This is a genomic window from Reyranella sp. (assembly GCF_052439685.1).
In the GTDB taxonomy this organism is placed as follows: Bacteria; Pseudomonadota; Alphaproteobacteria; order Reyranellales; family Reyranellaceae; genus Reyranella.
In genome coordinates this window covers 1-56,139 of the sequence record NZ_JBQVQG010000017.1, presented here as the reverse complement: position 1 = coordinate 56,139, position 56,139 = coordinate 1, and the positions used below count along the sequence as shown (strand labels likewise).

The following is a 56,139-nucleotide window of genomic DNA, read 5'->3' as shown; positions in this document are numbered from 1 at the left end:
CGATCCTGTGCTGCCCGCTTGCCATCCTGGGCTTCACGGCGTTGGCCAGTGTCATCCCCGCGGGACTCGCCGGCCCGGCCAACGCCGGTCCGCACGGCTTCAGCGAGATCCTCTACGCCTACACGTCGGCGGCCGGGAACAACGGCAGCGCCTTCGGCGGCCTGACGGGCAACACCGTCTTCTACAACGGCACGCTCGCCGTCGCGATGATGGTCGGCCGCTTCGCCATCATCATCCCGATGCTGGCCGTCGCGGGGTCGCTCGCGTCCAAGCGCAAGGCCGCGATCTCGGCCGGTACCTTCCCGACCCATGGCGGTCTGTTCGTCGGCCTGCTGGTCGGCGCCGTGCTGATCGTCGGCGGTCTCACCTTCCTGCCGGCCCTGGCCCTCGGCCCCATCGCGGAGCATTTCGCTCTGCTGGCCGGCTCGCTGTTCTAACGAGGCGTCATCATGAGTAAGCGTGACAAGTCGCAGTCGCTCCTCGACCCCGCGATCCTGAAACCGGCACTGCTGGACAGCTTCGCCAAGCTCGACCCGCGCGAGCTGGTGAAGAACCCGGTGATGTTCACCGTCGAGATGGTGGCGCTGGCCGCGACCGTCCTCACCGTGCGCGACCTGGTGACCGGCGTGGCGGGAAGCGGCTTCCAGGTCCAGATCGTGCTCTGGCTGTGGGTGACGGTGCTGTTCGCCACCTTCGCCGAGGCCGTCGCCGAGGGCCGCGGCAAGGCGCAGGCCGACACGCTGCGCCGCATGCGCAGCGAGACCATGGCCAAGGTGCTGCTGGGCGTCGGCAACACGTTCGAGCCGCGGCGTGCCCACACGCTCAAGGTTGGCGAGAAGGTGCTGGTGGAGGCCGGCGACCTCGTGCCGGGAGACGGCGAGATCATCGAAGGCGTGGCGACCATTGACGAATCGGCTATCACCGGTGAGTCCGCGCCCGTCATCCGCGAGGCCGGCGGCGACCGCTCGGCCGTAACGGGCGGCACACGCGTCCTGTCGGACAGGATCAAGGTCCGCATCACCGCAGAGGAGGGGTCGAGCTTTCTCGACCGCATGATCGCCCTGGTCGAGGGTGCTGCGCGACAGAAGACGCCCAACGAGCTGGCGCTCAGCGTCCTGCTGGCCGGCCTCACCCTGATCTTTGTGCTGGCGGTCGTGACCATCCCGAGTTTCACGACCTATGCCGGCGGCGCGGTCTCCGTCGTCGTGCTGATCGCGCTGTTCGTCACCCTGATCCCGACGACCATCGGTGCCTTGCTGTCGGCCATCGGCATCGCTGGCATGAACCGGCTGGTGCGCTTCAACGTGCTGGCGACCTCCGGCCGCGCCGTCGAGGCGGCGGGCGACGTCGATACGCTGCTGCTCGACAAGACCGGCACCATCACGCTCGGCAACCGCCACGCCACCCAGTTCATCCCGGTGGCGGGCGTGACCGAGGACGAGGTGGCGCGGGTGGCTCAGTTGGCGAGCCTGGCCGACGAAACACCGGAAGGTCGCTCGATCGTCGTGCTGGCCAAGGAGAAATACGGCCTGCGCGGCGTCGACGTGGCCGAGCTGCACGGGCAGTTCGTGCCGTTCACGGCCCAGACGCGCATGAGCGGCGTGGATCATGAAGGCGCGGTGATTCGAAAGGGCGCCATCGATTCGGTGATCGAGCATGCGCGCTCGCTCGGCATCGCGCCGCCGGTCGAGGAAGTGAACCGCATTGCCTCGACCATCGGCAAGGAAGGTGGCACGCCGCTCGGCGTGTCGCGCAACGGCCGCATCCTGGGCGTCGTCTACCTGAAGGACATCGTCAAGGGCGGCATCCGCGAACGTTTCGCCGAGTTGCGCGCCATGGGCATCCGCACCGTGATGATCACCGGCGACAACCCGCAGACGGCGGCCGCGATCGCCGCCGAGGCCGGCGTCGACGATTTCCTGGCGCAGGCGACGCCGGAGGCCAAGCTGCGCCTGATCCGTGAGGAGCAGGCCAAGGGCAAGCTGGTAGCGATGTGTGGCGACGGCACCAACGATGCGCCGGCGCTCGCCCAGGCCGATGTCGGCGTCGCCATGCAGACCGGCACCAATGCCGCGCGCGAGGCCGGAAACATGGTCGACCTCGACAGCGACCCGACCAAGCTCATCGAGATCGTGGCCATCGGCAAGCAGCTGCTGATGACCCGCGGCGCGCTCACCACCTTCTCGATCGCCAACGACGTGGCGAAGTACTTCGCCATCATCCCGGCGATGTTCATCGCCTTCTATCCGCAGCTCGGCGTGCTGAACGTCATGGGCCTGGCGACGCCGCAGAGCGCCATCCTGTCGGCCATCATCTTCAACGCGCTGATCATCGTGGCGCTGATCCCGCTGGCGCTGCGCGGCGTGCAGTACCGGCCGAGCGGGGCCGCCGCGCTACTGCGGCGTAACCTGCTGATCTACGGCATCGGCGGCCTGGTCGTGCCCTTCGTCGGCATCAAGCTGATCGACGTGGTGGTCGCGGCCACCGGCCTCGCCTGAGGCGTGCTTGTCCAGTGCATTTGCCCACCCTTCGAGACGCGGCCCTTCGGACCACTCCTCAGGGTGAGGTGGTTTGTAGTGTCAAAGAAAACCTCATCCTGAGCAGGCCGCGAAGCGGCCGTCTCGAGGATAGGCCAGGAGAAGAACATGCTTCGTCATTTCCGCGCTTCGCTCGTCATGCTGGGCCTGATGACCGTGCTGCTGGGCATCGCCTATCCGCTCGCCATGGTGGGCGTTGCCGGGGCGGCCTTTCCGGGCCAGGCCGGCGGCTCGCTCGTCCAGAAGGACGGCAAAGTCGTGGGCTCGAGCCTGATCGGCCAGTCCTTCACCGGCGAGACCTACTTCCACGGCCGCCCGTCGGCCACGACCGATACCGATCCGGCGGATTCGACCAAGACCGTCGCCGCGCCCTACAACGCGGCCAACTCGGCCGGCTCCAACCTCGGCCCGACCTCCAGGGCGCTGATTGATCGCGTCAAGGAAGACGCCGACAAGCTCGGCAAGGGTGTCCCGGTCGATCTGGTCACGACCTCGGGCAGCGGTCTCGATCCCCACATCTCTCCCAAGGCGGCATCGTGGCAGGTGGCGCGCGTCGCCAGGGCGAGGGGCCTGCCGGAAGCCGAGGTGCAGGCGCTGGTCGCGCGGCAGACCGAAGGCCGCATGTACGGGCTGCTGGGCGAGCCGCGGGTCAACGTGCTGCAGCTCAACCTCGCCCTCGACGCGCTGCCCAAGCGGTGACAATGATCCGGCAGCATGCCCACCGCCGTTGACGATCTGCGGCCCTCGCCCGACGCGCTCCTGAAGGCGGCGGAGAAGGAGTCGCGCGGCAAGCACAAGATCTTCCTCGGCGCCGCCCCCGGCGTCGGTAAGACCTGGGAGATGCTGTCGGCCGCGCACCGGCGTCTCCTCGAGGGTATCGACGTGGTGGTGGGCGTCGTCGAGACGCATGGCCGGGTCGAGACCGAGGCGCAGCTCGAGGGGCTCGAGATTCTGCCGCGCCGCGCCGTCGACTATCGCGGCCGCACGATCGGGGAGATGGATCTCGATGCCATCCTGAAGCGGCGGCCGGCCCTCGTCCTGGTCGACGAACTCGCGCACACCAATGCCGAGGGCAGCCGGCATCCCAAGCGCTATCTCGATGTCGAGGAACTGCTGGCGGCCGGCATCGACGTCTATTCGACCCTGAACGTTCAGCACATCGAGAGCCTGAATGACGTGGTCGCCCGCATCACGCGCATCCGGGTGCGCGAGACCGTGCCGGACCATGTCGTCGATGCTGCCGACGAGGTCGAGCTGATCGACCTGACGCCGGCCGACCTGATCGCGCGGCTCGCCGAGGGCAAGGTCTATGTCCGCGACCAGGCGCAACGCGCGCTGCGCCACTATTTCTCGCCCGGCAATCTCACGGCGCTGCGCGAGCTGGCGCTCCGTCGCACTGCTCTGCGCGTCGACGAGCAGATGCGCAGCTACATGCGCGAACACGCCATCGCCGGCCCGTGGGCGGCGGGCGAGCGGGTGATCGTCTGCCTCGATCCCGGGCCGGGTGTGGCCAACGCCGTGCGGGCCGCCAAGCGCAGCGCCGATGCGCTCGATGCCGAGCTGATCGCGCTCTATGTCGAGACCGACCGGCACGCCACCTTGTCGGAAGTCGAGCATGCGCGCCTCGCCGAGGCCCAGCGCCTCGCGGCCCGGCTGGGGGCGGAGATCGTGACCTTGCCCGGTCGCTCGGTCGTCGAGGAAATCGTGGCCTTCGCGCGCTCTCGGAATGCGACGCGGGTCGTGGTCGGGAAATCCCGGCGCTCGCGCTGGTTCGAACTGCGCCACGGCTCGGTGGTCGACGAGCTGGTGCGCTCGGGGTCGGGCCTTGCCGTCGAGGTGGCGCCCTCGGCCGATGGGGAGCAGAAGGCCGGGCCGCGCGACTGGCTGCGCGACGTGCCGCTGACCCCCGGCCCCTATCTCGAGGGCAGCCTGGCGACAGCCGTGGCGACCGTCGCCGGCGTGCTGATCGATCGCCTGATCGTGCTGCCCAACATCTCGCTGGTCTATGTCCTGCCCGTGCTGTTTTCCGCCGCACGCCACGGGCTGGTGCCGTCGCTCTGGGTCTCGGCGCTGAGCGTCGCCTGCTTCAACTTCTTCTTCCTGCCGCCGCTCTATCAATTCACGATCGCCGATCCGGCAAACGTGATGGCGCTCTTCCTGTTCGTCGTGGTGGCGGTGATCGCGAGCGCGCTGGCGGCAAGGACGCGTACCCAGACCGAGTCGGCGCGTCGCGAGGCGCGCACGACTGCGGGGCTCTACGCGTTCAGCCGCAAGATCGCGGGTGTCGTCGAACTCTACGATCTCCTGTGGATCGTGGTTTCGCACCTGGCGCGCCTGCTGCAGGCCGAGATCGTGGTGCTGATGCCGGAGGAGGGCCAACTCACGACGCGCGCGGCCTTCCCTCCCGATGGGGCACTGAGCGACGCCGATCTCGCCGCCGCGCGCTGGTCGTGGGATGCCGACCGGCCGGCAGGGCGCGGCACCGACACCCTGCCCGGTGGGCGCTGGCTGTTCGTGCCGATCCGCACCAGCCGCTCGGCGATTGCAGTGATCGGCGTGTTGCCGAACAAGGAGGGCCACGAGCTCTCGGCCGGCGAGCGCCGCCTGCTCGAAGCCGTCGGCAACCAGGCCGCCGTGGCCATCGAGCGCGTCACGCTCGCCGAGGATATCGATCAGGCGAGGCTGGGGGCGGAGCGGGAGCGACTGCGTTCGGCGATGCTCACCTCGGTGTCGCACGATCTGCGTACGCCGCTCGCCTCGATCATCGGCTCCCTGTCCAGCCTGCGCAGCTTCGGGGAGCGCTATGACGCCGCGGCGCGCGAGGAGTTGCTGGCGACGGCGCAGGGTGAAGCCGAACGGCTCGACCGCTTCGTCGGCAACCTGCTCGACATGACGCGCCTCGATGCCGGCGCCGTCGTGCCCCGGCGTGAGGCCGTCGAAGTGGGCGACCTGATATCGACCGCGCTGCGCCGCGCCGCGCCGCTGTTGGCCGACCACGAGGTTGCCAGCGTTGTCCCATCAGGGCTGCCCGCGCTGTCGCTCGACTTCGTGCTGGCTGAGCAGGCGTTGTTCAACCTGCTCGACAATGCGGCCAAGTATTCCCCACCCGGCGGCCGTCTCTCGGTCGAGGCGAGGCTCGCCGGATCGCAGGTCGAGATCGTCGTGGGCGACGAGGGGCCGGGCATCGCCGAGGCCGACCTCGATCGCATCTTCGAGAAGTTCTATCGCGCCGAATCGGGCGATCGCCGCCGCGCCGGCACCGGCCTGGGCCTCGCCATCGCCCGCGGTTTCGTCGAAGTCATGGGCGGCACGCTGATGGCGCATAATCGAAATAGTCAAAATAATCGAAACAATCGTAACGAAAGCGGCGGCGCGGAATTCGTGGTGAGTTTTCCGGTGGGACATGACGGCTGACGGTGCCACGATCCTGATCGTCGAGGACGAACCCCCGATCCGCCGTCTGCTGCGGACGACCTTGGCCGCCCATGATTACCGCACGCTGGAGGCCGGCACGGGGGGCGAGGCGCTGCAGGCCATGCGGCACCACCGGCCCGACCTCGTGCTCCTCGACCTCGGCCTGCCCGATCGCGACGGGCTCGAGCTGATCGGCGACATCCGCAAGCTGGCGCCCGTCCCCATCGTCGTGCTGTCGGGACGCGGCGAGGAAGCGGCCAAGGTCGCGGCCCTCGACGCCGGCGCCGACGACTATGTGACCAAGCCGTTCGGTGCCGAGGAGCTGATGGCCCGCCTTCGCGCCGCGCTGCGCCACAGGCTGCAGCAGCAGGGCGCGGACCGGTCTTTCTCCAGCGGCACGCTCAAGGTCGATCTGGTGCGCCGGCTGGTCGAGCGCGACGGCGAGGCGGTGAAGCTGTCGCCCAAGGAATACGACATCCTTGAACAGCTCGCGATCCATGCCGGCAAGGTGCTGACGCATCGCCACCTGCTGCGCGAGGTGTGGCGCGACGAGGCGGTCGATCCGCAGTACCTGCGCGTCTACATCCGCCAGCTGCGCCAGAAGATCGAGACCGATCCGGCCTCGCCGCAACACGTCCTCACCGAGCCCGGCGTCGGCTACCGGCTCGTGTGAGGGTCAAGTCGTACGGGCGAGTTACTTCGTGACCTTGGCGCCCGTCGCGACGTTGATCACGGAACCGTCCTCCAGGCTCAGGCGATAGATCTCACGCAGCACGTTGCCGGCAAAGCCCAGCTCCACGATCGACACGGTCTTGAAGGCGGTCGGGATGCCGTCCGGCAGGATCTGGTTGAACTCGATGGCCGTCTGGTTGAAGGCCGCCTGGATCTCCGGCGTGAACTTCGCCATCGAGTAGACCAGCGTGTTGTGCGGATTGTGCGGCCGCAGTTCCTTGCCGTCCTTCACGGTGTTGATGCCGCTCACGCCCACCGTCTGGACGAGTTCCTTGCCGGCATCGCCCATGGCGGCATAGACGGGCCCGGTGACGCGCGGCAGCGGACCGTCGCGCAATGGCGTAAGGGCCGGCGTGGCGAGCGTGTTGAAGGCCATCATCGCCTCGAAGCCCGCGCCTTCCTTGACGATGCCGAGGTCGAGCCACCACGGGTGGCCGGCGCCCTTGGCGGCCTCTGTCGTGTAGAAGGCCTTGAGGGTGACGTTCAGGACCGGCGGCAGCTTCGGCATCGCCTTCAGCATCTTGTCCGGCGTCGTCGGGTCGGCGTTGTGGATGTGCAGGACGGTGACGTGCGGAATGTTGAAGCGCAGCGCCTCGTCGATGAGCTTGGCGTTCAGCAGCTTCTCACGCAGCAGCCCGCCGATCGTGATGGCGAGACGGTCATTGACCTCCTTGGGCAAGGTATAGACGAGGCCGAAGGTACGCTTGTGTTCGCGGAAGGCGGGCGATCCGATCGAGCTGTTGTCGATCGCGCCCTGCGCCAGGGTGGGTTGAGCGGCCAGCAGGGCCGAGCCGGCAAGCACAAGGGCGGTCAACCCGCCGGCAATCTTGATCTTCATCGGTTTTCCCCCAAGTCAGGCAGATGCACAATAGGTGCAATTCGCGTGCCTGCTGACAAGGAGAATTCAGAAAGCGCACTCCGCGCGCATGGCCGGGGAGATCGGATCGGCCGGCATGTTGAGTTTGCAGTGGTAGTCGAAGGCCGTCCGATAGGGCGCGGCGATGCGGGACTTGGCCTGGATGGGCAGGACGACGCGCGCGTTGCGGCGGTCGATCTGCTGGCGGCCGTAGCCAATGTTGGTGCCGTCGGGGAAATAGGCGTCGAAGAACGAATGGCCGGCCGTCGAGGTGAATTCGACGGTCAGCACGGCGCCGTCGAGACAGTCGAAGCGCGGGCCATTCTTCAGGGCACCCGTCTCCGTGTTCTTTCCGGAGGGACCGGAGACGGTCCAGCTCGAGGTGGCGCCCGTCTTCGAGCTCTCGGCTTTCAGCACGCCGCAGGCGAGGCTGCTCGGCGGGGGCGGGTTTGCGGGCTTGTTTGCCGTCTGCGCGTGCGCCGTTCCGGCGAGAAGGAGTGCCGCCAGCGGCAGAAGCGGGTTCATCGTCATTTGGGAAGACCGTCCAGCGCCTTCTTCGCCTCGGCATCGTTCCGGGCCGCTGCCTGTTGCAGCCAGACCTTGGCCTTGGCGGCATCGGCGGTTAGCCCTGCGCCGCCCTTGGCGAGCAGGAGACCGAGCTTGCGCTGCGCTTCCGCGAGGCCCGTGAGGGCGGCGCGCTCGTACCAGTCCGCGGCCTGCGTGCCGTCGTGCGGGAAGCCCCCTTTGGCCGGCAGCGTCGGGTCGTAGAAGGAGGCCAGTTCGACCTGGGCGGCGGGGTTGCCCTGTTCGGCAGCCTGGCGGACCACCAGGAAGGCGGCGGCCGTGTCGCCCGCCTTGGCGAAGTCCTGCGCCTTGGCCAGCATCGCCTCGGGTGCCGGCTTGGTTGCGAGATACTCCGCCACCGTCTCGCGCACCGACTTGGCGGGCGGTGGCGCGGCCGCGGGCTGCAGGGGCGTGGGCGCCGGTGGAGGCGCTGCGGCGACGACGGGCTCCGGCGGATGGAGGTGGTTGGTCCAGTAGTAGTAGCCACCGCCCACCGCCAGCAGGACCAGCACCGCGGCGATCATCCAGCCCGTCGCACCGGAGCGCTTCGGGAGATCGGCCAAGGGATCGCGTGCGGCTCGCAACTCGGCACGAGGCGGCGGCGGGGGTGGTGGTGGTTCAGGCGCGACCTCCAGCGGCGGCGGCAGTTCCGGCTCGGGCGCTGGGGCCGGCGATTGCCGGCGACGCAGCCGCACCGTGTCGTCGTAACTGCCCGACGCGCCGGCGGCGCCGGACGTCAGCATCGCGGGCCACGCCACGACGGTCGTGCCGACGACGCCGATATCGGGTTCGCGCACGCGCAAGCGGACGGTCGCGATGCCGGCCAAACGGTCGCAGATCTCGGGGCCGAGATGGAATTCGAGGGCGTCGCCGTTGCGCCGCACCTCGTCGGGCATCAGCCAGGTCTCGGTGCGGCGCCAGCCATCGTCGGCCAGATGCGTGTCCGGCCCCTGCTGGCGCTGGATCGAAATGGTGAGGCCTTCGGGGGCGGCGTCGAGTTCGCTCACGTGCAACAGCGCGTGACCGGGTTCCGGCAATGGGGTGATGGTCGCGCGAACAGGCATCGAAACGCTCTACGCCGCCACGGTGCGCAGGATGGCGCCCAGCCGATCATTCTGCTCCGGCGTGATCTCGCGTCCGCCTTCGTAACCCACATTGTCCATCGCGAGCTGCAGGAAGGCCCGCATCCAGTCCTTGCAGTAGTCGGCATAGATCGGCGCCGGATTCTCGCTGAGCTGCGGGATCCCGTCGACCATGACCACCGGCTGCTCGAACACGCGGCGCAGCGGTGCGTTCGGTGGCAGGCCCGGCCGCTGGTCGAGCGGCAGCTTGTCGAAGCCCAGCGCGCTGACATAGCCATTGAGCGCCGAGGATGCGGTGCGCACCTGGCGCTCGGCGATCTCCTCCCATTTGGCGTTGGCGGCGTTCTCCAGCTCGCGCACCTCGTGGGAGAGCTGGTCGATCAGCTTCAGCCGATGGGCGCCCACGATCAGCTCATCGATCAGCCAGCCGAGATGCTGGCGGTCGACGCCGAAATGCGAGAGCGCTTTCTCGTCGGATCCGACGCGGCGCATATTCTCGAGCCAGTAGTCCGCGGCCTCGCGGGCGAAGCGCTCGGCGCGATCCTCGAGCACGCCGGCGGGCGGTGCGGCGCGGCCGGGCTCCTCGCCGAACACGTCGGCGAAGATGGCGCCGAGGTCGACGGCGGCGCCGGTCGACTGTGCCGCGGCAGCAGCGGGCTTGCCGTTCCGGCCCAGCCCCTCGTCCGAGGGGCGGGCGGTGGCGATGCGGAAATAGATCTCGCGCAAGGCCGTGTCGGCGACCTGCAGGGCGGCGACCAGCTCCCCGAAAAGCTGCTGCTGGATGACGTTGGCGAGGCCGCGCAGCACCGTATGGACGAGGTCGCGCTTCTTGGTGCGGGCATCGCCGTCGGAGGCGCTGTGGAAGCCGGCCAGCCGGTCGACCAGGCGGCGCAACTGCACCTCGAGCTGGCCGCGCACCTGGGCGCGCTTGATCGCGGGATCGCAGACGGGGATCAGACTCTGGACCAGATGCGCCACGCCGCCGTCGTTGGCACGGAACGCCTCGTCCCAGGCCAGCGCCGGATCGGCGAAGTGGCGCCGCACATCCTCGTTCTCGATGAAATGGCGACGCAGCTCGACGGCGCGCTGGGCGAAGGACTCGGCGATGCCGACCTCGCGGCCGCCATCATAGTCCATCAGGCGCTCGTCGATGACGGTCGGATTGCGCAGCCAGAAGCTGTTGTCAAACGGCTTGCCGTTCCAGTCGAGCGGCCACTCGCCGCGGAAATTGTTGACCAGCGAGTTGCCGAGGCGGGCGCTCCAGCGCAGCCGGCGCGACTCCTCGGTCTCGCCGGCCTTCTGCTCGAACTCGCGGTCCATCTTGGTCAGCACCAGGAACAGCGCGTTCTTCTGCTTGGCGCGGTCCGCCGGCGTGGCACCGATCGTCTGGTCGATCCACGCCGACATCATGTCGGAAAGGTCGCGCACCTCCTGATTGCCGTCGGGGATGCACAGCAGGATGGCGCTGAGCTCGCGCTCGGCCGAGTAGCGCTGGAAGAGATAGGCGACCTTGCCGCGCAGCAGCAGCTCGCGCAGCGGGTTGGCGCCCTCGGCCACGCCCTTGGACTTGGCGACGTCGTCGAGATTGGCGAGCTTCAGCCGCGAGCGGGCGCCCGGGAAGTCGAGCAGGTCGGTGTGATCGAAGAAGTCCCACGGCTTCTCGTCGATCGCGACGTTCAGCTCGGCGGTGAGGGCGCAGACCAGCGAGCGCGGCAGGCGCGCGTCGGACGCGGAGCGGCCGTCGGCGCGGCGGGGACGTACCAGCAGCGGATCGTCGGCATCGGCACCCAGCCGGTCGAGCGTCAGCACGTCGACGATGCTCTTCTCGCGCGGGATCAGCGCGTCCATGCCCAGCAACGCTTCGGGCGCGTGGCCGAGCTTCTGCAGGCCGTCATAGAGGGTAAGGTAGAGGTCGGTGAAGGGCTGGAAGTCGTACCACAGGACGGACCACAGGCGGGCGCGGTCCTGCCCCGAGAGGCGCGGCGCGAGATCGATCGCCTCGCGCCAGAAGTCCGTGCGCAGCTCGGCGGTGACGCCGGCGAAGAAGGTGTCGAAATACTCGATCAGGTCGAGCACGTCGTCGGACTCGAGGTCGCCGACCGGCGTCGGCTGGGCCTTGGCGCGCAGTTCGGACAGGCGCTTGCGGATCGCCGCGCCGTCGGGCCGCACGAACTCGGCCTTCTGGTGATCGAAGTCGAGCAGGAAGGAGTTGCCCAGGATCTTCACGATGTCGGTCTGCGTGAGCAGCCGCACCTTCACGGGGAAGTCGGCCGAACCGTTGCTGAGGCCGAGGCCGAAGCGCGTGACCAGGCCGGTCGATTCACGATTGCCCGGCGGGTTGATCTCGCGCAGGAAGTCGTACGTCTTGTCGGCGAAGCGCGCCTGCAGCGGACGGCCGTCGCGGCTCGCCAGGATCGACACGAGATAGGACTTGCCGGCCTGGCTCGGACCAAACACGCCGACGCACATGCGGCGGCGCGCGGCGCGCGCCAGCTTGCGGCTCTGGTTGCGAACCTTCTGCAGCTCGCTCACCAGCGACGGCGCCTGCTGCGCCACCGTCGGCGACTGTTCCGATGCGCTCTTCAGCCAGGCCACGCCCTCGCTCGCGGCGACGGCCAGAGCCTCGCAGTCCTGGGCCAGCTTGAGATCGACTGTGTCCATGATCTTCCCGAGGGTCCCTTAACTGGTCTTGAGCATGCCCGTGTCGAGCCAGTAGCCCTCACGGCGCGGCAATGTCTGGAGGCGGAGCGTCAGGCGGTCCAGTGCGACGGCGCGGCCGTCGCGGTTGGTCACCTGGCGCAAGCGGAAACGCTCGACATCTCCCGAGTCTTTGTCTTTGGGTTTCACCCTGGCGAGCGCGATCCGGAACGGCGTCTCGCGCGCATGGCGCTCGGCATATTCCGGCTTCGCGAACTCCAGCGCATAGAGTCGCGCCGCCGGCCAGCGCACCAGGTCGAGCTGACGGGCGCCCAGCCACATCGGGCCGCGGAACTCGAAGGCGACCTCCGGCAGTTCGAACTCGCGATCGTCGAGATCGACGTCGCGATAGATGAGGTCTTCCTTCTGCAGGCGGCCGCCGCCGTCGAGCTTGCCAATGAATCTGGCGATGCTCTTGGAGCGCAGCAGGTCGGAGCGGAAGGAGAAATCCGGAAGTTGCGACTGGGCGAGGGCGGCGACCATCGCGCCCACTGCCACGGTCGTCTTGGGATCCTCGACCCGCAGGCGGGCATCGCGGAACGGATACCAGGCGCCGACTCTGTACTCATGCAGCGAGATCACCCGCTCCGGCGGTAACGGCAGCAGCTCCATCACCAGCGAGCGGATGCCGGGCAGGCGCGAGGGCCGGCCCGACAGCAGCAGCACGTCGCAATCGTAGGCGTGGACGATCTCCGCCAGCGGCGCCAGCACGCGGCCCATCTCGGCCCGTACGGTCTTGTCGAGGCCCGGCAGGTCGACCGGGAAAACGACTTCGCGCAGGTCGAAGTTCTGGGCGCCCCGCTTGCGGGCCGCCTCGTTCACGAAGGTCACGACTTCTTCAGACGGCTTGGCGCCGCCCGGGAAGAAGGTTTCGTAGGCGCGCGGCTCGGCCGCGACGACGCCCGACGTCGGGTCGTAGGTCTCGGCAGCGCGCAGGAACTCGAGCGCGAGCGGATGGGCGATCTGCAGCGCGAACTGCTGGCGCAGGTTGCGCTGGATCACGTCCTCGCCGCCGCGGTCGCCACCCACCAGCTCGGCCATCAGGTCGCCGGGATTACCGATGCCGGCGGCACGCAGGGCCGCCTCGATCGGCGGCAACACATGGGCCTGCACCACGCGCAGCAGGATGTCGTCGCCTGCGACGTTGAAGCCTTCGCGGAACTTCTGCTCCGGGAACAGCGTGACGGACGTGCCGGCGCCTTCCAGGCGGTAGGAGTTGATGATCAGGTCGGTCGTGCCGCCGCCGACGTCGATGCTCGCGATGTTGAGTTCGTCCTCGGGCGGTTTGCCGCGCGGCTTGCGCGTGATCTGAAAGAAGCGGCGGGCGTCGCCGCCGAAATTGCGTGCGACTTCGGTGTAGAGATAGACGAGCTGCGTGCAGCTCGCCTCGTCCCAGTCGGTCAGAACGCGCGGCGCCGGCGCCGCGGGATCGTCCAGCTTCCAGCCCATCATCATCCAGACGAGATCGCGCGCGGCTTCGGCGCGCTTGCGGAAGATCAGGCGTTCGGCCAGCGGCATGCCGGTCGGCAAGGTGAGTACGATGCGGCGCAGGCGGCGCGGCGTTTCGGCATGGGCCCGTCGGCCGCGCTGCTGCGGCGAGTTCATCAGCATCAGCGCCTGCAGCAGCACTTCGGTAAGGACGAAGGTCATGACCGAGGAGCGCGAATAGAGCGGTTCGAACACCGGCAGGTGGTCGGCGGAATCGGCGTCGGGATCGACCAGATGCAGCGGCTCGCCCTTCTGGTTCACGAGCTGAGCCATCGGCCCGGCCGCGGCCGGCATCGCCGTCTGGTCCTGCGCGTAGGCCACGTTGAAGCGCCATTCGCGGGTCTGCGGCTCCTCGTCCCACAGATAGCGCTTGGGGCTCGACATGCCGGTGTTGCCCTCGGTGCCGCGGCGACGCGCGGCCAGTCGCGTGGCCTCGGGACCGACACGCGTCATGGTGGGCCAGACGAAGGCATCGGCCCGTCCGCCGAGACGCGAGAGGTGGTTCTTGCCGAACCAGGCCTGCGCGAACTCGACACGCGATTCGAAGGGGCGCGTGTGCACGACCTCGGGATGCGAGAGGTCGCGAAGGGCCAGTTCGTAGGAGTCGTTCAGGTTGACGCCCAACTCGCCCGCCGCCTCGATCAGCAGGCCGCACGTCCGCGAATTGCCGACGTCGAGCACGAGGTCGACTTCGATCGCGCCGCGGCCCGGCCGCTCGGCATCGCCCACCAGCTTGACCGGCGGGAAGTGCGCCGCGGCGGCAAGGAGGCCGAGAAAGGCGAGATAGCGCGCGGTCGCCTCTTGCGGCTTCTGCTTGATGTCGTTGTCGATCTCTTCGGCCGTCGCGCGCGGATGCAGCTCGTGGAACAGCTCGTCGAGCCATTGCACCATCCAGCCCTGGCGCAGCAGCCAGTGATTGGCGCGCTGCTGCGGGGCCAGCGCGAACAGCGCACCGGCGGTCACGTCCTTGGGGGAGGGTGCGAGATAGGCGCGGCCCTCGGCCTCGGCGATCAGGCCGGTGTCGAAGGCCAGCACCGCGCGATAGCGGTTGCCCTGCTCGTCGCGATAGCCCGAACCGTAGCGCGCTTCGAGATCGACCACGCGCACGCGCGCCCAGTCGGCCGGGCCTTCGCGGAACTGACTGTTGGGCCGTACCTGCAGGAACGGCACCGGCACCCACTTGTCGAGAAAGGGCGCCAGCGCATCCTTGGCAGTGATGACGAGGTTGGGATCGGCGGCGCGACGGCGACCGTTCTCCACCACTTCGTACTGGCCGCGGCCCTCGTCGAAGTCGAGCTGCACCAGATCGTCCACCGCATTCATCGCCGCGGTATCATGAAAGCCCCATTCGCGCACCTTGAGGCGCACCGGGTCGAAGCCGAAATCGAGGAACTGGATGCCGGAGCGGGCAATCAGCGTCGTCGGGCTGGGATAGCTCGGCAGGCGGGCGAGGTCGCTCATGTCAATCCAGTACGGCCATCATCGTTCATGTGTATGTAGGGTCTCAGCGACCGATCTGCACCTTGTAGCTGCGCGGGTCGCCGGGCTGGCTGCCCTTGCACTGTGCCGCACCGTCGGCGCCGATCTCGCAGTTGACGGTATTGCGCGCGTAGGTGCGGCCATCGCTGCAGCGCGGGTTGCTCTTTTCTTCGATCACCAGCTTCGTGCCATCCCAGCGGGCCTCGGCGGGCGCCTCGCAGGTGGCGCCGTTCTTCTGGGTGAACGACACCTTGCCTTTGCCCTTGTCATCCAATGTGTAGGACGGGCGAATGTCCTTCTCACCGGTCGCGGTCGCAAGCCCGGTACGGGAGCGCCAGTCGCCCTTCAGGAAGGCGAGGTCCTGCTTCTGCTTGGCCTCGGGCGGCACGACCATCGGCTTGGGCTCGTCCTTCTTGTTGTTGCCGGCCTCGTTCTTCGCAGCGTTGGGCGCCGCGCTCTTGTCCTTGTTCTGCTCGTCCGGTCCCTTCGCGTCCGCATTCCTGGCATCCGGCTTGTTCGCATCCTTCGCCGCGTCGTTTGCGGCCATGCCGAGATCGGGGCCGGCGCCGCGCTCGATCGGCGGACCCCCAGGGGAGCCGACGATCACGCCGCCCGGTCCCAAAACGCCCGCGGCGCAGTCGCCGCCGCGCCGCGACAGCTCGTCGGTAAGGCGCGCCAGTTCGATGCGCAGTTCCTCATAGTCGTGCGCCAAGGTCGCTACGCGGGTCTGTTGCAGTTCCATGGGCTGGCGGACGGAGAACCCCAGCGCGCGTTCGCGGGCCTCCGCCTCGAGATAGGGTTCGATGCGCGGCAGATAGGGTCGCACCAGCCAGGCGAGCAGCGCCAGGATCAGCATCAGCACGACGCCCAGCAGCAGCCACTGCCACCATACGGTCCGCGGCGCCGCAACGGCGGCAATCGCCGGCGCCGAGGCCATCACGGCCTCTGGCCGCCCAACGTGGGGTGCTGCGGCCCGCATCGGGGCCGCGCCCGTGACCGCCGGCGGCGGGCTGGCCAGGAAAACGCCCGGCAGGGCCGCCTCGGCGGTGAAGCCCCAGAAGGCCATCACCGGACGGCCATCGACGACGTAGAGCGTTTCCTCGCCGGGAGCGGTGAGGGCGTGACGCAGCAGGCGCGCGAAGTTGCGCTCCGCGCTCGAACGTTCGACGGCTTCCATCTGGGTGGCGAGGCCCGCGATCTCGCCATGCAGACGCTGCACCCGGTCGAGCACTGCGCGGCGTTCGTCATCGCCAAGATCGTCGAGGCGCTTCACCTCCCCGTCGAACGGCGCATACCAGTTGATGGTGCGTCCACTCGGCTCGGCCTCCGGAATGGCCAGCAGGTCGGCATGTTCGCGTGAGAGACGCGCGGCGATGGCGGCACGCAGCTGTCCCGCCGAGCGCCAGACCGGATCGCCGGCAAGACCCAGGGCGCGAAAGCGCTGCAGCGGTTCACTGACCAGGAGCGGACCTGCGGCCATCAGTTCCTCACCGTCTGCTGCCCTTTGGGCAGGCGATCGCGTAGTTCCAGCGCGTGCCCCATTGTTCACCCGTTACGATCACGTCGACCGAATAATCCCCGGCGACCGGATTCCAGTCGAATCCGAAGCCGCCGCGGCCGCTGCGCGGACCGCCGGTGCCGGCGATCTGCTGGCCGCGATAGATCACCTTGATATCGTCGGGGCGCTGGAAGAGTTGATAGTTCAACGCCACGAAGCCGGGCTTGTCGCCGAGATAGTGCTTGTTGCGCGTCACACCCTCGCCGCCGGAATCGCCCGCCCAGTCACAGGGAAGCTGGCCCGGCGGCGGCCGGCTGACCGGCGGTGCGGAAGCCTGCTGCTGCGGCTTGGGGGCCGGCGGAGGCGGCGGTTTCGGTGGTGCGACCTTCGCTACCGGCGGGGGCGGGGGCGGCGGCTTGGGCGCCTCGACCGGCTTGCACTGTTCGAGCTTGTCCTTCAGCTCGGCTTCGAGCGATGCCAGCTCGGCCTTGAGCTTCCGTTCCTCATCTCCCGCGGAGTCGAGGGCGGCCTTCAGCAGCGGCGTCGGATCCGGCGGCGCCTCGGGCGCCGGCGGCGCGGGCGTCTCGAGCGTAGCCAGGTTCACCGAAGGATCGACCGGCACACAGGTGCGCAGAAGCCACGACGTCAGGAGCAGCAGGAGCAGCAGCAGCAAACCGAACAGCAGGGCCCGGACCCACGGCGCCCAGCCGACGATCTGCGTCGCGGGCAGCATCGCTCCGGCCGGTGCGCTGGCGAACACCGCCTGGGGAATGGCTGCCGGCGGAACGGTGGCCAGCTGGAACGCCTGCAGGCTCGCAGCGGAATCTTGTTCGTAGCCCCAGGCGACGATTACCGGCTCTCCGTCGACGACGAAGACGAAATCATCCGAGGGGCGCGACGTCGACAGTTCGAGCGAGCGGCCGATCAGGCGGGCCTCTTCGCTGGTTTGAGAGCCCATGAGTTGCGCGGCGAGCGACCGGATGGTGGCAAGCCGCTCCTCAACGATGTGCAGGACCTTGGTGCGCTGGTCTTCGCTCAGTTCCGCGAGGCGCTGCACGGTGCCGCTGCGTGCGGCGTACCAGTCGATGCCGTCACCGGACTCACGAAGCTGCGGATCGGCCAGCAGATCGGCCGGAGCGTCACCCAGTCGCCGGCGGATGACGGACAGCAGCTGGCCCGCGACCGCGTGCAGCGGTTCGCCCCGCACGCCCAGAGGGCGTACGCCCAATCGCGTCGTCATCAACAAAGTGGGGCGTTCGCCCATGGAGGCCTGAGGTCGGACTTATGATTGCTGGCTGAAGCAGCATATCATCGTTCGAATCCGGCGGGTTTATGTCGGATTGAACACCGAACCACGGTGAATCAGCCGGGGCTGATGAAGGCGGTTCCGCTGGGTGCCTCGATTCGCACAATCGGTGTCGCGAAGACGGCTGACAGCCTCGCGGGATCGAGCGTGTCTCGTGTTGGCCCCAGATTTGTCACACGGCCATTCTCGACGATGCCGACACGATCGGCGTAGCGCGCCGCCATATTGAGGTCGTGCAGGACGGCCAGCACGCCCAGGCCGCGGTCGGCGCGTCGCCGCGCACTGGCAAGGGCGGCATGCTGGTGCGAAAGGTCGAGGCCGGTGATCGGTTCGTCGAGCAGCAGGAACGGCATGGCCGAGGGGTCGGCATCGCACTGGGCGAGCACACGGGCGAGCTGTATGCGCTGGCGTTCGCCGCCCGACAGAACGGTATAGGGCCGGTCGGCGAAGGCGAGCGCCTCGGTCTCGGCAAGGGCCCGCTCGGCCAGCGCCTGCATCTGTCGTTCCGACAGGCTGCCGCGAAAGGCGAGCAGGCCCAGCGTGGCGATCTGCAGGCCGGTGAAGTCGAAGGCCACCGACGAATGCTGCGGCAGCACGGCGCGGCGGCGCGCCAGCTCCATTTTGTCCCACTGCGACAACGGCCGTCCGTCGAGCATGATTTCGCCCGCGGCCAGGACGCGATCGCCGGCGAGAGCATTCAGCAGGGTGCTCTTGCCTGCGCCGTTCGGTCCGATGATCGCCACGAATTCGCCGGGGGCGACGTCGAGCGAGACGTCGCGCAGCAGCGACTTGGTGCGCGCGCGCACCTCTATGCCGATGGCCTGCAGGAGCTTCACAATCCACCTCGCGCGGCGCGGCTGGCGAGCAGCCACAGGAAGAACGGACCGCCGACCAGCGCCGTGAGCACGCCGATCGGCAGTTCGGCCGGCGATACCAGGGTGCGCGCCAGCGCATCGGCCAGCACAAGGAAGGCGCCGCCGAACAACGCCGCCGCCGGCAGCAACGTGCGGTGCGACGGGCCAAGCAGCAGGCGCACGATGTGCGGGGCGATCAGCCCGACGAAGCCCACGATGCCCGAGATCGCCACGCCGGCGCCGACGGCGAGCGCCACCTGCGCCACGAGTCGCCTCTTCAGCCGCTCGACATCGACGCCGACATGGCCGGCCTCGCGTTCACCCAGCGCCAGCGCGTCGAGCAGATGCGCCGTCGGCAACAAGGTTGGCACGCTGACGAGCAGGATCAGCAGCGCGGGCATGATCGCGACCCAGGTAACGGAGCCGAAGCCGCCCATCGTCCAGAAAATCAACGTACGCAGTTGCTGGTCGTCGGCCACGAACACCAGCATGCCGATGCCCGCCGAGGTAAGCGCATTGATGGCGATGCCCGCCAGCAGCAGCGTGCCGACCAGCGTCACGCCTTCGCGCGCGGCGATGCGATAGACGACGATCGTGGCGGCGAGTCCGCCGAGGAAGGCCGCGATCGGCAGACACCACGGCCGCAGGTCGGGCGGCACGATGTGCATGACCCTTTCGCCCAGCACGATCGTCGACACGGCGGCGAGTGCGGCGCCGCTCGACACGCCCAGCAGGCCGGGATCGGCCAGCGGGTTGCGGAACAGGCTCTGCATCGCGGCTCCGCCGGCCGCCAGCGCGGCGCCGACGGCGAAGGCCGCGAACACGCGCGGTGCGCGGATCGCATAGAGGACTGCCGCCGTCGTGTCGTCGAGCGGGATGCTCGAGAGGCCCACCGCCGACAGGATCTGGTCGAAGCCGACGGGGAAGGCGCCGATGCAGAGGCTTGCGATCACGCTTGCCAGGGCGGCGAGCGCGAACAGCGGGATCGGACGCCGCAGCGCGAGTGCGATCACGGCGAGCGGGTGATATCTGGATGGAGGGCAATGGCGAGCTCGGTTGCCGCCTCCGGCGTGCGCGGGCCGAAGCCCAGCAGCAACAGCGTGTCGAACTCGATGATCCTGCCGGCCTTGCCGGCGGGCGTGCGATTGAGCGACGGCTGGTTGAGGATGGCCTGCTTGCCGCCCATCGCCTCGACGGTCTGGCGCGTCACCAGCACGAAGTCGGCCTTCGATGCGATCACCGATTCCGGCGTCAGCGGCCGGTAGCCGGAGTAGCCGTCGACGGCGTTGATGCCGCCGGCCAGCTTGATGATGCCGGCCGCGGCGGTGTCGCGGCCCGCAGCCTGGGGTGCGCCGCCGGTCATCGACAGCAGGAACAGCACGCGGGGATGGCTCTTCGCCTTCGCCAGACTGTCCGCCAGGGACTTCATCGCCTCGCGGCCCTTGGCGATCATCGCATCGGCTTCGGCCACCTTGCCGGTGACCGCGCCGATGGCGGCGATCTTGGTGATCACGCTGTCATAGTCGTACTTGTCCGGCAAAATCATGACTTCGATGCCCGTCGCCTTGAGCTGGTCGAGCGCGCCGGCCGGTCCGGCCGCCGTCGTCGCGATGATCAAGGTCGGCTTCAAGGACAGCACGCCCTCGGCCGAAAGCGCGCGCATGTAACCGACCTGCGGCAGCTTTCGCGCCGCCTCGGGGTAGAGGCTGGTCGTGTCGACGCCGACCAGCAGCTTCTCGGCGCCGAGCGCATAGACGATCTCGGTGATGGAGCTGCCGACCGACACGATGCGGCGCGGTTGCTGCGCATTGGCGGGAAGGACGGTGGCTGCCGCGGCGCCTAGTCCCATGCCGAGGACAGTGCGGCGCTTCATCAGGAGGCCGCCTGCTTCTCGACGTTTGCGACGATGGCGCGCCACTGCGGGAGTTCCGGCTGGCCGGGCTTGCGGGCGCCGAACATCAGCAGGATGTTGCGATTGTGCGCGTCGAATGCCTCGATCGAGGTGACGATGCCGTCCTCGGTGGGCTTGCGCACCGAGAAGACGCGGGCGATCCCGTCTTCGCGCAGGTGCATGTTGAAGTCCGGATCGAGCACGTTGAACCAGCCGTGCGCCTCGACCAGGCGCTTCACCGGGCCGGTGTGGATCTGAATGCAGCCATGGCTGCCGACGAAGACCATGATCGGCGTGCCGTCGGTGGAAGCGGCCTCGAAGGCGGCGCGCAGCGCGCGCACCGGCAGTTCGCGGGCGAGATCCTCGCCGACGAGACGCAGCGCTTGGACGCGGCCGACCTTGAACGTGCCGAGCATGCCGAAGAACTCGTGCGTGTCCTTCATGGCGAGCCAGGCGGTGCGCAGGCCCTCGACGTCGATCTCTGCGTCGGGACGGTCGATCGCGTCGGTCGGGCGTGCCACGATCTTCATGTCGTCCGGCGTCGCCGTGTAGCGCGCAATGAGGGCATCGAAGGCCGGACGGTCCGTCTCCTCGGTGGCGTAGATCTTGTGCACCGCATCGCCGGCACCATCGAAGAACTGCAGGCTGAGCCGCTCGCCCTGCTTCAGCGGCTCGCGCACGGCAAAGCCGTGCTTCCACGAGCCGAGGAACAGGCGAAGGTCGATGTCCGGGCCGAGCACGATCCCATGAGGGCCCTTCACGTCCACGCCCTCGAAGCGGCCATGCCGCTCGTGCACGCAATGCTCGTTGCGGGTCAGGCACATCACGCGGCCGACTTCGGGCATGTCGTTCAGGATGCCGCGCCAGTCGGCCTTCAGCGGCGTCGCGGTCTTGCCGACGCCCAGCGCGACCAGCTCGGCTTCGCTGACGCCGAGGGTTGCCGCGGCGTCACGGATGCGCAGCGCCGGCTTCTTGCCACGCAGGACGTTCCAGCGAGCGGCAAGATCCGCATTCGAGGGTGAGAGCATCAGACTGTCCTTTCAACGAAGATGAAAACGAACGGGAATCTCCACCCAGGCGGCGACCGGGCGGCCGTCGCGCAGGGCGGGGAGAAAATGCCAGCCGCGCACCGCGGTGAGCGCGGCACGGTCGAGCAGGGGGAAACTGCTGCTGCGCCAGACCAAGATCTCGGCGGCGGCGCCGTCGGGTTGCAGGCGCACCCGCACCAGGACCTCGCCCTGCTGACCCAGTTCGATGGAGCGCGGTGGATAGACGGCCGGCGTGGGTGGGATTCGAAAGCGGGGCTTGCCCTCGAACACGATGAGCGACGAGGCGGCGGCGGCCTGCTGCTGCGTGATGCTGGCGTTGCCGGTGTCGGGCGCCGGGGCTCTCGTGACCGCGGCCTGCGTCGTCGGCCGCGGCGCCGCCGCCGGCTTGGGCTGCGGCGGTTTGGGTTTGGGCGGGGCGACGGGTTTCATCTCGGCGGCGGTCGGCGGCGGCGGTTCGTCCGGCAGAGGCAGGTCGAGCTTGATCTCGGGTTCGGCGGCGGCAACTTCCTGCGGCGGCGGAGGTGCCTCCGGCTCGGGCTCCGGCATCGTCTCGGTCTGCTCGATCGGTGGCGTCGGCACCTCGGGATGCTGCTGCGGTTCAGTGGGGATTTCCGGCTGGTCGGCCTCCACCGCGGGGCCGGCGGTGGGCGCGGCCAGCGAGAGCTCGACCATCAGCGCCGGCTCGTCGTCGTGGGCGCTGCTGCCGGACATGCCGGCGAGAAGAAGGGGAACGATGGCCAGCCCATGCAGTGCAAGCGACAACGCCACCGGCACGCGCGGACCGCGTGCCGGTGGCGCCGGCAGTCGCTCGGCAGAGAGGGCTGCCGGGACTACCACTTCGCCAGGAGGTTGACGCCGAAGTACCGGCCGGGCTGCGCGTAGAGATCGAGCTGCGGATTGGTCGGCGTGATGCCGATCGTGTCCGGCGCGTTCCAGTACTTGGCGTTGGTGATGTTGAATGCGCCGGCATTGATCTTGAAGTGATCGTTGAAGACGTAGCCGACGGTGGCGTCGAGATTGAAGTAGGCCGGCGCCTGGAAATAGGTCGGGCTGCTGACCTGCGTATGGGCGGCGGCGACCGTGCCGATCAGCTGCGCCGTGAGGCCCTTGTCGAAGCCGTAGCGGATGCGGGCCTGCGTGGTCCAGGGCGATACCGAATCGACCGGCAGGCCCGTCCTCGTGTCGGTGCCCTGGGCGAAGGCCGTCCAGCCGGCGACCGCCCATTCCGGCGCGAAGCGGTATTCGCCGCGTGCCTCGATACCCCAGATCGTCACGTTGGTCAGGTTGACGTACTGGTACTGCGTGACCGGACCCACCATGCCGACGACGGTGGTTTCGAGGAAGTTGTTGTAGAGGTTGTAGAAGCCGGTGAGCTGCCAGCTCGATCCGTTCTCATATTTGCCGCGGAAGCCGACCTCGAACGAGTTCGCCGTCTCCGGCTTCAGGTTGGCGTTGGGCAGGATCTGGTAGAACGACGCGGCATTGGTGAAGCCGAAATTGGCATTGTCGTACGGCGGCGCGCGGAAGCCCGTCGCGTACTGGAAGTATCCCGAATAGGTGTCGTTGAAGTGATAGAGCAGGCCGAGCTTGGGCGAGGCCGAGACGTAGGTGGTCGCCGAGGGCACGGCGTTGAGCGTGGCGCCCGTCGAATTCCAGAAGTACTTATCGGGATTGGGCGTCATGTTGTAGTAGTCGAGGCGCACCGCCGGCGTGATCTTCAGACGACCGCCCAGCGCGCTGATCTCATCCTGCACGTAGATGCCGGCCTGCACCGTGTCGGTGTCGGGAAAGTTCTTGTTCGGATAGGTCTCGCCGCCGACGTTGTTCGTCGTGGCGCCGGTCGCGAGGGTGATCTGCGTCCTGTTGCGCGGGCGGGTCGTCGTCGTCCAGGAGAAGCTCGCCCCGTAGGTGAAGAAGTTGTCGAGGCCGCCGATGGTGCGATCGGTGTGCATCTGCAGCTCGGCGCCGCTCACGTTCTGCGTGTAGTAGAACTGTGAGGTGCGGGCATTGGTTGGAACGACGCCGGTGGTGCCGCTGCGCAGCGTGTAGGTGTCGGCCTGCGTGTAGACGGAGTTGAAGTAGGCGAGGAAGCTCAGCCGGTCGACGAAGCCGATCGGCGCGTTGTGCTCCCACTGGGCGCTGATCCGGTAGGTGTTGGTATAGTCCTGGCCCCACTCGTCGTAGATCCGAGCGAACAGGCTGGGGAAGGTGCCGACGGCGGACAGGACATTGGTGCTCTGTCTGCTCTGGTTGTAGGAGCCGGTCAGTCGGATCGTGTCGACTTCGGTCGGCTTGATCACCAGCTTGGCGAAGAAGTTGTTGTTGTACCAGGTCGTCGGATTCGGGCTGATCGTCGTCTGCGCGGGCTGGAACTCCTGGCCGTCGCGCCGCGTGTAGATGCCCATGAACTCGACGTTGCCAGACCGCACCGCGCCGGTGAACGATTCGGAGAACTGTTGATTGGCGCCGCTATAGGCGGCCTTGGCGCTGGCATAGACGTCCTTGCCGCTCAGCATGTAGTCGCCGGGATCCTTGGTCGTGTAGGCCACCACGCCACCGATCGCGTCGGACCCGTAGAGGGCGGAGGCGGGACCGCGGATGATCTCGACCCGCTTGATGTCCTCGAGGTCGGGCTGCTCACGTGAGTAGGTGCCGGCGCCCTGATTGCTGTCGGGGAAGTCGGGCGTGCGCATGCCGTCGACCATCAGCAGCACGCGGTTGCCGCCGATGCCGCGGATCACGAAGTTCTGGAAGCCCGCGCGTCCGGGATTGTTGCCGACGGTGACACCGGGCTCGTTGCGGACGAGGTCGCGGACGTCCTGCATGTTCTCGCGATCGATGTTCTCGGTCGTGATCACGGAGACGGTGGCCGGCACGTCGTCGAGCGGCCGCCGGCTGCGCATGGCGGCCGTCGTCACGGCGTCGAGCTGTGTGGGCACGGCCTGGGCGGCCGGCGGTGTCTGCGTCGGATCCGCGGCGCGAGGTGAGGTCGGTGCCTGCGCCAAGGCGGGCGTGGCCAGAGGTGCACAGATGGCCGTTGTTGCCATCAGCGCGTAGATGATGCGCAGCTTCATTGGAACCAGGTCCCCCCAGGAAAAGGACGCCTGGCTCGCGGAATCCCTGGCGGGACCGGCTGGCTGGGCAGTTTGACCGAGGAGGGATGGCCCCTCGGGGTCTTCGAATCTATTTCGTCAGGATGAGTTTGTTCGAGGCGGTCAGGCGCAGCCGATAGAGCTCGACGCCGTGGCGGATCATGAGTTCACGCCGTCCCTGCAGGAGCGCGGCGCTCTCCACGGCCGGAATCGTGACTTCCAGCCTGTCGCTCTGCGCATCCGAAACCCGAAGGGGACGGGTCATCTGGTTCATGTCGCCTCTCGCTTCCTCTTTTTGTATTGCGAACGACTCTTAATTGCATAGACTGGCAGAACAGTCAAGGTCCTTCAGCATTGGTGAGGCCATGGAAATCGTTCAGGAACAGAGGCTTGGGACCGCGCACCGCGAACTCAGGAAGGGGTGCGGAAGGCCGGGCTGCGCCTGCGCCCTGCCGCTGAGTGAGCGATTCGTGCTGTGGGCCCTGCGGCAGTGGCAGCAGGACCGCGCGCTGCCCCGCGAGGGCTCGACTCTCCATCGCGGCTTCAAGGTCGCGGGCGTTCTCGAGGCGCTTCCGGACTTCGCGATCGCCATGGACGCATTCCTGTTCGGCGCTCGGCGCGCCATGGAAATTCACGTGCCGGCCTGTTCGAATGTCAGCCACGACGAAGCGGTGCTGGTTGCACTTTGCGGGCTCGCCCAGGCCGATCACGACGGTCCGCTGCTGGCGTCGCTCGACATCATGATGGCGCCCACCGCCTCCCGCGTGGCCGCGATTCGCATAAAGGCCTTTGCCGCCGCGCTCGCCGCCGCGGGCCTGCGGATCGCTCCGCCTGCCGGTGCTGCCGCCGGTCGCCTCAATTGAAAGCCGCTGCCATGACCGCGCCGATGCCCGATCGCCTTTCCGATCTCCAGCACGCCATGCGCGTGATCGCAGAAGCCGTCGACGGGCTGCCCGCAGAGTGCCGCGACCTTGCTGGCAATGCCTTGCTCAATGTCGCGGCCGAGGCCGTGGCCCAGGATGTCGGCTGCACCGAAGCGGGCCGCATCTTCGCGCGTCTGGGGGACCTCCTGGCGCGCGGTCTGCAGCCGCCGGCACAGCAGGCGGTCTCGCTATCCCGCTTCGATGCATGACGACGGACTTCGCCCGCACCATCCCGATCCTCGCCTCCCTCGACATTGCCGAGACCAGCGCCTTCTACGTCGACTGGCTGGGCTTCGCGGTCGGCTACCAGGACGCCAACTACCTGATCGTCAAACGCGACGACATGGAACTGCACTTCTGGAAGACCGATGACAGGCAGTTTCCCGAGAATACCTCCTGCTACATTCGCGGCGGCCAGGTCGCCGCGCTCCACGAAGAATATTCGACGCGCGGCGTGCCCGAGCTGTCGCCCTTCCTGGTGCGGCCATGGAACATGAAGGAGTTCTACATCCATGACCCGCACGGCAACCTGCTGAAATTCGGTTGCGGCGAATGGTGAAGGGCCAGGGGCCTTCCGTCTTACGCCAACCCACCCTTCGAGACGCTCACTGCGTTCGCTCATCGGGGCGAGGACGGTGTCAGGACCCCGTTGAAAAAGGTTGGGCCCTGGCAAATAAACGAAACAAACGAAATAAACGAATCAGTCGAAGCGAGAGTCGCACCCTTGGAGCAGGTATCCTGGTACCGCATGCGGGTCGTGTCGCCTGCCGGTGTCTGCCAAAACCCGTTCCAGCAGCCTGCTAGATCTCGATGCGGCTGCCCAGCTCGACGACGCGGTTGGTCGGCAGGCCGAAGAAGTCGCCGGCACTGGCGGAAAAGCGCGACAAAGCGAGGAAGAGCTTCTCCTGCCAACGCGGCAGCAGCGGTTTGCTCGCCTCCATGTACGTGTTGCGGCCGATGAAATAGGACGTCCGCATCGGGTCGAACGGTATGCCCTTGTCCTCGAGCAGGACGAGGTCGGTCGGCACGTCAGGCTGCTCCATGAAACCGTAATGCAGCACCACACGGTGCACGCCCTTGCCGAGGTGAGTGACCTGGTTTCGTCCCTCGGGCGAGACGTAGGGGATGTCGGCGACCTCGATGCTCAGCAGTACGACGTGCTCGTGCAGCACCTCGTTGTGCTTCAGATTGTGCATCAGCGACCGTGGCGCATTGGTGGAGGCGGCGGTCAGATAGACGGCCGTGCCCTGTGGCCGATGCACGCGGGCCGGATTGATGCTCTCCAGCAGCGTTTCCAGCGGCAATGCGTCGTCGTGCTCACGCCTGGCCACCGCCGCCCGGCCGATCCGCCAGGTCCACATGCAGACGAAGATCACCGCGGCGATCGCCAGCGGCACCCAGCCGCCGTCGAGGAACTTCAGCATGTTGGAGGAGAGCAGGGCCAGATCCAGCGTCATGAAGCTGCCGAAGACGAGGATGCTGAGCGGCCAGCCCCAATTCCAGCACCGCACGGCCAGCACGAACACCAGTGTGCTGGTGATCAGCATCGTGCCGGTGACGGCGATCCCGTAGGCGGAAGCGAGGTTGGTCGACGACTTGAACGACATGATCAGGATGACGACACCCAGCATTTGCAGCCAGTTGACTGCCGGCAGATAGACCTGGCCGAACTCGCTGGCCGAGGTGTGCTGGATGTGGACCCTCGGGCTGAGACCCAGCAGGGCCGCCTGCTTGGCCATCGAGAAGGCGCCCGAGATCGTCGCCTGCGAGGCGATCACCGTGGCCGCGGTGGCCAGGCCGACCAGCGGATAGAGCGCCCAGTCGGGGGCGAGATTGAAGAACGGATTGGCGAGCGCGGTCGGGTCGTTCAGGATCAGGGCGCCCTGTCCATAGTAGTTGAGCAGCAGCGCCGGCAGCACGAGGCTGAGCCAGGCGAGGCGGATGGGCCTGGCGCCGAAATGGCCCATATCGGCGTAAAGCGCCTCGGCGCCGGTGATGGCGAGCGTGATCGCGCCCAGTGCGACGAAGGCCACGATCTTCTCGCGCATGGCGAAGCCCACCGCATGGTGCGGCGAGAGTGCTGCCAGTACTTCCGGGCGTTGCACGATCTGGTGTGCGCCGAGTACCGCCAGCACGATGAACCAGATGAGTGTTATCGGCCCGAACCACCTGCCGATGCCGCTGGTGCCGAAATGCTGGACCGAGAACAGCGCGACGATGACTCCGATTGCAATCGGGATGACCATCGGCTGGAAGGCCGGGGTGGCGACCGTCAGTCCCTCGACGGCGCTCAGCACCGAGATGGCGGGCGTAAGCAGGCAGTCGCCGTAGAACAGTGCCGCACCGGCAACGCCCAGCATGAGATAGAAGCGACGGCGCCAGAGCGACGAGATGTTCGCCTGGCTGGAGACCAGCGCCATCAGCGCCAGCACGCCGCCCTCGCCCTTGTTGTCGGCGCGCATGACCACGGCCACGTATTTCAGCGTGACGACGGCGATCAGCGCCCAGGTGATGAGCGAGAGCATGCCCAGCACGTTGTCGTGCGTCGGCTGTATGCCCGTGTAATCGCTGAAGCACTCCTTGACCGTGTAGAGCGGGCTGGTGCCGATGTCGCCGAAGACGACTCCGAGTGCAGCCAGGGTCAGCGCCGCCCGGCGCCGCCGGCCGGCGGGTTCGATCACAGTGCCGCTGGCGGCCATCGTTTGGTCAACTCTCCCCTTGGACAATTGATCCTAGCCGCGAATTCCGGGACGCTGCAGTCCAGAAATCGTAACAAAGGAGGAATCCATGGCGAAGAGCGAGAATTACCGGAAAGGCAGCGAAATGCGCGCCAACCTGATGGGCGAGAAATTCGCCGCCGATATGAACAAGTCGGTCTACGACGACCCGATGATGCAGAAATTCGGCGATTACGCCCGCGAGGCGGTCTTCGGCATGCTGTGGTCGCGCCCCGGGCTCGACCTCAAGACCAAGACCCTGATCTGCGTCATTTCCGACACCGCCCAGGCGCGCTGGCCCGAACTCGCCATCCACCTGCGGATGGCCCGCCGCCAGGGCTGGACGGAGGACGAATTGTCCGAGGCGCTGATGCATCTTTGCGGCTATATCGGCCTGCCGTCGGTGCGCGAGGCGCTGCTCACCGCCAAGGAAGTGTTCGAGGAACTGCGCAAGGAAGGTTGATCGGAGGAACCTCACCCTGAGGAGCGGCCACAGGCCGCGTCTCGAAGGGTGGGCACCCGCACTGTGGCTTGTCCTGCGAGACGGCCGCGGAGTTTACCCCGAGGCAGTCGAGGGGCGGCCTCCTCAGGACGAGGGATATGATGATGCTGATGACGGTGAGCGACCTGCCGCTCGAGAGGATCGCGCGCGGCAAGGTGCGCGATGTCTATGCAGTGGATGCAGAGCGGCTGCTGCTGGTCGCGACAGACCGGGTGAGCGCCTACGACGTGGTGATGGCCGAGCCCATCCCGCAGAAGGGCGCCGTGCTGACCCAGGTCAGCGCCTGGTGGTTCCGCCAGCTGGGCGACCTCGTCGATCATCATATGATCTCTGCCGACGCCGACGAGATCGTCGCCGCGGTGCCTGCCCTGAAGGGCCATCGCGCCGAGATCGCCGGCCGCGCCATGCTCTGCCGGCGCGGCACGGTGTTTCCGATCGAATGCGTGGTTCGCGGCTATATCACCGGCTCGGCCTGGCGCGAATATGCCAAGACCGGGACCCTGGCCGGAGAGGCGCTGCCCCAGGGCCTGAAGGAGAGCGGCCGCCTCGATCCGCCGATCTTCAGCCCCGCGACCAAGGCCGAGAGCGGCCACGACGAGAACATCACCGTCGCCCAGATGCGGACGGCGCTGGGGGCGGAGGTCACCGCCGAGCTCGAACGGCTGACCCGCCTCGTCTACACGCGCGGCCGCGACGTCGCCCTGAAGCAGGGCATCATCATCGCCGACACGAAGTTCGAGTTCGGTCGCACCGTCGATGGTAAAATCCTGCTGATCGACGAGGTGATGACGCCGGATTCCTCGCGCTTCTGGCCTCTCGACGGCTATGCCGAAGGAAAGCCGCAGCCCAGTTTCGACAAGCAGCCACTGCGCGACTGGCTCGACGTCGAGCGCCATGCCGGCCGCTGGAACGGCGACGCGCCGGCACCGCGGTTGCCGGCGGAGGTCGTCGACGCGACCAGCAAGCGGTACCTCGAGGCCTACCGGCGGCTGACCGGCGCCGAGCTTTCGGTGTCGTGACCGCGGAACGGGACTGGCGGGAGATCAATCGGGCCAACTGGGACGAGCGGGTCGGCGTCCACCTGAAGGCGCCCAGCTACGATCTCGCACCGTTGCGGGCCAGACAGGGAAGGCTCAACGCCATCGAGGAAGCCGAGCTGGGCGACGTGCGCGGCTTGCGCGTGCTTCATCTGCAATGCCACTTCGGCGCCGACACGCTGACGCTGGCCCAGCGAGGCGCTACCGTGGTCGGCCTCGACTTCTCGCAGGCTGCGATCGATGCCGCCAACGCGCTTGCGTCCGAACTCGGTCTCAGCGACCGGGCGCGCTTCGTCTGTGCCGATCTCTACGACGCGCTGGCAGCCGTGCCGGAGCCCGCATCGTTCGACCTCGTCTATGTGACCTGGGGCACGACCTGCTGGTTGCCGGACATCCGGCGATGGGCGGAGATCGTCGCCGGGTACCTGAAACCGGGCGGCCGCTTCTATTACGCGGACGGCCATCCCGCCGCGCTGGTGCTCGACGATGCAGTGCGGCAGCCCGACGGCATGCCGGGATTTTTCCTGTCGTACTTCGAGCGCGGACCGCTCACCTTCGACGATCCCACGGACTACGCCGACCCCGACGCCCGTCTGACGAACGCTACCAATGTGAGCTGGCTCCATCCGCTCTCGGAGATCGTCACGGGCCTGATCGACGCCGGCCTGTCGATCGACTGGCTGCACGAGCACGCGCAGGTGCCGTGGCGCATGTTCAGTCTGCTGGAGCAGCGCGACGATGGCGATTGGCATTGGCCGGACCGGCCATGGCTGCCGCTCGCGCTGTCGCTGCAGGCAACCCGGAAAGGCTAGTGGCAGGAGCTTGCGGGGCGTGAGCCCCGCAAGCGTTCGTGCCTTCGGACTACTGCGCGCTGCGCGCCAGACGCGCGCTACGCAGGACCAGACGTTCCCGCATCCACAGGAGGAGGGCGGCAAACGGCAGCCAGCCGATCCAGCGCAGGCCTTCCATCAGGTATTCGCCCTGGGTGGTCGCCATCAGATAGTCGGCCTGGACCTTCCAGACGCTGCCGGCGACTTCGAAGCCCAGCATCCAGATCAGGATGGCCGGCAGGAGCAGGGTCAGCGGCTTCATCTGGTCGCTGAGCCGCTCGTTGTACCAGGGCGCCAGCGCGATCGAGAAAGCCAGCACCGCCAGGATCAGCTTGGCGGCCGGATGGGCCTCGAACCACGACAGCAGCATCGGCTCGCGCGTGATCATGCCGTAGGCGGTCCAGCACAGCACCGCGCCGCCTATGAGGATGACCGACGGATAGCGGTCGACCAGCTTGATGACGAGCTGGCTGCCCCAGACGATGATCGGCACGCTGATGGCGAGGCCCAGCAGGATCAGCAGGATCGAGCCGTGCGACGCCCCGCCGATGGCCAGCACGTTGTCGATGCCCATCACCGCGTCGGCGATGATGATGGTGCGCACGGCCGCGGCGAAGCTCGCCACCGGCGCCTTGACGAGATGGCTCTCCTCCGAATTGTCCTGCGGCGTCAGCAGCTTGCGCGCGATCCAGACCAGCGCGAGGCCGCCGGCCAGCATGAAGCCCGGCACCGCCAGGATGTAGACGACGAGGACGGCCATCAGGGCGCGAATGGCGATGGCGCCGAAGGTGCCCCAGAAGATGACCTTCTTCTGGCTCTCCTTGGGAAGATTGCGCGCGACCAGGCCAATGATGAGGGCATTGTCGCCCGCCAGCACGAGGTCGATCAGGATGATGGCGAGCAGCGCGGAAAAGAATGCGCCCGAAAACAGTTCGAGTTCCATGAAAGTCTCCAACAACAAGTGAATGCGAGCCGACATCGCGCTCTTCCGATGGAAGTGCGGTGGACGGCGTTTTCAACCAGTCGTCAGAGCTTGATCGGCACCTTCTCGATGCCGCTGGAATCGGCGGGATCGAGCGGCCGGAAGAAGGCGCCGGCCACGATGCGCAGGACCATGATGCCCGCGGCCATCACGCCGCCGGCCAGCAGCAACTCGAGCAGATGCCAATGGCGTATCGCCAGCACCGAGAACTCGCCGCCGAGATCGAAGAAGGCGAACTCGAGGCCCGCTTCGCCCAGCCAGGTCGGATCGACCGCATCGCCGAACGAAGCCAGGATCATGCAGATCACGATCGACGCAACGAACAGCTCGCCGCTCGGAGACACGGTCCGGACGGCGTTGGCGGCGCGGTGCGATCGATGGATCAGGCGCATGATCAGGTGAATTTCCGGCGGGGCGGCTTCCGGATCAAGCGCAAAGCGACACGAAGGTCCCGAAATCTCGCAGCTGCCCTCAGATCGCCAAGCGTCGCAGTCGCAGTGCATTTCCGATGACGCTGACCGAGCTCAAGGCCATCGCCGCGGCAGCAAAGATGGGGCTGAGGGTAATTCCGAGCAGCGGATAGAGAACGCCCGCCGCGATCGGCACGCCGGCGGCGTTGTAGACGAAGGCGAAGAACAGGTTCTGGTGGATGTTGGCCATGGTGGCCCGCGAGAGATCGCGGGCGCGGGCGATGCCCAGCAGGTCGCCCTTCACCAGGGTGATGCCGGCGCTTTCGATGGCGATGTCGGTGCCGGTGCCCATGGCGATGCCGACATCGGCGGCGGCCAGGGCGGGCGCGTCGTTGATGCCGTCGCCGGCCATGGCGACCACGCGGCCTTCCTTCTTGAGCCGCTCGACGATCCGCGCCTTGTCCTCGGGCAGCACCTCGGCCTCGACGGCGTCGATGCCCAGCCGGGCGGCGACCGAAGCGGCGGTGCGCCGGTTGTCGCCGGTCAGCATGACGATGTGCAGGCCGGCCTCATGCAGACGCTTCAGCGCCTCCGGGGTCGTTTCCTTCACCGGATCGCTGACCGAGAGCAGCCCCTCCGCCTGGCCGTCGACCGCCAGCAGCACGACCGTGGCGCCCTCCTGCCGCAGTGCATCGGCTTTCGCGTCGGCCGCGACGACGTCGATCCCGGCCTCGCGCAGGAACGCGGCGTTGCCGAGCAGAAGGCGACGGCCATCGACCGTGCCCGAGACGCCCTTGCCGGCGGGCGAGGCGAAGTCTTCCACATTTTCCATCGCCACACCGCGCGACGTCGCACCGGCCAGGATCGCGGTCGCGATCGGATGCTCGCTGCCGCGCTCGAGGCTGGCGGCCAGCCGCAGGATTTCGTCTTCAGACAGACCGCCCAGCGCCTCCACTGCCGACAGGGCCGGCTTGCCGAGCGTGAGCGTGCCGGTCTTGTCGATCACCAGCGTGTCGACCTTCTCCAGTCGCTCGAGCGCCTCGGCATTGCGGATCAGGATGCCGGCGGCAGCGCCCCTTCCGACGCCGACCATGATCGACATGGGCGTGGCGAGGCCGAGCGCGCAGGGGCAGGCGATGATCAGGACGGAGACCGCCGCCACCAACGCGTAGGAGAAGGCGGGCGAGGGGCCCCAGATCGACCAGGCGGCGAAGGCGATCACCGAGACGGCGATCACGGTCGGCACGAACCAGCCCGCGACGATGTCGGCGAGGCGTTGGATGGGCGCGCGGCTGCGCTGCGCCTCGGCCACCATCTTGACGATCCGCGACAGCATCGTGTCGCTGCCGACCAGCTCGGCCTTCATGACGAAGGTGCCGCTGGTGTTCACCGTGCCGCCGATGACCCGCGCGCCGGCCGCCTTCGAGACGGGCATCGGCTCGCCGGTGATGCTCGATTCGTCGACCGAGCCTGCGCCCTCGATGAGGGAGCCGTCGACGGGCACTTTCTCGCCGGGCCGCACGCGCAGCCGGTCGCCGACCGCGATGCGGTCGATCGCCACTTCGACGTCGTTGCCGGCCGCGTCGATGCGCAGGGCCGTGCGCGGGGCCAGTCCCAGCAGGGCCTTGATGGCGCCGCCGGTCGCGTCGCGTGCGCGCAGCTCCAGAACCTGTCCCACCAGCACCAGCACGACGATCACCGTGGCCGGCTCGAAATAGACCGGGACCGATCCATCGGCGCCGCGCAGGCCAGCGGGGAACAGGCCGGGCGCCACGGTCGCCACCACGCTGTAGGCCCAGGCGACGCCGGTGCCCAGCGCGATCAGGGTGAACATGTTGAGATGGCCGGTCCGCACCGACTGCCAGCCGCGCACGAAGAAGGGCCAGCCGGCCCACAGGACCACCGGCGTCGCGAGCGCCATCAGCAGCCACGGCATGACGCCGTGCGGCAGCAGCGCGTGCAGGTCGAACAGATGACCGCCCATGTCGAGAACCACGAGCGGAACGGCCAGGGTGCCGCCGATCCACAGGCGGCGTGTCATATCCAGGAGCTCTTCGTTCGGCCCGTCGTCGAGCGTGATCTCGGCGGGCTCCAGCGCCATGCCACAGATCGGGCAGCTTCCCGCTCCGACCTGCCGGATCTCGGGATGCATGGGGCAGGTGAAGATGGTGCCGGGCGCGACCGGCGCCGCGGGCGGCGCCTCCTCGGGCTTCAGGTAGCGCGCGGGATCGGCCGTGAACTTCTGCAGGCACTTGGGATTGCAGAAGTAGTAGGTCTGCCCCTCGTGCACGGTCGTGTTCCTGGCGCCCTCGATCTTCACCTTCATCCCGCAGACGGGGTCGATGGCGATGGCGGGACCGGCGGCGGGATCGGCGCCGTGGGAGGCGTGGCAGCAGGCGTGGCTCATGCTTGTTACCTATACCCTACGGGGGTATGGTTCAAGAATGGACGAAAAGCTCAAGAAGTCGCAGCTCGCCCGCCTCAGCCGGATCGAGGGCCAGGTGCGCGGCGTGGCGCGCATGATCGAGGAGGAGCGTTACTGCATCGACGTGTTGACGCAGATCCGCGCGGTGCGGGCCGCGCTCGACAAGGTTGAGCAGGAGACGCTGGGCGATCATCTTCAGCATTGCGTGGCGCATGCCTTCCATGCCGGCTCGGAGAAAGACCGGCAAATCAAGATCGACGAGATCCTCGAAGTGCTGGACAGCCGCCGGCGCTGACATGACCGGGCTTCGCTCCTTCCTCTGGCTGATCGCGCTGGTCGCTCTCTCCGTTCCCTCGCTGGGAACGTGGGTAGCGCCGGTGCAGGCGGCTATTGGGCAGGGTGCGGACCATGCCGCGATGACGGATTGCGGCGAGCACAAGCCGCCGCCGCCCGACGACTGTCCCTCCCGCGACACGGCCAAACACGTCACTGGCGACTGCTGCCCGGCGATGGGCGGCGCGCTCGCGCTGTTGCCGGCCGGCGCCCTGGCGCCGAACGACTCGTTGCCCGAGCCGCGCGACGCCGCAGTGTTCCGCGACCTGACCGGTCTCGCGCCCGTGAAGGACCTGCCGCCTCCCCGAGCCTGAACCGAAGCCCCTTCGCTTCCTTTCAGTTTCGGGAGATTTTCCATGTCGATTCGATGTTCGTTCGCCGGCCTCGCGGTGCTGGTCCTCGGACTTGCTGCGCCGCCGGTATGTGCCGGCACCTATGACCTCATCATCGATCGTACGAATGTCGCGATCGATGGTCAGACGCGCCGTGTCTTTTCGATCAACGGCGAGATCGCCGGTCCGACGCTGCGGTGGACCGAGGGCGAGGAGGTGACGGTGAACGTCACCAATCGTCTGAAGGAGGATACGTCGATCCACTGGCACGGCATCCTGCTGCCGTTCCAGATGGACGGTGTGCCGATGGTGAGCTTTCGTGGCATCCGGCCGGGCGAGACCTTCACCTACCGCTTCAAGGTCCGCCAGACCGGCACCTACTGGTACCACAGCCATTCCGGCGGCCAGGAGCAGGAAGGCATGTATGCGCCCATCGTGATCGCTCCGGCAAAGGGCGAGCGCGAGAAGGCGGCGCGGGACCATGTCGTCATGTTGTCCGATCATCACCCGATGTCGCCGGGCGCCATCCTGCGCAAGCTGAAGCAGGAGCCCGGCTACTTCAACGACCGCAGGCGCACCGTGCCCGGGCTGATGCGCGACCTCGCTTCGGCGAAGACGTCGGAAGAGAAGCAGGCCGTCATCTCGAGTCGCCTGATGTGGGGCGAGATGCGCATGGACCCGACCGATCTCGCCGACGTGACGGGCTACACCTTTCTGGTCAATGGCCGTGGGCCAGCGGACAACTGGACTGGCCTGTTCCGGCCCGGCGAGAAAGTGCGGCTGCGCTTCATCAACGGCTCGGCGATGACGATCTTCGACACGCGCATCCCGGGCCTGCGCATGAAGGTCGTCCAGGCCGACGGTCAGGATGTGAAGCCTGTCGAGGTCGACGAGTTCCGCATCGGTGTCGGCGAGACCTATGACGTCATCGTCGAGCCCAAGGACGACCATGCCTATACGATCGAGGCGCAGTCGATCGACCGGCGCGGCTTCGCCCGCGGTACGCTCGCGCCGCGCGAAGGCATGGTCGGCCCGCCCCCGGTGCTGCGGCCGCCAACCCTGCTCGGCGAAGCCGACATGGGTCACGGCAGCATGTCCGGCATGGACCATTCGAAGATGGATCACGCGAAGATGGACCATGCCGCATCGGCATCGTCTGACCTGTCAGGCCTCGTTCCCGTGCCGCCGGTCGATGCGCCGGCTGGGTCGAAGGTGCTGTCCTACACCGACCTGCGGCGGGCCGACCGTTCCGATCGCCTGCGTCCGCCCGATCGCACGATCGACATCCGGCTCACCGGCAACATGGAGAAGTTCTTCTGGTCCTTCGACGACAGGAAGTACTCCGAGGATCCGGTGATGAACTTCACCCAGGGCGAGACGGTGCGTCTGGTCTTTCGCAACGAGACAATGATGAACCATCCGATTCATCTGCACGGGCTCTGGATGGATCTGGAAAACGGTGCGGGTGACGAACGGCCGCGCAAGCATGTGGTGATCGTGCCGCCTGGCCGCACGGTGAGCGTCACGGTGCGCATGACGGAGGCCGGCCGCTGGCCGTTCCATTGTCATTTCCTCTACCACATGATGACGGGCATGTTCCGCGAGTTCGTGGTGTCGAAGGGGACACCGCTGCCGGCGGCGCCGTCGGTTCCGGCGGCAGGAGATGGTCATGCGCATCACTAGGCTGCTGCCGGCGTTGGCTTTCCTGGCGGGCCTCGCGTCGCCGGCGTTTGCCATGGACGACCAGGAGACGTTCTGGCGGGTCGATGCGTTGGTCGAGAAGCGCATCTCCTGGATCGCGCCGGCGACCGAATGGGCGGCGTCGGCCTGGATCGGCGAGGATCGCAACAAGCTGCGGCTGGCCAACACCGGCATCGTCGGAGACAACGGTCACATCGACAATGAAGGCGGCACCAAGGGTATCGACAGCCGCTTCTTCTACAGTCGGCTCGTCTCCGACTTCTGGGATGCGAAGGTCGGCGTGCAATTCACGGTGTTCGACGAGGGGGTCACCCGTTCGGGCTTCCTCGCGGGCGTCGAGGGGCTGGCGCCGTTCGGCGTCCATGTCGATCTCGTGGCCGGTGTCAGCCAGACGGGCGTGGTGAGTGCCCGGCTCGAAGCCTCCTACGACGCGCTCCTCTCGCAGAAGCTCATCGCCACGCCCTACTTCGAGGCGATGTTCGCCTCGAAGGACGATCCGGCGATCCAGCTGGGCAGCGGACTCGCGCGCTTCGAGCTTGGACTGCGGCTGCGCTACGAGATTACGAAGGAAGTCGCGCCCTATATCGGTGTCGCCTTCGAGCAGTTCACCGGCAACACGGCGGGCTTCGTCGCGGCATCCGGCGAGCCGACCTCCCTGGTGCGCGCGCTGGTGGGCCTCAAGGTGTGGTTCTGATGCCCATGCGTGGCATGCAAATTGCTGCGTCTTTTCCGGGAAAATCGGGGACGACGCAGGGGGTCACATGTTCCAACGTTTGCTGTCCGGTCTGGCTTTGGCGGCCGCGTTCGTCTCTTCCGCCGTGGCCCAGGATCTACCCAAGAGTCAGTTCAAGGTGATCGGGCTCAACAGCCCGACACCGGTCTCGATCCACGACGAGTTGCCGTTCTGGCGCAAGACCATCCCCGATGCCTCAAAGGGGGCCATTACCGTCGACGTGACGCCGCTCGACCAGATGGGCATCGACGACAAGACCATGCTGCGGCTGCTCAAGCTGGGTGTGATGGACTTCGCCGCCATGGACATCTCCAAGATGGCCGGCGACGACCCGCGCTTCGAGGCGTGCGATCTCGCCGGCCTCACCCTCACGCCGGCCAAGGCACGCGAAGCCTGCAACGCCTATCGCGCCGTGATCGACCGTCAGATGCAGAAGAACTGGAATGCCAAACTGCTGGCCTTCGGTGGCAACACGCCCCAGGTCTTCTGGTGCCGTGACGTGCTGGCCGGCCTCGAGGGGCTCAAGGGCAAGAAGATCCGCGTCTTTAACAACACGATGCGCGACTTCCTGAGCGGAGTCGGCGGCACGGCCGTCAGCATGGCCTTTGCCGAGGTCGTCCCGGCCCTCAACAATGGCGTGGTCGATTGCGGTGTGACCGGCAGCCTGTCGGGCAACACCGCCGGCTGGGCCGAGGTCACCAAGTCGATCTACCCGATGTCGCTGGGCTGGAGCATCAACGTGCTGGCCGTCAACCTCGACACCTGGAAGCGACTCGATCCCAAGACGCAGGCTTTCCTGACCGAGCAGTTCAAGGCCTACGAAGACAAGATGTGGAAGACGATCGAAACGACGACCAGCGAGGCCGACAACTGCAACACCGGCAAGCAGCCCTGCACGATGGGCAAGCTCGCCAAGACCACAATCGTCCCGGTCAAGCCCGAGGAGATGGAGGCCCACAAGAAGCTGGTCGAGGGCGCGGTCCTTGCCGGCTGGGCCAAGCGCTGCGGAGCGGCATGCGCGAAGGAATGGAACGAGACGGTCGGCAAGACGCTCGGCCTGAAGGCGCCGACGCCCTGAGCGGCGGCATCACATGATTGGGGTCCGGCGCTTCGCCCAATGGGGGCTGTGGTTCGGCGGTGGGCTGGTTCTGCTCGCCGCCGTACTGATCGGCATCGACGTGCTGATGCGCAAGTTCCTTCTGCTGTCGATCGGCGGCGCCGACGAACTGGCGGGCTACTCCCTGGCGATCGGAACGACCTGGGGCCTGGGCGCCGCCCTGCTCGATCGTGCGCATATCCGCATCGATTCCTTGTACGTCCTGTTTCCGCAGAAGGTGCGGCTGGCACTCGATCTCGTGGCGCTCGTGCTGTTCACCGGGTTCTTCGCCCTGACCCTGTGGCACGGCTTCGGCGTCGTGGCGCAATCCTGGACGTCGGAATCGCGCAGCCAGTCCGCCCTCGAGACGCCCACCATCATCCCGCAGTTTCTCTGGATCGCCGGCCTGGTCGCCTTCGTCGGCGTGGCGCTGATCCTGCTGGTGCAGGCCCTCCGGCTGGGCGCGGCGGGCGACCTGAACGGGATGGCCCGGCTGATCAGCACACGCTCGGCCGAGGAGGAGGTGGAAGAGGAGATCCGCGACCTCAAGGATCGTCAGGTTCGCGAGGGGAGAAATTGACGTGCTGATCGTCACCCTGCTCATTCTCATCGGCCTGCTCGCGCTGGCCATTCCCGTCGCCGCCGGTCTCGGCATCCTCGGCCTGTCGCTGTCGGGCATTTACTCGAAGCTGCCGCTTTCGCTGGCAATGGGCGAGATCGCCTGGGGCACGTCGAACAACTTCCTGCTCGTCGCCATTCCGTTCTTCGTGCTGCTGGGCGAGATCCTGCTCCGGTCCGGCATGGCCGAGCGCATGTACAACGCACTCGTACTCTGGGTGCCCTGGCTGCCCGGCGGCCTCATGCACTCGAATATCGCCTCCTGCGCCATGTTCGCGGCGACCTCTGGGTCGAGCGTGGCGACGGCGGCGACCATCGGCACGGTGGCTCTGGGCGAGGTCGAGAAGCGCGGCTATTCCGAGCGGCTGTTCCTCGGTACCATCGCGGCCGGCGGCACGCTGGGAATCCTGATTCCGCCCTCGATCAACATGATCGTCTATGGCGTACTGACCGAAACCTCGATCCCCAAGCTCTACCTCGCGGGCTTCATTCCCGGCCTCGTCCTGGCCGCCCTGTTCAGCCTGACGGTGCTGCTGATCTGCGTCATCCGGCCGGAGATGGGCGGGAAGCCGACCTCAACGAGCTGGGCGCAGCGCATGGCCGCCTTGCCCGATCTGATCCCGCCCCTGGTCATCTTTCTCGCCGTGATCGGCTCGATCTATGCCGGTTGGGCGACAGCTACAGAATCGGCGGCGCTGGGTGTGATCGCGTCGATCGGCATTGCGGCGGCCTATCGGCGCCTGACGCTTCGCACGCTGCTGAACGCCTTCGAGGGCACGATGCGCACGACCGCCATGATCATGGCGATCCTGCTCGCGGCCTATTTTCTCAACTTCGTCATCACCTCGATCGGCCTCACCGGTCAGGTGAACCGCTTCATCACCAGTCTCGGTCTCTCGAAGGTCCAATTGCTGATCGTCGTGGTGCTCTTCTACTTCGTGCTCGGCATGTTCATGGAGACGCTGTCGATGATGGTGGCGACGGTGCCGATCATCGCGCCCATCATGATCACGGCCGGCTACGATCCGATCTGGTTCGGCATCATGATCATCATCCTCATGGAGCTGGCGATGATCACACCGCCGGTTGGCATCAATCTCTACGTCGTCCAGGGCTTGCGCAAGAAGGGACGGATCGACGACGTGATCATCGGCACGTCGCCCTTCGTGATCACCATGCTGCTGATGCTGGTGGCCCTGTCGATCTGGCCGCAGATTGCGCTCTGGCTGCCTCAGACGGCGGCGACTTAAGCCGCCGCCAGCGTCATCACGATATTCCCGGCGCTGTCGCGCTCGGCTCGGGCGCCGGGCGGCACGACGCAGGTCGTGTCGTATTCGTCGATGATCAGCGGGCCTGTCATCGGCGTCGCGAGGTCGGTGCGGCTCACCACCGGTGTCTCCATCCAGCCATGCGCATCGCCGAACCAGGCGCGGCGCGAGGCCTGGCCTGTCGCCTCGGTCCGGCTCGGCCGAACGTTCTGTGGCACACCGCTGCCTTCGCGCAGGCCCGCGCCCACGAGCTGGATGGCGACCAGCTCGACCGGCTCGTCGGGACCGGCACGATGACCGTAGGTGCGCTCGTGCTCCTGGCCGAAGGCCTCCTCGAGGTGCGTCACCATGCGGGCATCGATCGGCCCGTCCGGCACCGGCACCGTGAGCTCGTAGCTTTGCCCCTTGTAGTGCAGTGCCGCTGAGCGCTTCAGCCGTGCGCTCGTGCCGGTGAAGCCTTCCTCCGCGAGCTGCGCGTCGGCCTGTTGCGCCATTGCAGTCCAGGCGCGATCGATCTCGCCGAGATCGGCCTGGCGCAGCAGGCGCCGGAAGGTCCGTGCATAGTGGTGCTCGACATCGGCATAGAGCAGGCCGAAGGACGAGAAGAGCCCGGCCGATGGCGGCACGATCACGCGGCCGATGCCCAGCGCCGCGGCCATGCCGGCCGCGAACAGCGGTCCATTGCCGCCGAAGGCGAACAGGGAGAACTCGCGCGGATCGCGGCCGCGTTCGGTCGACACCGCCTTGATGGCGCGGATCATGTTGGAGGCCGCGATCAGGTGCGCGCCGTAGGCCGCGCGCTCGACCGTCATACCGAGGGGCTTGGCGATCTTTTCCTCGAACACCGCGCGCGCCTTCTCGGCGTTGAGCTTCACCGCGCCGCCCACCAGATGGCCGGGGTTGATGTAGCCCAGCAGCACGTTGGCATCGGTGATGGTCGGCGCCTCGCCGCCCTTGTCGTAGCAGACTGGGCCGGGGAAGGCGCCGGCGCTTTCCGGCCCCGCCTGCAGCGCGCCGCCCGGATCAATCCAGACATGGCTGCCGCCGCCCGCACCCACTTCGGCCAGGTCGATGGCAGGGACCTTTAACGTGTAGCCGGCGCCGGTGAGGAGGCGCGAGCCGATCATGATGCCGGCGCCCACGGCATATTCCTGGGCGCGCGCGATCTCCCCATCCTCGACCATTGAGGCCTTGGCTGTGGTGCCGCCCATGTCGAAGGTGATGATCTTCTCGAGCTTCTTGGCGCGGGCCAGCGCCTGCGCGCCGACCACGCCACCGGCCGGGCCCGATTCGATGATATTCATCGGCCGCTCTGCAGCGGCGGTATCGGTGGTGAGGCCGCCGTTCGACTGCATCAGCAGCAGGCGCGCCGGGATACCGGCACTGTCCAGCCCGCGGCGCAGGGCCTGCAGATAGGTCGCGACGATTGGCATCACGTAGGCGTTTATGACCGTGGTCGAGGTCCGCTCGTATTCCTTGATCTCGGGCAGCACCTCGCACGATACGCTGAGCGGCAGGCGAGGGGCCTTGGCGGCGACGATGTCGCGCAACATCAACTCATGCGCCGGATTGGCGAAGGAATTGAGCAGGCAGATCGCGATCGCCTCGACCTTTTCGGCCAGCAACTCATCGACGGCGCGTTCGGCGTCGGCGGGATCGAGTGCCCGGTCGATCTTGCCGGCATGGTCGACCCGCTCGTCCACCACCTTGCGCAGGTAGCGCTCGACCAGCGGCTCCGGCTTGGTCCAGCTGAGATCGTAAAGCTTGGGCATGCGCAGGGTGCGGATCTCCAGCACGTCGCGGAAGCCCTTGGTGGTGATCAGCCCGACCCTGGCGCCCTTATGCTCGAGGATCGCGTTGGACGCGACCGTCGTGCCGTGGCGGATCTCTTCGATGGCGCCGCCGTCCAGGCCGGTCTCGCGGAAGACCTCGCTCAAGCCGTCGACGATCGCCTGGGCATAGTTGCCGACACTCGAGGAGATCTTCTTGGTGTGGATGGTGCCGTCGGATCCCAGCAGCACGATGTCGGTGAAGGTGCCGCCTATATCGACGCCGACGCGATAGGTCACAGTCATGGCGCTACTCCGCCGCCCGGGCCAGCGGCGCCGGATCGTGCCATTGGACCTTCGGCGTCTCCGCCCAGCCGCGCGCCTTGGCGATCTCGGCCCGGCGGCTCGCGGTGGCGGTTGTGTCGACCGTCCAGGCCTTCGTGTCGACTACGACGCCGTAGTCGGCGAGCGCCTTCGCGGGCGAAAGCAGTTCGTTGCGCACGTCGCGCAGGACCGCGGCGGGATCGCGTTCCAGCGGATCGCCCCAGCCGCCGGCGCCGGCCAGCACGTGGCGGAAGATGTCGCCGCCCTTCACGGTCATGGTGAGCTTGGACGGCAGCAGCCGGTTCTCGCCGTCGGGATTGAGGTAGTTCTCCGACGGCCCGCCGGGACTGCCGCCATAGAGGCCGAACGGCCGGTGGTCGCGCCGGTCGGAGCGGACCTGCAGCATGCCCTCGGCCTCGAGGAACTTGTAGTCGCGCCGGAATGGTACGCCGCCGCGGTATTTTCCGGCGCCCGCCTTGTCGGCCACGAATTCGTAGGCCAGCAGCTTGATCGGCTGCTCGGCCTCGGTCACCTCGATCGAGTGAGAAGCCATGTTGGCGAACATGTGCGAGTTGCCGTCGAGTCCGTCGGCGAAGGGGCGGGCACCCCAGGCGCCGCAGGTGAAGTCGACATAGACGAAGGGTTTGCGGGCCGCGTCGTAGCCGCCGATCGAAATGCCGGTATTGCCGCCATCGCCCGCCGCCTTCACGCGATCCGGCAGCATCATGGCGAGCGCGCCGAACATGCAGTCGGTCATGCGGAAGCCGGTCAGGCCGCGCGCCGCGCAGGCCGCCGGCAGCACGCCGTTGCCCACCGTGCCCGGCGGGCAGATCACCTCGATGGCGCGGAACACGCCTTCGTTGTTGGGGATGCCCGGCGGCAGCACCGACCGCACGCCGGTGTAGGAGGCGGCTTTGGTGAAGGAGAGCGTATTGTTGATCGCGCCCTTGACCTGTGGGTTCGTGCCGGTCCAGTCGACCACCATGTGGCCGCCCTTCTTGGTGATGGTGACGAACAGGCGGATCGGCTTGCCGTAGTCGACGCCGTCATCGTCGATCCAGTCCTCGAAGCTCCATTCTCCGTCCGGCAGCTCCTGGATCGCCGCCCGCGTCAGCCGCTCGGCATAGTCGATGACCTCGTTCAGATAGAACTTCGTCTCTTCTGCCCCATGGCGTGAGACCAGCTCGGCGAACTGCTTCTCGCCGATATGGCAGGCCGCGAGCTGGGCGCGCAGGTCGCCGAACAGCTGGACGGGCAGGCGGACGTTCTTCTCGATGAACGTCATGATCGTCTTGTTGAGGACGCCCTTGTCATAGAGCTTAATCGGCGCGATGCGCAGGCCCTCGGCGTAGATCTCCGTCGAATCCGAGGCGTTCGAGCCGGCCACACGGCCGCCGACGTCGATGTGGTGGCACACCGTGCAGGCGAAGGCCAGCCGCTCGCCGGCGTGAAACAGCGGCTTGATCACGAAGATGTCGGGCAGGTGCATGCCGCCGTCGAACGGATCGTTCATGATGAAGACGTCGCCTTCGAACATGTCGTCCTTGAAGTGGCGCATGATCGATTCCATGGCAGTCGGCACGGAGCCGAGATGCCCCGGCAGGGTCAGGCCCTGGGCCGCGAGCTTGCCGTTGGCATCGGCGAAGCCCGTCGAATAGTCCATGTTGTCCTTGAGAACGCCGGAGTAGGTCGTCCGGAAGACGGTGAGCGCCATCTCGTCGGCGATCGAGAAAATGGCGTTCTTGAAGAGCTCCAACGCGATCGGATCGGACACCGGCACTTTGTCTTCCTCCCGGAACTTGCTGCCGTCATTGGCGAGCCTCGCCATGCAATTTGCAAGCCGCTTCGCCTGTCGAACCTGCGCGCCTTGTCCGGGGGGGGGGGGGGAGCGGCGTCCGACCGGTCGCATGGGCGAAGCCACCTGCAGTGCGCTAGAGTGCAATCCCCTCCGAAGGAAACGCTCGATGCCCAAGACGAAGATTGCCCTCGCCTGTCAGGGCGGCGGCAGCCAGACCGCCTTTACCGCCGGAGCCTTGAAGGCGCTCTGTCAGGCCCAGGGCCGGCTGAAGGACGAATTCGAGTTCGTCGGCATCAGCGGCACCTCGGGCGGCGCCGTCTGCGCGACGCTGCTCTGGTACTCGTTCATGAAGGGCGAGCGGCCAGTCTGGAAGCGGATGATGGATTTCTGGGAGGAGAATACCGCCCAGGGTCCGCTCGAGCACGCGATCAACAGCTTCATCGTCGAATCGGTGCGGCTGGTGAATGCGGGTGTCATGCCGACGCTGCAGCTCAGCCCGTCGTCGCCGATCATGCAGTCGATGATGGGTTTCATGACGACGGGACAGCGGATGGGCTTTTCCGATTTCCGTGGGCTTCTGGAGAAGCACATCGACTTCGCCGAGATTGCTTCCTGGGGACCCAGGCCGCAGCGACCGGTTCTCATGCTGGGCGCCGCCAACGTCACCAGCGGCGCACTCGCCAAGTTCGTGTCCGCGAGCGAGGCGATCCGGGTCGAGCACATCCTGGCCTCCTGCGCGGTGCCGAACATCTTTCCGGCCGTGCAGATCGGACAGGACGCCTTCTGGGACGGGCTCTTCTCCGACAACCCGCCGGTCGAGGAGCTGGTCCGCCCGCGCTCGGTCGGCGAGGCCAACATTCCCGACGAGATCTGGCTGATCAAGATCAATCCCACGGCCAGCCGGCGCGTGCCGCAAAAGCCCGGCGAGATCGTCGACCGGCGCAATCAGCTCGAGGGCAACATCTCGCTGTTCCAGCAGCTCGGACATCTCGAATTCATGAACGACCTGATCATGGCAGATGCTTTCCGGCCGGAATTCCTCAGCCGTTTCGACATCAAGGCCCCGGTGCGCATTCCGAAGTCATTCCACACCGACGTCGCGAAGCCCTATCACATCCCCTGTATCGAAATGCCGGCCGAGCTTCAGGACTTGCTCGACTACGAGGGCAAGATCGATCGCGGCTCCGCGAACATCGGTCGCCTGATCGCCGAGGGCGAGAAGGCGGCGGAGGTCTTCCTGACGGCGCGGGCGGAAGCCGTCGCCGCGTCTTCCCTCGGCGAAAACCAGACGGCCGGGCAGGCCGCGTCGAACGGCGACGGGTTCAGTGAACTCCTTCTGTCGCGCTGGCGCGATCCGCCGGACCGCTCGGAGTAAAGCCTACTGCGGCTCGATCTTCGCGATCTTCACGTACTCGGCCCACTTGGCCCGCTCCTCGCGATCCTGCGCCGCGCATTGTTCGAGCGTCAGTGCCTTGGCGGTGAGGGCAAACTCCTCGGTGAGGCGCTTGTTGTTCGCGGGCGCGGTGATCGCCTCGTTGATCAGCGTGTTCAGCCGTTGCTGGATCGGAAGCGGTGTCGCCTTCGGTACGGCGATGGCGAGAAATCCCGAGCTGACGAACCCCGGGAAGGTTTCGGCGAGGGCCGGCACGTCGGGATAGAGCGGACTGCGGCTGGGAAGCGAGATGGCGAGCGGCCGCGCCTTCTTGTCGACGACCTGGCCGCGCGCGGCGGTGAGGTCGACGAACATGAAGTTGATGGCACCGCCGTAGAGGTCGTTCCAGGCATTGCCGATCGCCTTGTAGCCGACCCCCTGCCAGTCGACGCCGGCGCGCTTGCCCAGAACCTCGGCCGGCACCTGCGAACTGGCGTTGAAGTAGCCGAAGTTGAGCTTGCCCGGGTTTGCCTTCGCATAGGCAAGCAGGTCGGCCAGGGTCTTGTACGGGCCGTCGGCCGGTACCACGAGGAACGTGCCGGAGGAGCCGATGATGCCGACGACGGAGAAATCCTTCTCCGGATCGTAGCCCGGATTTTTGTACATGTGGACGTTGGCGGCGTTGGTCGAGGTCGTGGCCAGCATCAGCGTATAGCCGTCAGGCGATGCGACCTTCACCGACATTGCGCCGACAATCCCATTGGCGCCCGGCTTGTTCTCGACCACGAAGGGCTGGCCGGTCTTTTCTTCGATGTACTTGCCGACGAGGCGCGCCGTGATGTCGCCTGAGCCGCCGGGCGCGAAGGGCACGATGATCCGGATGGCCTTGGTGGGGAAAGTTTCGGTCTGCGCAGCGGCGGGCAGGGCGGCGAGAAGCGGGAGGGCGAAGAGGCTGCGGCGTGACAGCGATGTGCGGAATGTGTCCATGGGAGCGAAGTTTAACGCATGCGCACCGGATAGACAGCGCGACGCTTGCAGCCCTACCTTGCGCCCATGTCAAAATCCGGTCGGCCGCCGCTCGACGGCATTCGCGTCATCGATTTCTCCCGCGTGATCGCGGGGCCCATGTGCACCCAGATGCTTTCGGACATGGGTGCCGAAGTCATCAAGATCGAGAATCCCGACGGCGGCGACGACACGCGCAAAGGCGCCGGCCCGCGTGCGGGCGGCGCCAATGGCGAGAGCCACTTCTTCATGACCTACAACAGGGGCAAGAAGAGCGTCGCGCTGGATTTCACCAAGCCCGAAGGCCAGTCGATCGTGCACAAGCTGCTCGCCGGCGCCGACGTACTGGTCGAGAACTTCCGGCCGGGTGTCCTGAAGAAATATGGCTTCGACTATGCGAGCGTCGCCACGAAGTATCCGAAGCTGATCTATCTTTCGATTTCGGCCTACGGACAGACCGGGCCCCTGTCGGATCGACCGGGCTATGATCCGGTGCTCCAGGCCGAGTCGGGCATGATGAGCGTCAACGGCGAGGCCAACGGCGAGGGGCTGCGCCATGCCATCGCCATCGTCGACACGATGACGGCGATCCATTCGGTGGCGGCGGTCAACGCCGCGCTCTACGCACGACGCGATACGGGGAAGGGGCAGCAGATCGATCTCGCGCTCTACGACACGGCGCTCGTCTCGCTGGGCAACATGGGCTCCTATTATCTGATCGGCGGCGAGCAGCCGCGGCGCGCGGGCAACGGCCATTTCGCATCCGCGCCCAACAGCTCGTTCGAGACGGCGAACGGCAAGATCTACATGGCGGTGGCGAACCAGAAGCTGTTTGCCGACACCGCGAAGGCGCTGGGCCATCCCGAGTGGGTGAGCGATCCGCGCTTCGACACGGTGGCGAACCGTGTCGCCAACAAGCCCGAGCTGACGCGCCTCATGGAAGAGGTGCTGACGACCGACACCAAGGAGAACTGGGCGCAGAAGCTGCGTCATCTCCCGGCCGGCCCGATCCGCACCATGAAGGAGGCGCTGGACGAGCCCGAGGTGAAGCGCCGCGGCATGTTGAAGACTTATAAGCATAGCCGGGTCGGCGATGTGCCGCTGATCGGCTCGAACTTCCACTTCTCCGACACGCCGGTCGACGACACGCGGCCGCCGCCGGCACTGGGCGAGCATACCGATCAGGTGCTCGAGGAACTGGCGGGCCTCGGCGCTGTGGAGATCGCGGCGTTGCGCGAGAAGAAGATCGTCGGCTGAGAGGTTCCTCTTTCTGTCGTCCTGTTACGCAGTGAAGGACCTGACGGAACGATCAGAGGACTCTCTGGCGGGCGCGAGATCCTTCGCTGCGCTCCAGAGCGGGGGCTACCCCGCTCGCGATGACGGGTATCCTCACCTGTCGAGCCACGTCTTCAGGATCAGGTTGGTCTCTTCGGGCTTCTCCATCGTGACGAGGTGGCCGCACTGGTCGACGACCACCAGCGCGGCGGCCGGGATGGCCTTCGCCATTTCTTCCGACAGGAACAAAGGCGTTGCCGCATCGTCGCGGCCGCAGACGACGATGGTTGGGCACTTGATGCGTGGCAGGTCGGGGCGCCGATCCGTGCGGATCGCCGCCAGCTCTTCCTGCCGCTTGTAGATCTCAACGCCGATCTCGCCGCACATCGTCATCACCTCGTCGACCAGCGGCTTGTCGGACAGGCGATACGCCGGGATGAAGCGCGTCATCTGCATGCCGAGGACCAGCTCGAAATGACCTTCGTTCGCCAGGCGGATGCGGGCGCGACGGATCGCCCGCTCGGCCTCGCTCTGGCTCCTCATGCCGGTGTCGAGCAGCGCGAGCTTGGTCACGCGATCGGCGGCGAACTGCATGATCTCGACCGCCAGCATGCCGCCCAGCGACAGGCCGGCCAATGCGAACTTCTCTGTCGGCATCTGGTCGACCACCCAGCGGGCGGCGCTCTCCCAGTTGTCCCAGATGGACAGCGGCGCCTTGCGCCAGTCCGGCACGACGATGTCGGCCTGGTTCGAAAGGGCTGCGACCTGGGCGGCGAACAGTCGGGGCGAGCACAGCACGCCGGGGACGAGCAGCAAGGGTGTCCTGGTCATTCGTTTCCTCCGGCGCGAAACGTAGCGCAGACGATTCGTCTGCGGTACCAATAGGCCATGGCCGCAGCCTCCGTTCGCGACATCCGTCTCGACCTGTTCCGCGGGCTCGCTCTGTGGTTCATCTTCCTCGACCACATTCCGACCAACATCGTAAGCTGGCTGACGGTCCGTAACTACGGCTTCAGCGACGCGACCGAGATCTTCGTCTTCATCTCCGGTTACACCGCGGTCATCGCCTACAGCCGCATGCTGGACGAGCAGGGATGGCCGCGGACCGCAGCGCGCATCTATCGTCGTGTCTGGCAGCTCTATGTCGCCCATATCCTGCTGTTCGTGGCCTTCTCAGCACAGATCGCCTGGGTCTCGATCGCCCGCGACAAGCCGGCCCTGATCGAGGAAATGCAGTTGATGGGCCTCGGGCAGAATCCCTATCGCGCCATCCTCGAGGCGGCCCTTCTCAAGTTCCGGCCGGTCAATCTCGACGTGCTGCCGCTCTATATCGTGCTGCTGGCCGCCTTCCCGCTGGTCCTGCCCATGGTGGTGCGCTGGCCATGGGTCGTGATCGGGGGATCGATCGCCTTGTACGCCGCGACCTGCCATTTGAACTGGAGTCTGCCGGCCTATCCCGACGAGAAGGTCTGGTACTTCAACCCCATGGCCTGGCAGGTCGTGTTCCATGTCGGGGCAGCCTGCGCCGTGTTCGGTCCCGGGCTTTCCCGCCTCGACCGGTTCCGGGGGACGCTGACCGTCCTGGCGATAGCGTTCATCTTGTTCGCAGCCTTCATTGCCTTGTCCTGGCAGTACAATCCGCTGGAAAGGCTGGTCCCGACCTGGGTGGCGCGCATCATCTATCCGATCGACAAGACCAACATCGACATCCTGAGATTCGTGCATTTCCTGGCCATCGCCTGGCTGGTTCGGATTGCCGTGCCGATCGACGCTCCCGGGCTCAAATGGCCCCTCTGGGAACCACTTCGCAGATGCGGTGAAGCTTCCTTGCTTATATTCTGCATCGGGACTTTCCTTGCGCTCAGCGGCCAGGTGATCGTCAGCCACTATGAAGAGTCGATCTTGTCGCAAATTCTCGTGAGCATCCTGGGCATCGCCATCATGTGCGTCGCTGCCTACATCGCTGCCTGGTTCAAGCACGGGAATGCGCGTGCGTCGGCCCGTGGGCGGGACGCAGCCGGAGCGCCGCGGTGAGCCGGCCGATCGCCCTTCTGGTCGCGACCCTCCTGTTTGCGTTGGGCGGAACGGCCCACGCGAAATCCATGGCCCTGTGCCGGGCTACGCCGGCCCTGCTCACGCTGGGGACGAACCTGCCGGTTGCGCGCAAGGCGATCGCCGAGCGCAAACAGCTTCGAATCATTGCCCTGGGCTCGTCCACGACCGCGGGATATGGCGTGTCGAATCCCGCCTTCGCCTATCCCACGCAGCTCCGCATCGGCCTGGAGAAGGCCCTGCCCGGCATCGACATCGAGGTGATCAACCGCGGGATCGGCGGACAGGACGTCGAGGAGATGGCCGCCCGCATGCAGGTCGAGATGCAGGAAAACCCGGCCGCGCTGGTCATCTGGCAGACCGGTACCAACGCCGCCATCCGTCACATGCCGCTCGACAAGTTCGACAGCACGCTGCGTGGTGGCCTGAAGCTCGGCAAGTCGCTGGGCGCGGACTTCATCCTGATGAACCTGCAATATGTGCCGGCCGTCGTCGCCGCGCTCGACAAGGAAGCCTACGAGAAGATCATGGCCGATGCGGCCAGGGACTATTCCGCCGGCCTGTTCCGGCGCTACGACATCATGCGCAGCTGGTACGATGACGGCATGCCCTACGCCCAGTTCGTGCAGCTCGACGGGCTCCATCTCAACGATTTCGGCCAGAAGTGCATCGGCAGGCTGCTGACCCGTTCGATCGTGGATGCGCTGAAGGCTCCCTGACAGGAGGAGGCCCCCATGCCCCGTCGCTTCGTCGATCTTTCGATCTATCTCGAGAACGACGTGATCTCCGATCCGCCGCCGTTCGGACCGAAAATCCAGTATCACAAGCATGCCGACACAGCCGGCCAGATCGCCGGCTTCTTTCCAGGCCTCAGGAAGGAAGACCTGCCGGACGGCGCCGGCTGGGCGGTCGAGAACGTCAATCTCTCGACGCACAACGGCACCCATCTCGACGCGCCGTATCATTTCCATCCGACGATGAACAAGGGCGAGCGCGCCATCACCATCGACGAGGTGCCGCTCGAATGGTGCTTCCAGCCCGGCGTGAAGCTCGACTTCCGCGACAAGCCGGACGGACACGTCATCACGGCGGCCGAGGTCGAGCAGGAGTTGGAGCGCATCGGCCACGAGCTGAAGCCGCTGGAGATCGTGGTCGTCAACACGCGGGCGGGCTCACGCTACGGCAACGACGACTACGTCAATTCCGGTTGCGGCATGGGCTACGACGCCACGATCTACCTGCTGGAGAAGGGCGTGCGCCTGACCGGCACAGACGCCTGGAGCTGGGACGCACCGTTCTATTTCACCGCCCAGAAGTGGGCGAAGGACCACGATCCCTCGATCATCTGGGAAGGCCACAAGGCCGGCCGCGACATCGGCTACTGCCATCTCGAGAAGCTGCACAATCTCGAAGTGCTGCCGGGCGACGGCTTCACCATCGCCTGCTTCCCGCACAAGATCCGCGGCGCCTCTGCCGGCTGGACGCGCGCGGTCGCGATTTTCGAGGAATGACGCGCCAGGCGCGTCATCCTGAGCCTTTGCGAGGAATCTTAGCCCGCCGGAGGTGCCTGCCGCCTACGGCAGCGGGTCGGGTTCGCCCGGCGGCAGCGGCATCTCGAAGACGTTGAGGGTCATCGACACCAGCATGTAGTAGCCGCAGACACCCACGAGATCGACCACGCCCTTCTCGCCGAACGAGTCGATGGCGCGCTTGTAGTTGGCCGGCGCGACGCGGTTGGTCTCGAGATATTCGGTGACGAAGTCGTAGACGACCTTTTCGACGTCGCGCTTGAAAGGTGGCGTGGCGCGCAGGCGGACCGCCTCGATGATGTCTTCCGCCAAGCCGGCTTCCTTGGCGAGGCGGGCATGCGCGTAGAACTCGAACTGTGCCTTGAAGTGCCGTCCGACCAGGCAGATCGCCAGCTCGGACAGGTCGCGCGGCAGCGAGTTGTGGAAGCGGCAATATTCGCCGAGCTTCTGGGCGCGGTCGGCCAGCACCGGGCTGCGCAGCCACGGCTCGAAGGGGCCGCGCAGGCCGCCGCGGGGGCCGGACATGATCGCATCGGCGACCTTCTTCTGTTCGGGGTCGAGCTTGTTCAGGTCGAGCGGCGCCAGACGCGACATTGCGTTTCCTCTGTTCTGTGTTTTGGAAAGTTTAGAGCGGGCAACCGGCGTCGGCGACGCGGTTGGCATCAGCGGCGTCGAAGATGTGGTTCACGATCGACAGGCCTGCCTCCATCGCCGCACTCGAGCGCACGCTGCAGGATCCGGTGGCCGTCCATAGAACCTTGCCGCTGCCCGAATCGTAGAGCGTGAGCGAGAGGCGCAAGGTCGAGCCGGAGGGCACGGACGGACCCGTGTCGCGCCGGCCGATCGGATTGGCGGGCAGCATGAGGCGCGGGTTGGCGCCGGTTTCATAATCCTGGCTCTGCATCATCGGCATCTCGCGATCCATGCCGCCGGACAGGTCGAAATAGCTCACGTCCATGCGCATGATGTTGCCGCCGCTGAACCCGACCTGGTTGCCGCGCTGGGTGAGACGGACCATGACCTGGCGACGCAGCTCGCGCGCGAGATGGGTGTCGGAGGTGAGCTGGACGGCGATCTTGACCTTGGGGATCTTCTGGTAGGCCTTGATCTCGATCTCGCCCAGCTTCGGCCCGGCGCCCACGCCATATCCCTGGGCGGAGGCCGGCGCCGCGAAGAAGAGCGCCGAGAGCGCGACAAAGGTGGCGGCGATACGCATTCGTCTTTCCCCTAACGTCCCTCGACCGCCGTCAGCCTGCTCCAGCCGGCCTCGTCCCGGTCGAGCATGCGCTTCAGCGATTCGAAATGCAGGAAGGCCTGCTGCGCCTCGCCCGCGATCTGCCTGGCCGTCTGTTCGGCCATCGCCTCGTCGATATTGTGCAGCTCCCGGCCGGTCTGCATGGCCAGGACCTGCACCATCGCCGCACGTTCGAGGTAATAAAGGTCGTCGTAGGCTTGGGCAACGGTCGGACCCGAGACGATGATGCCATGGTTCCGCAGGAACAGGATGTCCTTGTCGCCCATCGCCCGGCACATGCGCTCGCCCTCGTCGTTGGACAGGGCGACGCCGCCATAAGCGTCGTCGTAGGCGATGCGGCCCCAGTAGCGGAAGGCGTTCTGGGTGCACATCTCGATGCGGCCGTCGCGGATCGAGGTCAGCGCCGTGGCGTAGGGCATGTGGGTGTGCAGCACGACCTTGGCGCGCGGGTTGCCGGCGTGGATGCGGGCGTGGATGTAGAAGGCGGTGGGCTCGACCGGATACTTGCCCTCGATGATGTTGCCGTCGCCGTCGGCCATGACGATGTCGGAGGGCGTGATCTCCCCCCAGTGCAGGCCCTGCGGGTTGACGAGGAAAAGATCCTCGCGGCCGGGGACAGCCATGCTGAAATGATTGCAGACGCCCTCGTTCAGCCCATGCCGCGCGGCGGCGCGCAGGGCGGTGGTCAGGTCGATCCGTGCCTGGGTGACCGGGTCGTTGGCAAGCATTGAAGGGGCTCCATTGAAGAAAGGCTCCGCCGCGGGCGATGATGCTGCGAAGTGCATATGTGGCCAAGCAAAATCGCCGACGTCAGGAGCCGTCCCGATGAATGTTCTGTTCGATTCGCCGGTCGGAGCGCTGCTGGCGCGGCCGTGGGTCGATCCGGTGGCCTTGCATGGCCTGCGGCGCTGGTATCTGCCGCTTTCGCGACTGTGGGCGGCCGCCAATCTCGCCGGGCTGGATGGCGCGCGATTTCGCGAGGAGATCGGCATTTCCCTGCCGGGTTTCTGGTCGGAGGCTCGCCTGCAGCGTCTGCTGGCGCGTCATGCACGGGCCCAGGCCCGCGCGGACGAAATACGGACGGAATGGGAGGCCGCCATCTTCGATCCGGCGGCCGGGGGCGATCCTGAACGGCTGGACCGCGAAAGGCGTACTGCTGCGACCGCCCACCTGGCGAGCCGTGCGTTCTTCTATCCGCTGCTGTTTCCCCGCCGGCCGTCGCTCGCACGCTGGCGCATCGACCCGCCCGAACGGGTCGAGCGTGAGCTTGGTCATGTCGCCGGGAATCCTTCGGCGCTCTGTGTGGCGCCGATCGCCCCGGAAAGCGTCGAGAGATCGCGAAGCTTCGTGAAGGACGGGCTTTGCGAATACTGGCTGCGGGCTGCCACTCCATCGGCGCGACTGCGACAACGCCCGGGCAGTGAAACCCTCTATGCCCGTGTCGTCGAACCTGTCGGGGGGACGCTCGACACTCTGGTTTTCGGAAACGGCCTCTGCGTCGAGACCGAGTTGATGTCGATGGACAGGGGACCGGGTCCCCAGCTCGCGGCAATGGGATGGAGGGTCATCGAGCCGGTCTCGCCCTATCATGGCTTGCGGGCGATGCCGGGATTCTATGGCGGTGAGCCGTTCTTTGCGGCGGGGCCGACGAGTTCGATGGATCTCGTCGCCGGACAGGCACTCGAATCGGCGCTCTTGATCGCGTGGGCCCGCACGCGGTTCGGCGGCAAGGTGGCGCTGGCGGGCATATCGATGTCGTCGTTCGTGGCGCAGTTGGCCGCCAGCCATTGCCATCTCTGGCCGCCCGAGGCGCGGCCGGACGCGGCCCTGCTGATCAGCCATTCGGGCCGCGTCGAGGACGTCACCTTCGGGGGAGCGCTTGCCGGGATGCTGGGGCTCGATCGCGCACTGATCGAGGCGGGTTGGGCACGCGAGAGCCTGGCACGGCTTTCACGCATGATCGATCCCGCGGACACACCCGCCTTGCCGCCCTCGCGCATCGTTTCGGCACTGGGCGAAACCGATCGCTGGGTGCCGTATCGAGATGGCCTGGCGCTCGCGCAACGCTGGCGCCTGCCGGAAGACAATCAGTTTCGCTACCGGTTCGGCCATCTCGGTATGCCGGTCCAGCTCATCCGCGACAGCACCCCCTTCGCGAAGCTCAGGCAGGTGATGAACGAGGGCTAGCTGTCGTACCGGAGATCTCGCGCACCAGCTTGGTGCGCACGGCCCGTCCGAAATGGTCGAAATTGTCGGCCACGACCAGGAACGAACCTGGTCCGCCGATGACGCTCTCCTCGTAATACTTGTCGAGCGTGAGGTCGGGCGGGCGGCCAAAGTTGCTGCGGTTCATCATCACCGGCAGCCCGTTGATCACGATGCCCTGAGACACGAGCTTGTCGCGCACGATCTCGGCTGGCGGCCCGTCGTTGGTGCGGCCGTCGCCGGACACGTCGATGACCCGCCGCTTGGCCGCAAAGGACGAATTCTCGAAGCGTTGACCGGCATGGGCGAGGGCGGCTCCGACGGCGGTCCAGCTCTGCGAGGTTCGAGGCGCCTCGGTGAGCTTGTCGGCGAAGCGCCGGGCGGCGCCCGGGCTGTCGATCACCGTCCAGTCGATCACGACCGCCTGAAAGTGGGCGCCCGCCCATTCGGTGTAGCAGATGGCGATCCGCCTGTTCTCACCCGAGAGGATGGCGTCGACCACCCGGTCGTTGGTGAGAGCCTCGATGTAACCCCGCCGCTGGAGTTCAGCCTCGACCTCGTCGATCGATCGCGAGACGTCGACAGCCAGTACGAGCTGCAGATCGACCGGTGTCTGGGCACGAGCCGACGTCGCCGTCGCCAGCGCCGCCACTGAGCCTACGAGCGCCGACCGTCGCCTCATGCCCACCTCCGTCGAAGGAGCGAAGCATAACACCGCAGCGCCCGGCGCAAACGAAAACGCCGGAGGAAATCCTCCGGCGTTCAGGTCGACCGTCAGGAACGGCCTATTGTCGGAACAGCCTATTGATCGTCGTCGAAGCCGCGCTTGCGCGGTTCGTAGTCGCGCTCGCGGCGCGGCTTGTCCGGAGCGCCGCCGCCGAAACGACGGGCCGGCTTGCCGAAATCGCCGCCTTCGGCCGGAGGAGCAGGAGGAGCGCTGGAGAAATCGGCACGGCGATCCCGCATCGGACCACCATCGCCACCGGGGCCTGCGCCACGGTAACCACCGCCGCCGCCGCCACCCTCACGACCGCCGCCACCATAGCCGCCGCCGCCGCCACCACCATAGCCGCCGCCACTGGCACCGCCGGGACCGCCACCACCGTAGC

Annotated in this window: 50 protein-coding genes and 1 pseudogene (1 of these 51 only partly in view); 24 read left to right on the top strand and 27 right to left on the bottom strand. The window is 66.9% G+C overall.

Annotation, left to right across the window (positions count from 1 at the left end):
- From kdpA to ACT6UX_RS20215, 5 genes are all read left to right on the top strand, one after another.
- Positions 1-437, top strand: partial view of a potassium-transporting ATPase subunit KdpA gene (gene kdpA / locus ACT6UX_RS20235; protein ID WP_444776951.1) — the 3' portion only. 1,273 nt of this gene lie to the left of the window's left edge; only the last 437 of its 1,710 coding nucleotides appear in the window; its start codon lies off the left edge, out of view; its stop codon occupies positions 435-437.
- A gap of 12 nt (positions 438-449) precedes the next feature.
- Positions 450-2,498 carry a potassium-transporting ATPase subunit KdpB gene (gene kdpB, locus ACT6UX_RS20230; RefSeq protein ID WP_444776950.1) on the top strand — a complete coding sequence of 683 codons (2,049 nt, stop codon included), beginning with the start codon at positions 450-452 and terminating at the stop codon, positions 2,496-2,498.
- A 147-nt stretch (positions 2,499-2,645) separates the two neighbouring features.
- On the top strand, positions 2,646-3,236 hold the full coding sequence (kdpC, locus tag ACT6UX_RS20225; protein WP_444776949.1) for a potassium-transporting ATPase subunit KdpC: 591 nt from the start codon (positions 2,646-2,648) through the stop codon (positions 3,234-3,236).
- Between the two features lie 15 nt (positions 3,237-3,251).
- Positions 3,252-5,951, top strand: a complete 2,700-nt coding sequence (locus tag ACT6UX_RS20220) for a DUF4118 domain-containing protein (protein WP_444776948.1) — start codon at positions 3,252-3,254, stop codon at positions 5,949-5,951.
- Positions 5,941-6,624 carry a response regulator gene (locus tag ACT6UX_RS20215; RefSeq protein WP_444776947.1) on the top strand — a complete coding sequence of 228 codons (684 nt, stop codon included), beginning with the start codon at positions 5,941-5,943 and terminating at the stop codon, positions 6,622-6,624. The genes ACT6UX_RS20220 and ACT6UX_RS20215 overlap by 11 nt, the downstream gene beginning before the upstream one ends.
- Before the next feature lie 21 nt (positions 6,625-6,645).
- Here the strand turns inward: ACT6UX_RS20215 and ACT6UX_RS20210 are convergent, their stop codons facing one another.
- The 14 genes from ACT6UX_RS20210 to hemP form a co-directional block, all read right to left on the bottom strand.
- Positions 6,646-7,521 carry a hypothetical protein gene (locus ACT6UX_RS20210; protein ID WP_444776946.1) on the bottom strand — a complete coding sequence of 292 codons (876 nt, stop codon included), beginning with the start codon at positions 7,519-7,521 and terminating at the stop codon, positions 6,646-6,648.
- A gap of 66 nt (positions 7,522-7,587) precedes the next feature.
- The gene (locus tag ACT6UX_RS20205; RefSeq protein WP_444776945.1) at positions 7,588-8,070 is read right to left on the bottom strand and encodes a hypothetical protein; all 483 of its coding nucleotides are present in this window, start codon (positions 8,068-8,070) and stop codon (positions 7,588-7,590) included.
- Positions 8,067-9,167 carry a tetratricopeptide repeat protein gene (locus tag ACT6UX_RS20200; protein WP_444776944.1) on the bottom strand — a complete coding sequence of 367 codons (1,101 nt, stop codon included), beginning with the start codon at positions 9,165-9,167 and terminating at the stop codon, positions 8,067-8,069. The genes ACT6UX_RS20205 and ACT6UX_RS20200 overlap by 4 nt, the downstream gene beginning before the upstream one ends.
- A gap of 9 nt (positions 9,168-9,176) precedes the next feature.
- Positions 9,177-11,846 (bottom strand): virulence factor SrfC family protein, encoded by a 2,670-nt coding sequence (locus tag ACT6UX_RS20195; RefSeq protein WP_444776943.1) that lies wholly within the window; start codon positions 11,844-11,846, stop codon positions 9,177-9,179.
- An 18-nt stretch (positions 11,847-11,864) separates the two neighbouring features.
- Entirely contained in the window at positions 11,865-14,831 is a 2,967-nt protein-coding gene (locus ACT6UX_RS20190; protein WP_444776942.1) for a virulence factor SrfB, read from the bottom strand.
- A gap of 43 nt (positions 14,832-14,874) precedes the next feature.
- A complete protein-coding gene (locus tag ACT6UX_RS20185; RefSeq protein ID WP_444776941.1) occupies positions 14,875-16,329 on the bottom strand; it encodes a hypothetical protein in 1,455 nt (484 codons plus the stop codon).
- 7 nt (positions 16,330-16,336) lie between these two features.
- A complete protein-coding gene (locus ACT6UX_RS20180; RefSeq protein ID WP_444776940.1) occupies positions 16,337-17,611 on the bottom strand; it encodes a hypothetical protein in 1,275 nt (424 codons plus the stop codon).
- A 98-nt stretch (positions 17,612-17,709) separates the two neighbouring features.
- On the bottom strand, positions 17,710-18,489 hold the full coding sequence (locus ACT6UX_RS20175; RefSeq protein WP_444776939.1) for a heme ABC transporter ATP-binding protein: 780 nt from the start codon (positions 18,487-18,489) through the stop codon (positions 17,710-17,712).
- Positions 18,486-19,520, bottom strand: a complete 1,035-nt coding sequence (locus ACT6UX_RS20170) for a FecCD family ABC transporter permease (RefSeq protein ID WP_444776938.1) — start codon at positions 19,518-19,520, stop codon at positions 18,486-18,488. The genes ACT6UX_RS20175 and ACT6UX_RS20170 overlap by 4 nt, the downstream gene beginning before the upstream one ends.
- Positions 19,517-20,380, bottom strand: a complete 864-nt coding sequence (locus ACT6UX_RS20165) for a heme/hemin ABC transporter substrate-binding protein (RefSeq protein ID WP_444776937.1) — start codon at positions 20,378-20,380, stop codon at positions 19,517-19,519. The genes ACT6UX_RS20170 and ACT6UX_RS20165 overlap by 4 nt, the downstream gene beginning before the upstream one ends.
- Complete coding sequence (locus tag ACT6UX_RS20160) at positions 20,380-21,426, bottom strand: hemin-degrading factor (protein ID WP_444776936.1); 1,047 nt, start codon at positions 21,424-21,426, stop codon at positions 20,380-20,382. Before ACT6UX_RS20160 ends, ACT6UX_RS20165 begins: the two co-directional genes overlap by 1 nt.
- 12 nt (positions 21,427-21,438) lie before the next feature.
- Positions 21,439-22,284: an energy transducer TonB gene (locus tag ACT6UX_RS20155; RefSeq protein ID WP_444776935.1), complete on the bottom strand. Its 846-nt coding sequence runs from the start codon at positions 22,282-22,284 to the stop codon at positions 21,439-21,441.
- Positions 22,278-24,521 (bottom strand): TonB-dependent hemoglobin/transferrin/lactoferrin family receptor, encoded by a 2,244-nt coding sequence (locus ACT6UX_RS20150; RefSeq protein ID WP_444776934.1) that lies wholly within the window; start codon positions 24,519-24,521, stop codon positions 22,278-22,280. Before ACT6UX_RS20150 ends, ACT6UX_RS20155 begins: the two co-directional genes overlap by 7 nt.
- 109 nt (positions 24,522-24,630) lie before the next feature.
- On the bottom strand, positions 24,631-24,813 hold the full coding sequence (gene hemP, locus ACT6UX_RS20145; RefSeq protein WP_444776933.1) for a hemin uptake protein HemP: 183 nt from the start codon (positions 24,811-24,813) through the stop codon (positions 24,631-24,633).
- Positions 24,814-24,904: 91 nt separating this feature from the next.
- On the opposite strand from hemP, the gene ACT6UX_RS20140 reads away from it, so the two are divergent.
- From ACT6UX_RS20140 to ACT6UX_RS20130, 3 genes are read left to right on the top strand one after another with little or no spacing between them, the layout of a single operon-like run.
- Positions 24,905-25,402, top strand: coding sequence for a hypothetical protein (locus ACT6UX_RS20140; protein WP_444776932.1), 498 nt, complete (start codon positions 24,905-24,907; stop codon positions 25,400-25,402).
- Positions 25,403-25,413: 11 nt separating this feature from the next.
- Positions 25,414-25,671, top strand: coding sequence for a hypothetical protein (locus ACT6UX_RS20135; RefSeq protein ID WP_444776931.1), 258 nt, complete (start codon positions 25,414-25,416; stop codon positions 25,669-25,671).
- Entirely contained in the window at positions 25,668-26,021 is a 354-nt protein-coding gene (locus ACT6UX_RS20130; protein WP_444776930.1) for a bleomycin resistance protein, read from the top strand. The genes ACT6UX_RS20135 and ACT6UX_RS20130 overlap by 4 nt, the downstream gene beginning before the upstream one ends.
- Before the next feature lie 241 nt (positions 26,022-26,262).
- Here ACT6UX_RS20130 and ACT6UX_RS20125 read toward each other — a convergent pair whose 3' ends face one another.
- Positions 26,263-28,161, bottom strand: a complete 1,899-nt coding sequence (locus ACT6UX_RS20125; protein ID WP_444776929.1) for a potassium transporter Kup — start codon at positions 28,159-28,161, stop codon at positions 26,263-26,265.
- 88 nt (positions 28,162-28,249) lie between these two features.
- Between ACT6UX_RS20125 and ACT6UX_RS20120 the strand changes: the two genes are divergently transcribed.
- The 3 genes from ACT6UX_RS20120 (at position 28,250) to ACT6UX_RS20110 (ending at position 30,530) form a co-directional block, all read left to right on the top strand.
- Entirely contained in the window at positions 28,250-28,642 is a 393-nt protein-coding gene (locus tag ACT6UX_RS20120) for a carboxymuconolactone decarboxylase family protein (RefSeq protein ID WP_444776928.1), read from the top strand.
- Positions 28,643-28,782: 140 nt separating this feature from the next.
- The gene (locus tag ACT6UX_RS20115; protein WP_444777009.1) at positions 28,783-29,700 is read left to right on the top strand and encodes a phosphoribosylaminoimidazolesuccinocarboxamide synthase; all 918 of its coding nucleotides are present in this window, start codon (positions 28,783-28,785) and stop codon (positions 29,698-29,700) included.
- Positions 29,697-30,530, top strand: coding sequence for a class I SAM-dependent methyltransferase (locus ACT6UX_RS20110; RefSeq protein ID WP_444776927.1), 834 nt, complete (start codon positions 29,697-29,699; stop codon positions 30,528-30,530). The genes ACT6UX_RS20115 and ACT6UX_RS20110 overlap by 4 nt, the downstream gene beginning before the upstream one ends.
- A 49-nt stretch (positions 30,531-30,579) precedes the next feature.
- Here the strand turns inward: ACT6UX_RS20110 and ACT6UX_RS20105 are convergent, their stop codons facing one another.
- From ACT6UX_RS20105 to ACT6UX_RS20095, 3 genes are all read right to left on the bottom strand, one after another.
- Positions 30,580-31,491 (bottom strand): TerC family protein, encoded by a 912-nt coding sequence (locus ACT6UX_RS20105; protein ID WP_444776926.1) that lies wholly within the window; start codon positions 31,489-31,491, stop codon positions 30,580-30,582.
- A gap of 83 nt (positions 31,492-31,574) precedes the next feature.
- Complete coding sequence (locus ACT6UX_RS20100; RefSeq protein WP_444776925.1) at positions 31,575-31,922, bottom strand: hypothetical protein; 348 nt, start codon at positions 31,920-31,922, stop codon at positions 31,575-31,577.
- Between the two features lie 79 nt (positions 31,923-32,001).
- Positions 32,002-34,347: a heavy metal translocating P-type ATPase gene (locus tag ACT6UX_RS20095; protein WP_444776924.1), complete on the bottom strand. Its 2,346-nt coding sequence runs from the start codon at positions 34,345-34,347 to the stop codon at positions 32,002-32,004.
- A 37-nt stretch (positions 34,348-34,384) separates the two neighbouring features.
- On the opposite strand from ACT6UX_RS20095, the gene ACT6UX_RS20090 reads away from it, so the two are divergent.
- From ACT6UX_RS20090 to ACT6UX_RS20060, 7 genes are all read left to right on the top strand, one after another.
- Positions 34,385-34,660, top strand: a complete 276-nt coding sequence (locus ACT6UX_RS20090) for a metal-sensitive transcriptional regulator (RefSeq protein ID WP_422018000.1) — start codon at positions 34,385-34,387, stop codon at positions 34,658-34,660.
- Between the two features lies 1 nt (position 34,661).
- The gene (locus ACT6UX_RS20085; protein WP_444776923.1) at positions 34,662-35,012 is read left to right on the top strand and encodes a hypothetical protein; all 351 of its coding nucleotides are present in this window, start codon (positions 34,662-34,664) and stop codon (positions 35,010-35,012) included.
- 42 nt (positions 35,013-35,054) lie between these two features.
- Positions 35,055-36,713, top strand: a complete 1,659-nt coding sequence (locus ACT6UX_RS20080; RefSeq protein WP_444776922.1) for a copper resistance system multicopper oxidase — start codon at positions 35,055-35,057, stop codon at positions 36,711-36,713.
- Complete coding sequence (locus tag ACT6UX_RS20075) at positions 36,700-37,425, top strand: copper resistance protein B (protein ID WP_444776921.1); 726 nt, start codon at positions 36,700-36,702, stop codon at positions 37,423-37,425. Before ACT6UX_RS20080 ends, ACT6UX_RS20075 begins: the two co-directional genes overlap by 14 nt.
- Before the next feature lie 67 nt (positions 37,426-37,492).
- A complete protein-coding gene (locus ACT6UX_RS20070) occupies positions 37,493-38,542 on the top strand; it encodes a TRAP transporter substrate-binding protein (RefSeq protein WP_444776920.1) in 1,050 nt (349 codons plus the stop codon).
- A gap of 13 nt (positions 38,543-38,555) precedes the next feature.
- Positions 38,556-39,140, top strand: coding sequence for a TRAP transporter small permease subunit (locus ACT6UX_RS20065; RefSeq protein WP_444776919.1), 585 nt, complete (start codon positions 38,556-38,558; stop codon positions 39,138-39,140).
- A 1-nt stretch (position 39,141) separates the two neighbouring features.
- Positions 39,142-40,428 carry a TRAP transporter large permease gene (locus ACT6UX_RS20060; protein WP_444776918.1) on the top strand — a complete coding sequence of 429 codons (1,287 nt, stop codon included), beginning with the start codon at positions 39,142-39,144 and terminating at the stop codon, positions 40,426-40,428.
- Here the strand turns inward: ACT6UX_RS20060 and ACT6UX_RS20055 are convergent.
- Positions 40,425-42,521, bottom strand: coding sequence for a hydantoinase/oxoprolinase family protein (locus ACT6UX_RS20055; protein ID WP_444776917.1), 2,097 nt, complete (start codon positions 42,519-42,521; stop codon positions 40,425-40,427). The genes ACT6UX_RS20060 and ACT6UX_RS20055 overlap by 4 nt on opposite strands.
- 4 nt (positions 42,522-42,525) lie before the next feature.
- Positions 42,526-44,367, bottom strand: coding sequence for a hydantoinase B/oxoprolinase family protein (locus tag ACT6UX_RS20050; protein WP_444776916.1), 1,842 nt, complete (start codon positions 44,365-44,367; stop codon positions 42,526-42,528).
- Between the two features lie 136 nt (positions 44,368-44,503).
- Here ACT6UX_RS20050 and ACT6UX_RS20045 point away from each other — a divergent pair, with 136 nt between their 5' ends.
- Positions 44,504-45,712, top strand: a complete 1,209-nt coding sequence (locus ACT6UX_RS20045; RefSeq protein ID WP_444776915.1) for a patatin-like phospholipase family protein — start codon at positions 44,504-44,506, stop codon at positions 45,710-45,712.
- 3 nt (positions 45,713-45,715) lie between these two features.
- Here the strand turns inward: ACT6UX_RS20045 and ACT6UX_RS20040 are convergent, their stop codons facing one another.
- Positions 45,716-46,696 (bottom strand): Bug family tripartite tricarboxylate transporter substrate binding protein, encoded by a 981-nt coding sequence (locus ACT6UX_RS20040; protein WP_444776914.1) that lies wholly within the window; start codon positions 46,694-46,696, stop codon positions 45,716-45,718.
- A 66-nt stretch (positions 46,697-46,762) separates the two neighbouring features.
- On the opposite strand from ACT6UX_RS20040, the gene ACT6UX_RS20035 reads away from it, so the two are divergent.
- The gene (locus tag ACT6UX_RS20035; protein ID WP_444776913.1) at positions 46,763-47,971 is read left to right on the top strand and encodes a CaiB/BaiF CoA transferase family protein; all 1,209 of its coding nucleotides are present in this window, start codon (positions 46,763-46,765) and stop codon (positions 47,969-47,971) included.
- A 132-nt stretch (positions 47,972-48,103) separates the two neighbouring features.
- Here the strand turns inward: ACT6UX_RS20035 and ACT6UX_RS20030 are convergent, their stop codons facing one another.
- Positions 48,104-48,820, bottom strand: coding sequence for an alpha/beta fold hydrolase (locus ACT6UX_RS20030; RefSeq protein ID WP_444776912.1), 717 nt, complete (start codon positions 48,818-48,820; stop codon positions 48,104-48,106).
- A gap of 57 nt (positions 48,821-48,877) precedes the next feature.
- On the opposite strand from ACT6UX_RS20030, the gene ACT6UX_RS20025 reads away from it, so the two are divergent.
- Genes ACT6UX_RS20025 through ACT6UX_RS20015 form a run of 3 tightly spaced genes read left to right on the top strand, consistent with a single transcriptional unit; the run spans position 48,878 to position 51,552 of the window.
- A complete protein-coding gene (locus tag ACT6UX_RS20025) occupies positions 48,878-50,023 on the top strand; it encodes an OpgC domain-containing protein (protein WP_444776911.1) in 1,146 nt (381 codons plus the stop codon).
- Positions 50,020-50,760 carry an SGNH/GDSL hydrolase family protein gene (locus ACT6UX_RS20020; RefSeq protein ID WP_444776910.1) on the top strand — a complete coding sequence of 247 codons (741 nt, stop codon included), beginning with the start codon at positions 50,020-50,022 and terminating at the stop codon, positions 50,758-50,760. The genes ACT6UX_RS20025 and ACT6UX_RS20020 overlap by 4 nt, the downstream gene beginning before the upstream one ends.
- A gap of 15 nt (positions 50,761-50,775) precedes the next feature.
- Entirely contained in the window at positions 50,776-51,552 is a 777-nt protein-coding gene (locus ACT6UX_RS20015; RefSeq protein WP_444776909.1) for a cyclase family protein, read from the top strand.
- 63 nt (positions 51,553-51,615) lie between these two features.
- On the opposite strand, the gene ACT6UX_RS20010 is transcribed toward ACT6UX_RS20015, so the two are convergent.
- From ACT6UX_RS20010 to ACT6UX_RS20000, 3 genes are read right to left on the bottom strand one after another with little or no spacing between them, the layout of a single operon-like run.
- Positions 51,616-52,164, bottom strand: coding sequence for a carboxymuconolactone decarboxylase family protein (locus ACT6UX_RS20010; protein WP_444776908.1), 549 nt, complete (start codon positions 52,162-52,164; stop codon positions 51,616-51,618).
- 31 nt (positions 52,165-52,195) lie between these two features.
- Positions 52,196-52,786, bottom strand: a complete 591-nt coding sequence (locus tag ACT6UX_RS20005; RefSeq protein ID WP_444776907.1) for a hypothetical protein — start codon at positions 52,784-52,786, stop codon at positions 52,196-52,198.
- Positions 52,787-52,797: 11 nt separating this feature from the next.
- The gene (locus ACT6UX_RS20000; RefSeq protein ID WP_444776906.1) at positions 52,798-53,553 is read right to left on the bottom strand and encodes an aldolase; all 756 of its coding nucleotides are present in this window, start codon (positions 53,551-53,553) and stop codon (positions 52,798-52,800) included.
- 97 nt (positions 53,554-53,650) lie between these two features.
- Between ACT6UX_RS20000 and ACT6UX_RS19995 the strand changes: the two genes are divergently transcribed.
- Positions 53,651-55,012, top strand: coding sequence for a hypothetical protein (locus ACT6UX_RS19995; protein WP_444776905.1), 1,362 nt, complete (start codon positions 53,651-53,653; stop codon positions 55,010-55,012).
- Here the strand turns inward: ACT6UX_RS19995 and ACT6UX_RS19990 are convergent.
- Positions 54,987-55,712: a DUF1194 domain-containing protein gene (locus tag ACT6UX_RS19990; RefSeq protein ID WP_444776904.1), complete on the bottom strand. Its 726-nt coding sequence runs from the start codon at positions 55,710-55,712 to the stop codon at positions 54,987-54,989. The genes ACT6UX_RS19995 and ACT6UX_RS19990 overlap by 26 nt on opposite strands.
- 119 nt (positions 55,713-55,831) lie before the next feature.
- A pseudogene (locus ACT6UX_RS19985) lies at positions 55,832-56,139 on the bottom strand (hypothetical protein); the annotation flags it as partial.

What these genes read in the sequence shown, in the direction of transcription:
- kdpB (WP_444776950.1), top strand. Translation starts at nt 450, where the DNA reads ATGAGTAAGCGTGACAAGTCGCAGTCGCTCCTCGACCCCGCGATCCTG.
- kdpC (WP_444776949.1), top strand. Translation starts at nt 2,646, where the DNA reads ATGCTTCGTCATTTCCGCGCTTCGCTCGTCATGCTGGGCCTGATGACC.
- ACT6UX_RS20220 (WP_444776948.1), top strand. Translation starts at nt 3,252, where the DNA reads ATGCCCACCGCCGTTGACGATCTGCGGCCCTCGCCCGACGCGCTCCTG.
- ACT6UX_RS20215 (WP_444776947.1), top strand. Translation starts at nt 5,941, where the DNA reads ATGACGGCTGACGGTGCCACGATCCTGATCGTCGAGGACGAACCCCCG.
- ACT6UX_RS20210 (WP_444776946.1), bottom strand. Translation starts at nt 7,521, where the DNA reads ATGAAGATCAAGATTGCCGGCGGGTTGACCGCCCTTGTGCTTGCCGGC.
- ACT6UX_RS20205 (WP_444776945.1), bottom strand. Translation starts at nt 8,070, where the DNA reads ATGACGATGAACCCGCTTCTGCCGCTGGCGGCACTCCTTCTCGCCGGA.
- ACT6UX_RS20200 (WP_444776944.1), bottom strand. Translation starts at nt 9,167, where the DNA reads ATGCCTGTTCGCGCGACCATCACCCCATTGCCGGAACCCGGTCACGCG.
- ACT6UX_RS20195 (WP_444776943.1), bottom strand. Translation starts at nt 11,846, where the DNA reads ATGGACACAGTCGATCTCAAGCTGGCCCAGGACTGCGAGGCTCTGGCC.
- ACT6UX_RS20190 (WP_444776942.1), bottom strand. Translation starts at nt 14,831, where the DNA reads ATGAGCGACCTCGCCCGCCTGCCGAGCTATCCCAGCCCGACGACGCTG.
- ACT6UX_RS20185 (WP_444776941.1), bottom strand. Translation starts at nt 16,329, where the DNA reads ATGGCCGCAGGTCCGCTCCTGGTCAGTGAACCGCTGCAGCGCTTTCGC.
- ACT6UX_RS20180 (WP_444776940.1), bottom strand. Translation starts at nt 17,611, where the DNA reads ATGGGCGAACGCCCCACTTTGTTGATGACGACGCGATTGGGCGTACGC.
- ACT6UX_RS20165 (WP_444776937.1), bottom strand. Translation starts at nt 20,380, where the DNA reads ATGAAGCGCCGCACTGTCCTCGGCATGGGACTAGGCGCCGCGGCAGCC.
- ACT6UX_RS20160 (WP_444776936.1), bottom strand. Translation starts at nt 21,426, where the DNA reads ATGCTCTCACCCTCGAATGCGGATCTTGCCGCTCGCTGGAACGTCCTG.
- ACT6UX_RS20150 (WP_444776934.1), bottom strand. Translation starts at nt 24,521, where the DNA reads ATGAAGCTGCGCATCATCTACGCGCTGATGGCAACAACGGCCATCTGT.
- hemP (WP_444776933.1), bottom strand. Translation starts at nt 24,813, where the DNA reads ATGAACCAGATGACCCGTCCCCTTCGGGTTTCGGATGCGCAGAGCGAC.
- ACT6UX_RS20140 (WP_444776932.1), top strand. Translation starts at nt 24,905, where the DNA reads ATGGAAATCGTTCAGGAACAGAGGCTTGGGACCGCGCACCGCGAACTC.
- ACT6UX_RS20135 (WP_444776931.1), top strand. Translation starts at nt 25,414, where the DNA reads ATGACCGCGCCGATGCCCGATCGCCTTTCCGATCTCCAGCACGCCATG.
- ACT6UX_RS20130 (WP_444776930.1), top strand. Translation starts at nt 25,668, where the DNA reads ATGACGACGGACTTCGCCCGCACCATCCCGATCCTCGCCTCCCTCGAC.
- ACT6UX_RS20125 (WP_444776929.1), bottom strand. Translation starts at nt 28,161, where the DNA reads ATGGCCGCCAGCGGCACTGTGATCGAACCCGCCGGCCGGCGGCGCCGG.
- ACT6UX_RS20120 (WP_444776928.1), top strand. Translation starts at nt 28,250, where the DNA reads ATGGCGAAGAGCGAGAATTACCGGAAAGGCAGCGAAATGCGCGCCAAC.
- ACT6UX_RS20115 (WP_444777009.1), top strand. Translation starts at nt 28,783, where the DNA reads ATGATGCTGATGACGGTGAGCGACCTGCCGCTCGAGAGGATCGCGCGC.
- ACT6UX_RS20105 (WP_444776926.1), bottom strand. Translation starts at nt 31,491, where the DNA reads ATGGAACTCGAACTGTTTTCGGGCGCATTCTTTTCCGCGCTGCTCGCC.
- ACT6UX_RS20100 (WP_444776925.1), bottom strand. Translation starts at nt 31,922, where the DNA reads ATGCGCCTGATCCATCGATCGCACCGCGCCGCCAACGCCGTCCGGACC.
- ACT6UX_RS20095 (WP_444776924.1), bottom strand. Translation starts at nt 34,347, where the DNA reads ATGAGCCACGCCTGCTGCCACGCCTCCCACGGCGCCGATCCCGCCGCC.
- ACT6UX_RS20090 (WP_422018000.1), top strand. Translation starts at nt 34,385, where the DNA reads ATGGACGAAAAGCTCAAGAAGTCGCAGCTCGCCCGCCTCAGCCGGATC.
- ACT6UX_RS20085 (WP_444776923.1), top strand. Translation starts at nt 34,662, where the DNA reads ATGACCGGGCTTCGCTCCTTCCTCTGGCTGATCGCGCTGGTCGCTCTC.
- ACT6UX_RS20080 (WP_444776922.1), top strand. Translation starts at nt 35,055, where the DNA reads ATGTCGATTCGATGTTCGTTCGCCGGCCTCGCGGTGCTGGTCCTCGGA.
- ACT6UX_RS20075 (WP_444776921.1), top strand. Translation starts at nt 36,700, where the DNA reads ATGCGCATCACTAGGCTGCTGCCGGCGTTGGCTTTCCTGGCGGGCCTC.
- ACT6UX_RS20070 (WP_444776920.1), top strand. Translation starts at nt 37,493, where the DNA reads ATGTTCCAACGTTTGCTGTCCGGTCTGGCTTTGGCGGCCGCGTTCGTC.
- ACT6UX_RS20065 (WP_444776919.1), top strand. Translation starts at nt 38,556, where the DNA reads ATGATTGGGGTCCGGCGCTTCGCCCAATGGGGGCTGTGGTTCGGCGGT.
- ACT6UX_RS20055 (WP_444776917.1), bottom strand. Translation starts at nt 42,521, where the DNA reads ATGACTGTGACCTATCGCGTCGGCGTCGATATAGGCGGCACCTTCACC.
- ACT6UX_RS20050 (WP_444776916.1), bottom strand. Translation starts at nt 44,367, where the DNA reads ATGGCGAGGCTCGCCAATGACGGCAGCAAGTTCCGGGAGGAAGACAAA.
- ACT6UX_RS20045 (WP_444776915.1), top strand. Translation starts at nt 44,504, where the DNA reads ATGCCCAAGACGAAGATTGCCCTCGCCTGTCAGGGCGGCGGCAGCCAG.
- ACT6UX_RS20040 (WP_444776914.1), bottom strand. Translation starts at nt 46,696, where the DNA reads ATGGACACATTCCGCACATCGCTGTCACGCCGCAGCCTCTTCGCCCTC.
- ACT6UX_RS20035 (WP_444776913.1), top strand. Translation starts at nt 46,763, where the DNA reads ATGTCAAAATCCGGTCGGCCGCCGCTCGACGGCATTCGCGTCATCGAT.
- ACT6UX_RS20030 (WP_444776912.1), bottom strand. Translation starts at nt 48,820, where the DNA reads ATGACCAGGACACCCTTGCTGCTCGTCCCCGGCGTGCTGTGCTCGCCC.
- ACT6UX_RS20025 (WP_444776911.1), top strand. Translation starts at nt 48,878, where the DNA reads ATGGCCGCAGCCTCCGTTCGCGACATCCGTCTCGACCTGTTCCGCGGG.
- ACT6UX_RS20015 (WP_444776909.1), top strand. Translation starts at nt 50,776, where the DNA reads ATGCCCCGTCGCTTCGTCGATCTTTCGATCTATCTCGAGAACGACGTG.
- ACT6UX_RS20010 (WP_444776908.1), bottom strand. Translation starts at nt 52,164, where the DNA reads ATGTCGCGTCTGGCGCCGCTCGACCTGAACAAGCTCGACCCCGAACAG.
- ACT6UX_RS20005 (WP_444776907.1), bottom strand. Translation starts at nt 52,786, where the DNA reads ATGCGTATCGCCGCCACCTTTGTCGCGCTCTCGGCGCTCTTCTTCGCG.
- ACT6UX_RS20000 (WP_444776906.1), bottom strand. Translation starts at nt 53,553, where the DNA reads ATGCTTGCCAACGACCCGGTCACCCAGGCACGGATCGACCTGACCACC.
- ACT6UX_RS19995 (WP_444776905.1), top strand. Translation starts at nt 53,651, where the DNA reads ATGAATGTTCTGTTCGATTCGCCGGTCGGAGCGCTGCTGGCGCGGCCG.
- ACT6UX_RS19990 (WP_444776904.1), bottom strand. Translation starts at nt 55,712, where the DNA reads ATGAGGCGACGGTCGGCGCTCGTAGGCTCAGTGGCGGCGCTGGCGACG.